Raw genomic sequence first — 47,413 nt, forward strand, 5'->3', positions numbered from 1 at the left:
CAATATGCCATGCTGCATCCCGACGTGACGGTGCATCTGGAGACGGCGGAGCAGGCGATGAACATCGTTGAAAGCGGGCATGATATCGCGCTCTGCTTCGATCCTCCGCCCGATAGCGGGCTGACGATGAAACGACTGAGCGACAATCCGCGCCTGTTGTGCGCGGCGCCCGATTATCTCAACCGGCGCGGCCACCCCGCCGGCGTCCATGATCTGGCCGCCCATGACAATATCGTCGCGGGTCAGGTGCAGCAGGACTTGTGGCGGGCGCTGCTGGGTGACGCGGCGGGACCGCGCGTGACGCTGAGCACCAACGACGGCGAACTGGCGCGCGCCTGGGCGCTGGATGGCGCCGGGATCGTGCTGAAATCGCTATGGGAAGTGTCCGACGATCTGGAGGCCGGGCGGTTGCAGCCGGTGTTGCCGCAGGTCGAATTGCCTGCGTCTTCGATCGTCGCGCTGTACATGCCGGGACAGGGGGAGATGGCGAAGGTGCGATCCTGCCTCGATTTCCTGGCACGGCATCTGAAGAAGGGGTGGGCTGCGGCCTGAGCCTATCCCGATCAAGCAAGAGCCGTTCGTTTCGAGCGAAGTCGAGAAACGAGAAGGGCAGGTCTAGCCGCTTCTCGACTGCGCTCGAAGCGAACGGAGATGGTGTTAAACCCGCCGAAACGGGAATGGCGCGGTCGTCCTTTCATAGCTGTGCAGGTCGAGCGCGCGGGTGACGGGCGGCAGCGCGCGGTCCGGGCAGGCGCGGCGTTCGCACAGATGGCAGGTTGGGCCGACTTCCGTCGCCTCCCCCTTGTCCGGATCGATGCTGTCGGCATGAAGGATGCGCGGGGCATGCTTGGCTTCGCAGCCCAGCGCGATGACCGATCGGCCCCGCGCCTCCCCCGGCGGCAGAGCGATCGCCAGCGTCAGGAAGCGCTTGCCGTCCAGCGTCTCGATCAGTTGCGGCGTCACCTGATCGGGGACGGGAGCGGCATGGGCGTCCCAGCGCGGACAGGTGCCGCCATAGCGGGCAAAGGGCCAGGCCTCCCCGTCGAACCGCTTCGACAGGATGCCGGCCCGGTCGATCTTCGCCATGAAGAAAGGGATGCCGCGCGCGCCGGTGCGGTTGAGGCTGGTCAGGCGATGCGCGACCTGTTCGGTCGAGGCGCCGAACCGATCGCGCAGCAGGGCGATGTCATGACGGCTCTGTTCGGCCGCCTGCCGGAAGCGGTCATAGGGCATGACCAAAGCCGCAGCGGCATAGTTGGTGAGTGCGATGCTGGCGAGGCGGCGGCTATCCTCATCGGGCGGCGCGGCGCGGCCGATCTGGGCGGCGATGGCGTCGGCCAGTTCCTGCGCGCAAAGATGATAGGCGATGGCGAAGAGTCGCCCGGAAGCGGGCAGCCGCTCGCTGAGCATCAGGCGGCGGCGATGCATGTCATAATGGCGCAGCGTGCCCGCCAGCACATCGGCGCGCACTACCTGCACGCTCATGCCATGGCGATCCTTCAGCCGCGCGCGCAACTCCGCCTGTAGCAGTGCCGGATCGTCCGGCAGGGTGGCGGCCAGGCTTTCGGCGCCGGCGTCTATTTCCGCGAAATGATTCCCGGCGCGGGCGATCGTCTCGCGCAGCCAGTCGACTGGCGCGACCAGCGGCGCGGGGCCGCTGCGGGCGACCGCCTCCCCCGGCAAGCGGCGCAGGTCGCCCAAAGCGCGGTAGAAGCGGGCGATCGCCTCGCTGACGCCGGGATAATTTTCCGCCACTTCCAGCACTTCGTCGCGGGCAATGCCGATATCGCGGACCAGTGCGTCGGACAGGATTTCGCTGAGTTCGCCGGGGCCGCCCTCCGCAGGCGTCGCGGTGAAATCGCGAATGTCGATGTCATAGGTGTTGGCGAGGCGCAGCAGCATCTGCGCGGTCAGGGGGCGCTGGTTGCGCTCCAGATGGTTGAGATAGCTGGGCGATACGCCCAGTTCCTCCGCCATGCGCGTCTGGTTGAGGCCCAGTTCCCGGCGCAGTACGCGCAGCTTTGGCCCAAGATAGAGTTTGCGGTCGGTCAGCTCTGCCATGAAGTCATTATGTCATAGAATGACATAATGACCAAATCTGATTGTGACTTACGGCCACTCATCGGCCTTACGCGATGGCATTTACCTGTCTATCTCGATGTTCATAGCCCGCAGGGGCCAGCCATGAAGGAAGACAGACATGACCACCGACACGATCGAACAGCCCCAGCCCGCTCGCTCGCGCGCGGTTTTCAGCCAGGAGGATTTCGGCCTGATCCGCACCGCCATCGCCCATTATCTCAAGGAAGTGCAGGATCAGCCGGAATCGGTCAAATATGCCAATCTCTATCATCGGCTGGGCCGGGTGGCCTGATCGGCGCCCAAAGATTGTGACAAAGAGAAAGGGCGCGGGATCACTCCCGCGCCCTTTTCTGTTTCAAGCCTCAGGCGATCAGAAGAATGTCGTCAGGCCGTAGAAGAGCGCGCCGATGATCGCCGCAGCAGGCAGGGTGACGACCCAGGCAACGATGATGCTGGACGCCACGTTCCAGCGCACCGCCGACAGGCGCCGCGACGCGCCCACGCCGACGATCGCGCCGGTGATGGTGTGGGTGGTGGACACCGGCACACCCAGATGGGTCGCCATGAACAGAGTGATCGCGCCGCCCGTTTCCGCGCAGAAGCCCTGCGCCGGGGTCAGCCGGGTGATCTTCGACCCCATGGTGTGGACGATCTTCCAGCCGCCGAGCAATGTGCCGAGCCCCATCGCCGCCTGACAGCTGAGCACCACCCACAGCGGCACATGGAAATCGCCGGTCAACATGCCCTGCGAATAGAGGAGCACGGCGATGATCCCCATCGTCTTCTGTGCGTCATTGCCGCCATGGCCCAGCGAATAGAGCGAGGCGGAAACAAGTTGCAGCTTGCGGAACACGCGATCGGCGCCCTGCGGCGTGAATTTGCGGAAAATCCAGCTGATCAGCAGCACCAGCATCAGCGCCAGAAACAGGCCAACGGCCGGCGAAATGACGATGGCGGCGCTGGTCTTGAACACGCCGCTCCATACGACCGCGCCAAGGCCTGCCTTGGCCGTACCCGCGCCCAGCAGGCCGCCGATCAGCGCGTGACTGGAGGAGGACGGGATGCCCAGCCCCCAGGTGATGAGGTTCCAGGCGATCGCCCCCATCAGCGCGCCGAAAATGACCTGCGCGTCGATGATACTGGCGTCGACAATGCCCTTCCCCACCGTTTCGGCCACATGCAGGCCGAAGAAGAGGAAGGCGATGAAGTTGAAGAAAGCGGCCCAGGCGACCGCATATTGCGGTTTCAGCACACGGGTCGACACGATGGTCGCGATCGAGTTCGCGGCGTCGTGCAGGCCGTTCAGGAAATCGAACAGCAAGGCGACACCGATCAGCGCGATCAGCAGCGGCAAGGCGATATGGGCGTCCATGGAACTGACGTCTGTCCTTCAAAAGTCCGTTCGTCCTGAGTAGCCGCTGACCCCGGACTTGATCCGGGGGCGTATCGAAGGACTGGAGCGATGCGCGCCCCTTCGATACGGGCCTTCGACTTCGCTCAGTCCCTACTCAGGGCGAACGGGTGAGGGGAAACCCACCGTCAGGCGTGGTCGATGACCAGGCCGGAAATCTCGTTGGCGACGTCTTCGAAGCGATCCGTCACCTTTTCCAGATGGCTGTAAATCTCGTTGCCGACGATGAAGTCCATCGGATTGCCCGCCCGCGCCTGTTCGTAGAGGGCCTTGAGGCCGGCTTCGTGCAGGATGTCGGCATGCCCCTCCAGCTTGACCAGCCGTTCGGTCAGATCATGCAGGCGGGTGGCGTTGAGGTTGAGCGAGCGCAGCAGCGGCGTCGCTTCCGCCGTGATGCGGGCGCATTCGACGATCAGGGCGCTCATATCCTGCATCTGCGACGGGAATTCCTTCACGTCGAACAGGGCGATCGCCTTGGCGGTCTGGTTCATCTGATCGATCGCGTCGTCCATCACGCCGATCAGGCCGGTGATCGCGCTGCGATCGAACGGCGTCACGAAGATGCGGCGGACGTCCTGAAGCACGTCGCGGATGATATCGTCCGCTTCATGCTCCTGATCGGAAATGGTCTTGATATGCTCGGCCATATCCGGGCCGCCCTTGAGCAGCCGGGCCAGCGCATCGGCGCCTGCGACAAGGGTGGCGGCATGATCCTCGAACTGTTCGAAGAAGCGCCCCTGCTTGGGCATCAGCGCATGAAACCAGCGCAGCATTCCAGTCCTTTCACTTTGCTTCTCGCGGATCGCCAGCAGCATCCGGATGAACCAGCCCGGATCGGCGGGCGGTTCGCGGAAGGCCGCGATGATCGACTTCAAATCGGGTTCGTCGACCGCACCAGCGGCTTCGGCGACCGGGAACCAGCGCAATTCCCTCTGGCCCTGTTCGGGCCATTGCGTCAGGTGGCCGGTGACCGCAAGCGGAAAAACCTCCACCGTCGCTTCGCGCGACCCGCCCTTGCGCTTGCGCTTGTCATAGACATAGCGGCCCAGCGGCGCGGGACAGGCGATGCCGTGGATGCCGGCTTCTTCATAGGCTTCGAGTTCGGCGGCGCGGTGGCCAGCCAGGCCCTTGATCCGATTGCCCTTGGGAATCACCCAGCGCCGCGTATCGCGCGACGTGATCAGCAATATCTGCATCGATCCGTCGGCGGCGGTGGTATAGGGCAAGGCGGCGATCTGGCGCATGGACCGCTTGTAACGAAATTGTCACAAGTCGCAAGAAGGGCCAAGCCGGCGCGTCCCATAATCAGGCGCGCCGGCTGCATTCAGGTCAGATGGACAGGCGGGCCGTCAGGCGGATGTCGCGACCGGCGAGCGGGGCGTAATCCTTGAGGAAGCTGGCGGCGCGGCGGGCCTCCACATCGAAGATATTGTTCGCCGACAGGGTAAGCGTCGTGCGGCTATTATCCTTGAGCGGCTTCCACGAGATGGAGGCGTTGACCAGCGTGAAGGCGTCCGTGTCGGTTTCCGTTTCGGCCGTGCGGTTCTGGGCAAAGTCATGCTCGAATTCCGCACGCAGGCTCAGGCGATCGCCCTGCGCTTCCAGCCCGCCCAGCAGGCGCAGCGGGGGAATGCGGGGCGCTGGACCGGTGCCCTTGATCGTGGCGCGGACATAGTCGGCGACGCCATCGACATTGATGGCATAGCCGCCGACCTGAGCGACCTTGACCGTGGCTTCCGCTTCGAAGCCCATATAGCGGGCGTCGGCCTGATTATATTGATAGCAGGGGAATTCCAGCTCCGCGCCGCCGTTGACCGCCAGACAGGCATCGTCCGCGACGAGCGCATCATAGATATAGCCGCTGAACCAGTTGTGATAGGCGGACAGCGACACGCTGTAGCCCGTCCCCTGCCCGCGCAGCGTGCCTTCGATGCCCCAGCTCTTTTCCTTGTTGAAATCGGGGTTGCCGACTTCGAACGCCTGCGTGCCGGCATGATTGCCGCGGGCGAACAATTCTTCGGCCGAGGGGGCGCGTTCGGTGCGCGACAGGTTGAGACCCAGCCGCCAGCCCGGGGCCAGTTCATGGCTGGCGCCGATCGAGCCGGAGACGGTGTCGAAGCTGCGGCTGTAGGACGGGTTGAACAGGGTTTCGTCCGCATCGGCGCCGACATCGGTATGTTCGAACCGGCCGCCGACTTCGATCCGGGTCGTGCCCAGATCCAGCGACTGGAGGGTGAAGATGCCGATCTGGTCGGTCTGGTTACGCGGCAGGAACTTCTCTTCGCCCACGACATAGAATTTGCGGGTGAAGAATTGCGCGCCGACCGCGCCATCCCATCCGCCACGCTTGGCCTGCACCAGTTCAAGGCGCGATTCCATCGACTGGTTGTAGAAGGTCGTGCCGACCTCCCCCGTGTCCTCGATTTCCTGATGCTGATAATCGGCAAAGCCCGCGCGGAAGCGGATCGATTCCAATATGTCGCCATTGACCGGCAGTTCGGCGCGCATATCGACACGGTCCTGCTTCATGTGCAGCCGCACCTGTTCCGCCTCGCCGCCGTCGGTCACGGCATAGCGGACCGGCACGCCATAGAGATTGTCGGTATGCGCGACCGAAAAGCCCAGATTGCCGCCATCGGTGATCAGCGCCGCGCCGGCCGCGATTTCCCAGGTTTCCGCCGCGCTGTTGGGCAGCTTGCCATGCAGGGTCGACAGGCCCTGAATATCCGGATCGCTGCTGGCGGCGGCCTGTGCGCGCAGGGCCGGGGTCAGGATATAGCTGCCGGTGTCGAGATTGCCGGTCTTGGTATAGCTGCCGTCGACATGGACGACGAACTTGTCGCTCAACGGCACTTCGACTTCGCCCGAACCGGTGCGCTCGTTCGACGCGCTGCCATAGGTGCCGATCGCGTCGATATGCACCGGCTCGTCCGGCACGCGGCGCGGGATGCGGCTGTCGATGACATTGACGACGCCACCGATCGCCGAAGAGCCATAGAGCAAGGCGGCAGGGCCGCGCAGGATTTCGATACGGTCGGCGGTCAGCGGGTTGATCGCGACGGCATGGTCGACCGAGGTGTTGGACACGTCGAAGCTGCCGATGCCGTCCGTCAGGATACGGACGCGCTCACCCTGAAAGCCGCGCAGGATGGGGCGCGAGGCGTTGGGGCCGAAGGAGGTGGCCGACACGCCGGGCTGGCGCGCCAGCGTTTCGCCGATGCTGGTGCGCAGTTCGCGAGTCAGTTTCTCGCCGGTGACGACCGTGGTGCCGGACAGGATATCGCCCTGCTTGCGCGGGATCAGCGCGGTGACGACGATGTCGGCGCGCTGATCATGATATTTGCTGTCGGCGGCGGCATCGGGCGCGGCATCTTCTGCAAAGGCGGGGACGGCAAGGCACAGCGCGGACAGCGCGCAGCCTGCGCGCAACATCGGAAAGCGGGACATGGAAGATCAACCCTTTGGTTCTGGTCTATGTGATTCTGTATCCAGAATGATACATCATATCAAGATCAGTTTGCCGCATTTTCGCTGCGGCGCGGCATTAAATCTTCGTCATCTTTACAGAAACAGGAATTCGGCCAGCGCTTCGACCGCAGGCTTCTCCATCGCGCGCGGGGCGATCGCCTGCCGGATTTCGATCGCCGGCAGCGGCATGTCGAGCGCCAGTCGCCGGATGCCGCCCATGCGCCCGATGTCACGGGCCAGCGGACCGAACGCCGCGAAATAGCCCGCGCCATCGCGCAGGGCAGCGATGATCTCGAACATATTGTCGCTCTCCAGCAGCGCGGGCAAGGCGCGTACCCGCCCCTTGCCAAGGGCGGCGTCGATGATGTCGCGCATGCCGTTTTGCGGCTCCATCGTCAGCATCGGCGTCATGGCGAGCGCATCGCGGCTGACATAATCGGCCCGCGCCAGTTCATGATCGCTGCCGGCATAGAGGTTGAGCGGTTCCGACCAGCCATAGCGGGACGCGAAACCGGCAGGCTCCTCCAGTGCGTAGAAATAGGCGATGTCGGCGCGACCGCTGGCGAGCGCAGCCATGGCCTGTTGCGCGGTCTGGACCCGCAGGTCGAGGGTGATGGCAATATCTTCGTTCGCGGACTCGAACGCGGTGAGCGCGTCGAGGAAATGGCCGAAGATCGGCGCAGGCGCGGCGAGGACGATCGCCTGACGCGGCGGCGTTTCTGGTGCAGCGATGACCGGCGCGGCGCTGATGGGAACAGCGTCGGCCGGTTCGGATGCAGCCTCCGGCACCGGCTCGTTTTCGGGAAGCGGAGCGTCCTGATCCAGCAGGGTCATGGCCTGCGCCGTCTTGCGGCCAGCGGGGGTCAGACGCGCGTCACCCTCCGGATCGTCGAACAGCCGATAGCCCAGCCGCATCTCCAGCGAGGCGATATCGCGCAACACCAGATCGACGCCGATGCCCAGATCGGCGGCGCAGCGCCTTGCGCTTCCTGCCGCCACCATCTGCGCAAATATGTCCAACTGACGCAGAGATGGGCTGTTCATGCGCGACTGATAGAGGAAATGGCGGGCGTGGGTAAGGGCGATCTTCGCCCGTTTACCATCAAAGCCTGCACTGATGGGCGAAGGCGCATTTCGAAACAGACTCTTGTTGACGAACCCCCTTTGATGATGGCAGGGCGTCCGCCTACCGGGCGGGTATAGCTCAATGGTAGAGCACTAGCCTTCCAAGCTTGTGATGCGGGTTCGATCCCCGCTACCCGCTCCACGAATTTTCCCCGGAAATCAGCCGTTTTTGCCGCCACTCACTAGTTTGATGGTTGCAGTGTGTGCGGTAACGGTGCGGTAAGCGCCGGGGGCCAGAGCCTCGATCTGGTCGATCAGTTCTTCCGTTGCCGCAAGGACCAAGCCCAGATTGGCGGGGTCGGGGATCGCGTAGATATCGCTGATCGCGAACGGGACGTGGCCCAGCATGATTTCGCCCTGGCGCCAGTTCACTTCGCCGATCATCCGGCGGACGATGGTCGATATGGATCGCCGGATCAGCTTCGGCCCGGCCTGCCTTTCGCCCGGCAGGTCCAGCTTTTCGCGCATGCGGTCCCATGATCCCCGGATCGATGACACGTCGATCCACAGTTCGTCCGGCCCATGCATTTCGTCCAGCAAGGGCGCGCACTGACGCGCGATCGGTACCATAGGCAGGCGCTTGTTGGTGCGTTGACGGCGCACCGGGTTAAGATCGAGGACGCGGGCGTCCGCGTGCCACTGGTTGCGTTTTACCGCGAGGATCGTTTCAGGGCGCGCCCAGCTGGCCACCGCGAGTTGCAGATAGCGCAGGAGGTTCCGGCGCGTGGCCGCGATCATCGCCTGTTCCTTGTCCGATCGCGCTTCGGGGCGCAGGCAGAAATTGAACATCGCCGCGATCGTCTTCACGTCGGCCCTGTAGGTTGGCGACTGGGTTACATCGACTTGTTGGCGGGCCTTGAACTGCGCTTTCTGCCCCGGCGTCGCGTTGATCGCAGCTGCGAGCTGCATGACGCTGCCTTCGACATGGCTCAGTGATCGGTCCCGCAGCACCCTGCCCTTCGGGCTCATGACGGGCCGCTGAAGCGCCCATGCGCGAAACTTGTCGACCCACGCTTCATTGAGCGCGGCGCAGACGGTCTTTGCATCCGTTTCCGCCAGATAGTCGATGACATGGGCGAGCCGATGGCGGGCCGCTTCCGCCCCCGCCTTCCCGTCCATCAAAATCAGATAGTCGGCCACCGCGTCCGCGACCGTCGGGGATGCCTCATGCTCCCACGGCCGATGGCAATGTGGGCACATGCGGTGCCCGCTATTGTTCAGATAGAGGCGATCGAGGGCGATGCGCCCTTCCGCAAGGTCGCCCGTGCCCGCGCTAGCGGATCGCTCCCTTCCCCGTTCAGAGTCGTACCAGATGATTTCAAGATTGGTTCGGCCGGGGCGGCGATGGAGCGCATAGTCTCCGCGCTGATAGAGCGGCTTCGGGCGCTTCGTTGCAGGCATATGGTCCTCTGGTAGTCGGCGGCGGCCTTTGTCAGCATGTCATAGGCACCGCTGGACACCAGCAGGTCAAGATCGTCCGGTGAAAGCTGGATGCCCTTCCCCTGCTCCAGACGGCGCGAAAGACGGCGTAGCAGGTCGGGCGGCGTAGACGCGTTCATGCGGCTCTCCGTTGGGCGGACAGCCAGGACCGGTGCTGTTCCACGAAATGCGCGATCGGTAGCCGTCCGGCTTCCAGGCCAAGGTCGCGGCGCGCCCATTTCAGCATGTCGGCTATCGCGTAGAAGCGGTTCCACGCTTCAAGGAATGGCTTGGCGGCGTCGCCGAAATCTTCGGCAATGGCGATCATCGACACCTTATTCGACCATGCCCAACGCAGACGCTCGTCGCTCGCATGGAAGGCTTTGTTCAGCGCATGGTCCGACCGGCGCAAACTTTCCTCCAGCGCGGCGAGCTTTTCCTCCGGCGTCGCCGGCGGCACTTCTTGACGCTCCAGTGAAACGACCCAATGCCAGTCCGCCGCTATGGCCTGCCAGACGCGGATTTCCTGCGCCGCCTGATCGGCCAGTATCCTGCCCGACGCGATCAGCGCAGGATATTGGGCCTGACGCCGCTCGACGGCGGCGGCGGCTTCCTGCGCCAGCGATGCATATTGGGTCAGGCCCTTCATGCTGCGATCCTTTCCGCCTCGTCATCATTGGCGACATTGGCGCGGGCGAGCGCTTCGGACATGACCGGCGACACGCTGTTGCCGCACATGCGGACCTGCGCCGTCTTGGTCAGCGGCCGACCGTTGATCATCAGGTCGATGATATATTCGGGCGGGAAGCCCTGCGCATTGAACAGCTCGCGCGGGGTCAGCATGCGCATGCCGATGTCGACGATGACATAGTCTTCGCCGCCGATCGTCACGATCACCAGGCCGAAGCGATCTTTCGTCGTGACGGCGCCCAGCGGGCCGGTCAGGCCATGGCCATCCTGTTCATTGCCATAATATTTGACCAGGAAGGCGCGCACTTCGCCATAGTGACCGCCGCCGCTGGTCAGCGTACCGATCGGTTCTTCATGGCTCTGCCCGAACTGGTTGTTCCGCAGCTTGACCATATGGCTGGCCACCAGCTGCTGCTGGGTGCCGCGATGGACGATCGTGGACAGCGGCGCATCGGCCGCGCGGCCGATCACGCCCGTATTGTGCTGGGCCATGAAGGCGGCGACCAGATATTGATGCGCGCCGCCGGCAGTGATGGTGTGGGTCGGTTCGCCCGCATCGGTGTGGGGCTTCCCGCTGTTGCGCATCGTCATGACGTGCGGTGCGATCAGCGCCATTTCGCCACGATGCGCGCCGGTGATGGTCGGGATCGGGTCGCCCGGCGCATAGTTGCGGTCGGCGCTGCCGTGATGCGTCAGTGGCGTGAAATAGGGCGTAACCACCGCAAATTCGCCGCCCTTGGCCGTGGTGATGGTCCGCAGCGGTTCGTTGCCCGCATAGGTGCGTTCAGCGCCCCAATTGCCATTGCAGACCGGCACGATGAACGGGTGCGGTGCATTGATGACATAGCGCATGATCCCGGCAGCGATGCGACGACAGGTCGCATCCTTCAGCGGTCGGGCACGGGTGAAGATCGATGGGCACGGGATCGACCAGTCGATGATTTCGGCGGCCGTGCGCCATGGCAGAATTTGGCCTTTGGCCACGGCCGGGGTGCCGGGCTTGCCATGCGAGGCCTTGGGCCAGACGATCGGCTGCCCGTCGCAGCGCGCGATCATGAACAGCCGCTTGCGGCTGGTGGGTGCGCCATAGTCGCAGGCGCGCAGTTCGCGCCACTGGACGCGGTATCCGGCGCGGCGCAGCTTCGCCACCCACTGGTCGAAGGTTTTGCCTTTCGCCTTGGGACAGGGGCGGCCATCCTCGCCCAGCGGCCCCCAGGTGCGGAATTCCTCGACATTCTCCAGCATGATGATTGCGGGGCGCAGCATCGGGCCGAGGCGATCGATCCAGTGATGCACCACCCAAGCGAGGTCGCGGATATTCTTCTCGACCGGCTTGCCGCCCTTCGCCTTGCTGAAATGCTTGCAGTCGGGGCTAAACCAGGCGAGGCGGACGGGACGCGGGCGCAGCTCGCCATTGTCATTGGCGAAGCTCACCGCCTCCAGAGGATCGACCGCCCATACGCTCTGGCACAGATGCCGGGTCGTCGGGTGATTGGCCGCGTGCATCGCTACGGCTTCAGGATCGTGGTTGACGGCCACGTCGACCTGTCGGCGCAAGGCACGCTCGATCCCGGTGGACGCGCCTCCCCCGCCCGCGAAATTGTCGACTATGATGCCGTCGTTCCAGTCGCGCGGTGCGATAGTGCGTTCGGCGTCGAGGAGGAGGGCGTGCTTCACCGGGCAGTCTCCAGCAGGTCGGGGTGATTGGCGAGGCGCAGCAGATTGTCCGCGTGGCACCATCGGCTGGTGGTGGGGCACCAGCATTGAAGATCGAGGCCGGACAGTTCCGGCAGGCGGCGCAGGACGCGATCGAGCAGTCGATGCATCGCTTCGATTTCGGCGGGGCAGAAACCCAGCATCTCCAGCGACAGGTCACCGAGGCGGCCATCAAGCCAGCGGGCGTGCAGGCGCACGGATCGAGCATGACCGAAGTCGCGGCCATCGAACGGGTTGGCAAAATCCGTCGGGCGGCCGACATAGCGAACGCCCTGCCCCAATGGCCCGCCCTGCTTGCGCGGGCGCTGGAGGCGGCGGGGTTGCCGGGCCTCCGGCACCATGATCGGGGGTGTCAGCCCCCGATCCATCAAGCGGCGCGCCGCTTCCATCAGGCGGCTTCCGGCTTGGGCACGGCCTTGAGACATTCGACCATCCCGAAAGCGAGCCGCTTCATGCGCGCATGACGAGTGGCGTAGGCGTCGGCGTAGGCGTAGGCGTCGGCGTAGGCGTAGGCGTCGGCGTAGGCGTCGGCGTCGGCGTAGGCGTAGGCGTAGGCGTCGGCGTAGGCGTAGGCGTCTCTTAAGATGGAACGCCATTCCTCTACCGGCGCCCGATCTCCCGCCAGAGCGCGGGTGTGCAGCGCCTGCAATTTCTTGTGGGGCTCGGGGGAGCGGCCACGCTGTTCGCTGACCTCGATGGCCAGAACCGTCACATGTTCGGCATGCCAGCGATAGACCACGTCGAACGGCACCTGGCCATTCAGGCGCTTCAGTTCGGCATAGAAGTCCAGCCCCCACTGGCGGGCGTCGCTGAACTCCATGCGGTCAAAGAACCAGGGCACCATCTGCGCCAGCCAGCGCGGCATGATGCTGGCGGGACATTTGGCAGGACCGTCGATTTCATCGCCGATAACGCCCAGCGCGCAGGCGAGTTGACGGCCGTCGCGTTCGACATGCCATTTGCCCTGGGTCAGCTTTTCATCATTGAACGCGGCTTCATAGCGCGCAAAGGCTTCCTCTGCCGTGGTGGCAAGCGTCATGGTCATTCTCCTTGGGGGGTGACCGCTGTTTCGCGGTCGATGAAATCTTCCAGCGCGTACATCGCGTCGGACTCTGCTTCGGCAGCCGCCTTTTCAGCGGCTTCCAGTTCCTTGACCTTGTCTTCAGCCGCGCCTCTGGCCCGGATCGCCGCGCCGTGGGCGTGGCGGGTCTGCCGCACGCGCTCGCACAGTTCGTTAAAGGTCGGTGCGGGCTCGGCGGTCATAGCGCCAGCCTCCGTTCGATCAGGTCGGCGGGCAGGCCGGTCACGCGCTCCAGTTCGGCGCGGAAGGCGTCGCGGGCGATAGACTGGTTTTCCAGTTCACCCGCATATTGACCGACGATGGTCGTATCCGCAGCGGTGCGGGCGGCGAGGCTGGCGACGTGACCCGACACCATTTCAAGGTGCAGGCCCGCGAGACCGAGCGAAGAAAGGTGGGCCGCGCTCATGCCCAGATGGCCCAGGCGAAGAGGGCGACTGACAGGATCAGCGCGAAGAGCGCGACGGCCAGATAGCAGATGGCGTTGAACTCAGCGCGCTGCGCCTGTTCCAATCGCCGGTCGATATCGATGTGGGACATGATTGCCTCCCGTTGGTGACGGGAGGCGGAATATGCGATTATCGGAACTATCGCAAGTTCAAACTTGCGATTATCGGAACTTTAGTCCGGCCACTCTTCATCCGGCCACCAGTCTGGGTCTTCAGAACCGGGTGGCGGCCAATCGAAAGCGCGAGAATCGCTGACGTCAGGCAGGGTCGGTTGCGTGCCGTCGAGGTGTGCACGAACCGTCGCGCCCCATCGTGCTTTCCCCTGAAAGATAGCAGCCAGGCCCCCGCGCTGGAGGGCGCCGCCTATGAATTGCGCACGCTCTGCGCGGATATAGCCGATCTGGATATGGCGGGCCGAGAAGACCGCGATGGCTCTTGGGTCAACCGGGTTCTTTGGCTCCGGGACCAGATACACCGGCTCCCCCGGCACGCACATGGCAATCTCAAAACGGCGCGACGGACCGTCCTTGTTGGGATGGTCCGCCCCGACAACAGCTAAAGACAGTCGCTTCAAAGTTCCCTGCCGAACCAAATGGCGCGACCGTGAATGCGCAGATCGTCCGCATCGACTTCGAAATCAGGTCCGCCTGCCACCTTGTTTTCCGACGCAATAAGGATGCGTCCCTGCCCCGCCGCGCGTAGCCGCTTCAGTCCATGGGCGCCGAAATGGTCAATCCAATAGATGCCGTGCATGCGAGAGAGGGTCTTATCCGAGGTGTCGATCAAGACGCGATCACCAGTGCGGAGCGTCGGCTCCATGCTGTCTCCGACACCGCGCACCTGCCGAAGCGAATGAAACGGAGCCCGCGTGATAATGCGCAGAAGTCCCATGTCCCATTTAACCGGCTCTTCCTCGATCATGTCTTCGATCAGCGTCCCCGGCCCCATCGACAGGGATAGATCGAGAGAGATGATGTCGACTGTGCCGTCATCAGCGGAGGCGTTGCGAGTAGGTGGGATGTCAGGATGCGGGAGGCTTTCGACGTCCGCCGGGACCATCTTATAGTGGCTTTTCGATTGCAGCCGATCCTGCTCGACTAACCATTCCCGCGCCCGCAAAAGCTCCTGCGCTTTGAACTGGCGTTCGCCGACCTTCACTTTCGAAATCTTGTTTTCCTCCAAGCCAAGCGCGGCCGCCAGATCGCGCTGCTTCAGCCCGAGGCGATCGAGCAACCGAAAAATATCGGCGGCTTGGGGATTGAGATGGGCATAGGGGTCCATTTCGCTATTGGACCCGACCTTCCGAATATCGCAATCGCGATTATCGGAAGTTTTCACTTGCGATGAACTTCCGATAATCGCATACAACGCTCCATGAGCACCGAAGCCGACATGATCATCGACGGACTGGGCGGCACATCCGCCGTAGCCAAGATGATGAGCACGCCCACTTCCACCGTTCACAGCTGGCGGAAAAATGGCATCCCCCTCTCGCGCCTGGCGCATTTACGGTTGGTGGTGAAGGCTGACGGCCTCCGCTGGCCGTTGGATAACGCCGCTGACGCTGCCCCGTCCCCCGGTAATCCATCGAACCTTACCGCAGCGCAGCAAAGCGAGGCGGCGTGATGACACGCACGGTCACCCTCTCCCCCGATCAGCAATCCGGCAAGGCCGCCTTCAAGGCGCTGGTGAAGGCCTTTGGCGGTCAGGAAGCGGCCGCATCCGAAACCGGTGTGCGCCAGCAAAAAATCAGCGACATGGGCCTGCCCAATATCGCCGAATTCCCCACGCTGGACCTGATCGACCTGCTGGAGGATCGCACCGTCGGCCTGCCCGGCTGGCCGCATGTCACCCACTGGCTTTGCCACCGGCGCGGCGGCGTGTTCGTGCCGCTGCCGCAGGGCGAGGATGATGCGGACGGCATGATGGTCACCGTCGCCGAACTGGCGGGCGAACTGGGCGACGTGTCCCGCGCCATTTCCGAAGCCGTCTGCGCATCGGGCGATGGCGGCCGCGAAGTCACCAAGGCCGAGGCCGCAGCCGCGCTGGCCGAGCTGGATGGCCTGGACCGGACATCGGCGCAGTTGCGCCTGAAATTATTGTCAAAAATGAAGGGAGCGTCGCAATGAACGACCTGAGTGGATTTCGCCCGTTCCGCCTGACCGCCTTCCGCGAAGCCCTGATGGGCGGCGGCATTTACCAAGGCGCGCAGCTGATCATCGCCTGTCAAGTGAAGCATCTGGGCTATGTCGACGCGCGGCCGTCCAGCGCCGGTGCGGTGGCGCTGGCCGACTGGCTGATCGCCAAGGCGGCCTTCATCGAGCGGCCCAAGCCGGGCGGCCATCCGCTCAATTGCGGCACGACGATCGAGCGCATTCTTGCGGGCGACATATTGCCCGAAGAGGAATTCGCGCTGTCGCTGGCCGAGGCAACAGAGGGCGCGGTGCTGCCCGAGATGTTCGGCCTGCCCATGGTTTCGACATCTTCCGCGTCGGGTGATACCCCCCTGACGACCGGCGCGGAAGGGAAGGCGCCGGAGCCGGGGTTACTCACCCCTGCCCCGGCTTCGGCGCCTTCGATCCTTGGCGATCTGCCCCCGCTGGGCGTGCTGGGCGGTCAGTTGCCTTCGGGACGGTTGTTTCATCCCATAGCGGACGCGCGTTTTCCCGGCGGCTTCGTGCTGACCGGGTGCGGTATCGCGATCAATCTGGACGAAAGCACCGCCGCCGCCCTGCGCGATGCGGTGACGGCGGGCCTTGATCATCTGCGCAGCGTGCGCATGAATCGGAGGGCCGCCGCATGATCGTGCAGGACAGGGTGCTGACGGCCTGGCTGGCCACGGCGAAACAGGGCGAGACGATGGTCTATGCGCGGGCGACCGCGCTGCCCGCCAAGTCGCTGGTTGCCCAGCGGGTGCGCGCGTTGGCGGAAACCGGCCATGTGGTGCTGAGCCAGGAGCGCCGCGCGCATGGGCCGGGTGACGAGAATTTCCGCTACATCGTGACGCGGACGGCGGTGCAGCTGCCGGGGCCTGACGGATCGCTGAAGGTGATAGGGGTGCGGCCGCTGTCCGCCTGCAAGCCGCAGGACAAGCGGACGGGCGCCTGCGCATCCGTCGCCCGCGACATCGCCCCGCATGTCCGGTCGATCCTGGCCGAAGGTGGCCGTCGCAGCGCCGAGACGATCGCGCGCGAACTGGGCCTCTACAGCGCGCGGCCTGTGCGCATCGTCATGGAAAGGCTGGCGGCATGAGCGATTTCACTCCCACGGCCGAACAGATCAGCCTGCACGGGCTGGGCTTCATTCAGGTGAAGCTGCCCGCCAACCGGCGGATGCATGTCTGGCATCCCGATCTGCCGCGCCGGTCCTGCTATGCGGTGTCGGCCATCCATAATCACCGTTTCTCGTTCCGTTCGACCGTGCTGGTCGGGCAGCAGATGAACCGGCGCTATGTGGTCGCGGCGGCGGTCGATGGCAGCCATGACCGGATTTCGCATGACGGCCCGCGCAGCGAAAAGGGCGGTCGCCTGTCCTATGTGGCGGAGCGCGTGCATGTGTGGCCGCGATCCGTGGAGAGCTACAGCCCCGGCGAAAGCTACATTATGCCGGTGCTGGAATATCACGACACGCCGAACAGCGGCATCGTCGTGACGCTGATGGAAAAGCTGCGCGAGGGGACGGTGCATGCGTCGTCGCTGATCGAGCATGATTGCACGTTCGATCAGCAGTTCGACCGGTTCCAGCTGTCTTCGGACGCGCTGTGGGCGATCGTGGTCGAGGCGCTGAAATATGGCGCGGGCGTCGATATGGCGAAGGTGCTGGCGGCGTGACGGATCGTGCCATCCTCTTCTCCGCCCCCATGGTCGCCGCATTGCTCGCGGGACGAAAGACGCAGACGCGAAGGTCGCTAACGCTACCGCCCGCGCCTGAGCATTTAGGCGAATGGCAGGTTTCCACCGTAGGGGGGGCTGGAGTTCTAGATGGCGCTGGGCGTGAAACGCCGGAGTATCCATGTGTCTGGCACACACGCAACGGTGCCACCGTGGTCCCGCGTTTCGCAGTCGGCGACCGGCTGTGGGTTCGCGAGGCATGGCGGACCCACAAGGCCTATGACGATCTGAAGCCCAGCGAGATGGGCGGCGATGAAACGGTCTGGCCAGAGCTGGACCGGGACAATTGCGATGCCCACGGCCGCTACCGTCATGGTCGTTTCATGCCGCGATGGGCTAGCAGGCTGACACTGATCGTTACCGACGTCCGTGTCGAGCGGTTGCAGGATTGCAGCCAGGACGATGCCATTGCCGAGGGGATTGAGCGCGGCGGCTTCGGCACATTGTGGGGTTGGCTGGCCTATGGCGAGGGCAATCCGCACCATCAACGCCATTTCAGCGATCCGCGCGAAAGCTACCGGACCCTATGGGACAGCATCAATGGCGATGGCGCATGGGCTGCCAATCCATGGGTCAGGGCGATCAGCTTCGACGTCATCAAGGCTAATATCGACAATCTACCGGAGGTCGCAGCATGAGGCACGCCCCCGCGCTCAAGGCCAGCACGGCCGCGCAACCGATCGACTATCTGGATTTCATTCGGTCGAAGATCATCACCCTGCCGCCGCTGGGCCTGCCCGTTGCGGCGAATGACGTGCATCCGATCCTGAAGGATCATCAGGCCGCGCTGGTCCGCTGGGCGGTCGAGGGCGGGCGCCGCGCGATCTTCGCGGCATTCGGCCTGGGCAAGAGCCTGATCCAGCTGGAGATCATGCGCCAGCTGGGCCAGCAGATGGGCGGGCGGCAGCTGATCGTCGTTCCGCTGACCGTGCTGGTCGAGTTCAAGCGCGACGCCGCGCTGCTGGGCATGGAGCCGGTGTTTATCCGCAGCACGGCCGATCTGGCGCTGCATGCCGATCAGCCTGCCGGCAGGCTGTACCTGACCAACTATGAATCTGTGCGCGACGGCAAGATCGACCTGACGCTGTTCAATGCGGCGTCGCTGGACGAAGCGTCCTGCCTGCGCGGCTTCGGCGGGACCAAGACGTTCCGCGAGTTCATGCGGCTGTTCGACGGGATGCAGTATAAGTTCGTCGCCACGGCCACGCCCTCGCCCAACGACTATATCGAGTTGCTGGCCTATGCCGCCTTCCTTGAAATCATGGATGTCGGGCAGGCGAAGACCCGTTTCTTCAAGCGGAACAGCGAGAAGGCCGACGAGCTGACCATCCACCCGCACAAGGAGGATGAATTCTGGCTGTGGGTCAACAGCTGGGCGGCGTTCGTCCAGCGGCCGAGCGATCTGGGCTTTTCCGACGAGGGCTATGAGCTGCCCGATCTGGACGTGCGCTGGCATGAGGTGGCGTCGGACCATAGCGCCGCCGGCGAGGATAAGGGCGGGCAAGGCCTGCTGTTGAAGAAGGATGCGATCGGCATTGTCGACGCATCGCGGGAAAAGCGCGAGAGCCTGGACGGTCGCATTGCCAAGATGATGGAATTGCGGGCGGAAGATCCGACAGCCCATCGGATCCTCTGGCATGATCTGGAGCGCGAGCGTGAGGCGATCGAGCGGGCTATCCCCTCGGTCGCCTCCATCTATGGATCGCTGGACCTGGACGCGCGGGAAAAGCGGATCATCGCCTTTTCCGACGGCGAGGTGCAGGAGCTGGCGGCCAAGCCGGTGCTGGCCGGGTCCGGCTGCAATTTCCAGCGGCATTGCCATTGGGCCATCTTCCTGGGCATCGGCTTCAAGTTCAACGACTTCATTCAGGCGATCCATCGCATCCAGCGCTTCCTGCAACAGCATCAGGTGCGGATCGACCTGATCTATTCGGAAGCCGAGCGGGCCGTTCGGCGCGTGCTGGAAGGCAAATGGGCGCGGCACAAGCTAATGGTTGCGCGCATGAGCGAGATCATCCGCACCTATGGTCTGGGGCTGACCGGCGCGCGGGAGGTGCTGGCGCGGTCAGTCACGTCGAAGCCCGCCTTCGAATGCGCAGAGGGGCCGGACTGGAAGGTCTGGGAGGGCGACACCGTGCTCCAGACGGCGCAGATGGCCAGCGACAGCGTGGGCCTGATCGTGACGAGCGTGCCGTTCGGGACGCAATATGAATATTCGCCGTCCTATAATGATTTCGGGCATACCGACGACAGCGACCATTTCTTTGCCCAGATGGACTATTTGTCGCCCGAATTGCTGCGCGTGTTGCAGCCGGGGCGCAGGCTGGCGGTGCATGTGAAGGATCGGGTCGTGCCGAGCGGCATGACCGGGCTGGGCTTTCGCACGATCGAGCCGTTTCATGCCCGGTGCATCGACCATTATCGCCGCCACGGCTTCGCCTATCTGGGCATGGTGACGATCGTCACCGATGTCGTTCGGGAAAATGCGGGCACGTACCGGCTGGGCTGGACCGAGCAATGCAAGGATGCGTCCGGCATGGGCGTGGGCCTGCCCGAATATCTGCTGCTGTTCCGCAAGCCGCCGACCGATCGCAGCAACGGCTATGCCGATGTGCCGGTGGCCAAGGGTAAGCCGCTGGTCGAATTTATCCGCGACGATGACCTGATCGAGGGCGAAGGCCTGTCCGACGTGCTGGAGCCGTGGGACGACAAGGCGGTGCGTGAATTGCGCGCGCGGCCGGCACCGGGCACAGGCTATTCGCGGGCGCGGTGGCAGACCGATGCGGCCGGTTACTGGCGGTCGAACGGCAACCGGACCTTGCTGCCCGAGGACCTGGCTGGCCTGCCCTGGGACAGCGTCTATCAGCGGGTGCGCGCATGGAGCTGGGCCACGGTCTATGACCATGAGGGTCATGTCGCGCTGATGGAGGCGGCGGAGGCGCGCTGGGCGCTGCCCACCGACTTCGCGCTGATGCCGGTGCAAAGCTGGCATCCCGATGTATGGACCGACGTGGCGCGGATGTATGGTGCGAACACGATGCAGTCGGCCAAGGGCCGGGAACAGCATCTGTGCCCCCTTCCCTTCGATATCGTCGACCGCGCGATCAGGAATTGGAGCAATCCCGGCGAGCTGGTCTATGACCCGTTCGGCGGCCTGATGACCGTGCCGCTGCGCGCGGTGAAGCATGGCCGCCGGGGCGCGGCCAGTGAGTTGAACCCGGACTATTTCCGCGATGGCGTGAGCCTGCTGCGCGAACAGGATGCGGGGCGCGCGACGGGCGACCTGTTCAGCCTGCTGGCCGATATGGGAGAGGCGGCGTGAGCGCGATAGACCAATTTACGCGCTTCCTCTGCTCAAAATGCGGGGCCGCCGGCTTTGATAGTTGGAACAAAGCGATGTTTGATGGCGTCGTTCACGATCCGAGCGCTCTGCCAAATCCGTGGATATTGGGCGACCAGTGCCAAGCCTGCACGTGGCCCGCAGTCACCTGTTACACAATTCCCGGCGAAGCGCCGCGTGCGATCTTCGGGCCTCATCTGCACGGCTTTGCATATGAAGGCAAAGCTATGGAGCTGATCGTCGCCGACCCTTCTTCTGGCCAACTTTTACTCCCTTCGGCGGCCCGCGATGCCGACTGGAGCCGGGGGTGCCTTCACGCGAAACATTCGGAGAGCGCTATATGACCGCCTGCATCAACAAGAGCGTGCTTTGCGGCTTCCTGGGCGAAGACCCTCGCAGCGCCGACCTGCCGAATGGCGGATCGGTCGTATCTCTGCGCCTCGCTACCACGGAGACGTGGAAGACAGCCGACAATCAGCGCAAGTCTGCGACCGAGTGGCATAATGTCGCGATCTTCAACGAGGCGCTGGGCAAGGTTGCCATGTCCTATCTGCGCAAGGGCAGCGCCGTCTATGTCGAGGGACAGCTGCGTCATCGCAAATATACCGATCGCGCAGGCGTCGAGCGCTGGATCGCCGAGGTTGTGCTGCCCAAGGGTCGCGGCGAACTGAAGCTGATGGACACGCGCCAGGACGAGGCTGCGCGCCGCGAAGCCAGCGGCCGGGATCGCGCCGCCGGCGATGGTCCCGAGCTGGACGATCACGTGCCTTTCTGACGCCCGCATGGGCGCGCCCGCCCGTCTGACGCCAGCACCGATGATTGATTGACCGGGGAGCGATGTGCTTGCGCCGGGGGGAATTTCTGACTGTGAGCCAATCCGCGCCGTTATTGTCACCGCTGGGTCAAGCCGCCCTGAGCTACGCCCGCAAAGGCTGGCCCGTCTTCCCATGCCGTGAACGCGATTTTTCGATGGTGAAGGGCAATGGCGACACGATCGTCCTGAAGGCCAAGGCGCCCTATAGCGGCAGCGGCGTCAAGGATGCGACCCGCGACGAAGAGGTCATCAAGGGGTGGTGGCGGCGCTGGCCCAATGCCATGATCGGGCTGGCGATGGGCCATAATGGCCTTTTCGCGCTCGATTTCGACCCGCGCACGGATGACGATACGGGCGAGGTTTTCACGCTCGACACGTTGAAGACAGCGCTGGTCGAGCAGATGGGTTGCGATCTGCCGCGCAGCCTGTCCGCCATGACGCAGAGTGATGGCGTCCATGTCTATCTGCTCCAGCCCAAAGACGGCGAACCGATCCGGAATCGGGGAAACCTGCCCCGGCATGTCGATGTGCGCGGCCTTGGCGGCTATGTCATCGCGCCGCCGTCGATTCTCTATCGGGAAGATGGGACGGAAGGCCGCTATAGCTGGCTGTCGAACCGCCATGACGATCCGGTCGAGGCACCGGCTGCGCTGATCGAGATATTGCGGTCGAAAGGGAAGAAGGCGGTCAAGGATCGCGGCGCCGCGCGGCCGAGCGCTTCGCCGGCGACGTCCGCCGCGGCGCCACCCGCCGATGCGACGCAGGCGGAGATCGATGCGATCCGCAAATATGGCCTTTCGGCGCTGGACGCCGAATGCAAGGCGGTGCGGTCTGCAAAGTCGGGATCGCGCAACGATCAGCTGAATGAGAGCGCGCTGAAGATCGCGTCACTGACCGTGTCGACGCCCTTCCCTGCGCTCGAGGCCCGCTTTGCCCGGTCGGCGATCGAGGCGGCCGCGCGCGACAATGCCGGTGATGACGATGATCGCCAGCTCGACGCCACGATCAACAGCGGCTGGACCGCCGGGGAGGCAACTCCCCGTGACCTGACCGACGTCGCGACGCGCGCGCGCCAGCGCGCGGAGCGTCCACATCGTTCCTCCCGCTCTTCCGCCTCCGCTCCTCCCCCATCGACTGATTATGGCGAGCCAAGCTCCCACGCGGGAGGGGAAGGCAGCAAAGCCCGCAAAAAGGGGGGTGGGGCTGCTGTAGATGCGGCTGTGACGCTGGAATGCGCGCGCTACCCCATGACGGACCTGGGCAATCTGGAGCGTTTTCTGGCCCGTTTCGGGCAGGATTTCCTGTGCGTGGCGGCATGGGCCGAGAGCAGTTCGTCGCCGGGCTATATCGCGTGGGACGAAACGCGGTGGAACCGCAGCATGGCCGACGCCCTGTTTGGGATCGCGGCGCAGCGGATGGTGCGGCTGATACAGGATGAGGCCGATTTCATCCGCGCTAGCGGCGTGCCGTTCCCGCCGGAGGAAGGCGACATTCCCGAGCCTGAGGATGATCGGCCGGAAGAGCCGGAGGATGAAGAGGCGTCCGCCGATCCCGGTTGGGCCGAAAAACAGTTCATCAAGGCGGAGGAAAAGCGCCAGGCGCGCCGTAGCGCCATGTGGTATTTGCAGCGCAGCCTTGCGCGCAAGACGCGGCACGACGGCGATCGGCACGACTTCATCTACCAGGTGAAGAGCAATGGCGATATCGTGCTGTTTTCCGACAAATTGGCGGCATGGGGCCGCACATCGGAGAGCAGCGGTCATATCGAGTGCCTGCGCAAGCTGGCGCCGCCGCGCCTGTCGGCCCGGCCGGAGGATTTCGACGCCGATCCGCTGGCGTTGAACGTCCAGAACGGGACGTTGGTGTTCCAGCGGCCCGAGGGCGGCAAGCCTGCGCGCGTGGAGCTGCGCGAGCATCGGCGCGAAGACAAGATCACGAAGGTTGCCCGTGCGGTCTACCAGCCCGGCGCGACCTGCACGCAATTCGATGGCTTTCTGGAACAGGTACAGCCGGCGGCCGACATGCGCGACTGGCTGATGCGATGGTCGGGCTATAATGCGCTGGGTATCGCCGATGCGCAGGTGATGGCGCTGTTCTATGGCGAGGGATCGAACGGCAAGGGCGTCTGGGTCCAGACCCATGCCCATATCCTTGGCGACTATGCGTGGGCGACCGGCATCGAAACCTTTATGGATAGTGGGTTCAAGCGCAATGGTGGCGGCCCCTCGCCCCACCTTGCCGCATTGCAGGGCCGCCGCATGGTCTATGCAAACGAGCCGGAGGATAATAGCAAGTTTTCCGATGGTCTGGTGAAGTCCCTGACATCGGACGAGCCGATCGGCGGCGTGCGCGAGCTATATGGTCCCGCGTTCGAACTGCTGATCACTTTCACCAATACGGTTATGGCGAACAACCTGCCGCGCATCGGCACCGACTTCGGTATCCGGCGGCGCATGCAGGTCGTCCCCTGGGCGATCATCATCGCCAAGGAAGATCAGGACCCGCTGCTGAAGGCGAAGCTGCGCGACGAAATGTCGGGCATCCTCAATCGGATGATCGAGGGTGCGCTCGCCTATCTGACGGACGGGCTGACCATGCCTGACGCGATGATCGAGGCGACGCAGGCCTATCATGAAGATAACGATCTGTTGGGCCAGTTCCTGACCAAGTGTGTCGCGCGCGAAGCGGGCAACACGGTCGGTTCGATGGCGCTGCACGAATTGTTCGTGGCGTGGCAGACATGGTCGGAGAATCTGCCGCAGACCGGCAAGCCATGGTCCGCCAAGAAACTGCGCGCCGAGATGGAGCGCAAGAGCTTCAAGATCAACAAGTCCAGCACGATGAAGTGGCAGGACATCATGTTGCGGTACGACGCCATCGACTTTGTGGAGGATGGCAAGCCCGTGCAGCGCGATTTGCCGCCGCCGCGTCATCCAGACCTGCCGAGCGCCGGTGCGCCGCTGGGTGCGCCTGCGTCGCGGGCACCGGAGGAAGCTCCCCCCGTGCCCCCCTCACCATTGCCGCCGCCGAGTTTCGATGACGACGATCTTCCGCCCTGATCCTCCCTTCCTCCCGTGATTGGGAGGGTCGCAATCCATTCTTTTTCGCTGATTTCTGCCGTTCTGGGAGGATCAGGGAGCTTGGGAGGATGATTGCGCAAACTTTTATAGAGCGCGTGAAGAGTGATGTCCGGACGCGCTTATCGGTCCTTCGGTCGAGAGCAAAACATGCACCATATGCCGCCCTGATCCTCCCACACTCCCAAATCTGGGAGGATGGGCGATGCTCATTTTCCGCAGATTTCCGCGAGTTTGGGAGCTTGTGGGAGCTTGGGAGGGAGAAACAGCAAATCCCACGGGTGCGCGCACGTACGCGCGTGACACATGCGCGTGCGCGCGCGCGGACTTATTAGGATATTCCTCCCATGCTCCCAACTAACAACGATCCTATTGATATTATTACTATTCTCCCTCCCATATCTCCCTCCCAAGAGAGGGAGGAAGGGAGGATGTATAGTTTTGCCGATGTCGAAACGCGGTTGGTCGAGGCGATGCTGGTGATGCGGCGCATGTCCGACCGGGAAGCGGGATGGCTGAAGGTCAAGGCGTGCTGGCCTGACATCGTGCGGGAAGATGCGCGCGGCGACTATGATGCGCGAGGCGTGGACATGGGGCCGCCGCCGCTGCGGCCGCTGCCAGCATCGCGGCGGGACATCGCCGATATGGAAGAGGCATTCGGATGGGTGATGGCGGTGAAGCCGGAGGAACGGAAGCTGATCGGGCTGGCCATCACCGCCCTGGCACGGGGCGTGAAGCAGGTGCCATGGATGCAATTGCGCAAGCCAATGGGCGTCAAGCTGGGCGCTGACGGGCTGCGGATGCGCTATGGCCGGGCCATGCACAAGGTCACGAAGGCGGCTAATGCCGCGATTTCAAAGGCTTCGCTATGTCAAACGGTATAAGTTGCGACCTTACAATTATGTTTGTTCGGATCGGCGGCTGTTTCAGCATATAGATATCTACGCTTGGGAACGGCCTATGGTTGTTCGGGGCGATCCTCTCCTAACCTTGCAACGCCCCGTCTGGCTCCCTTGCCCGGCGGGGCGTTGCCGTTTCGGGCGGCGGCAGGGCAACCCCTCCCCCCAACGGGTCCTTACCGGCCCCGGCCCTAGTGCGGTGGGGCGAGGCGCTGCGCTCGGCGGTTCATGCCCCCATCGCCATTATGAACTTTGTGAACTGAACGGAGCGAGGTGCATGGCGCGACTGTCGAGCATCAAGCCCGCACTCGGATCGCTGCGCCCGACCATTGGGCGCCTGCCGGGGCGCGAGGCATATGATGCTGATCGCCGCACCCTCGCATGGCGCGGTTGGTACAAGCTGGCGCGGTGGAAACGCCTGCGCCTCGTCATCTTCGCTCGCGACCTGTTCACCTGCCAGATGGAAGGGTGCGGCAGGATCGAGGGCGACACGTCACGGTTGGTGGCGGATCACATCCGTCAGCATCGGGGCGACGAACGCCTGTTCTGGGACGAAGGCAACCTCCAGACCCTGTGCAAGCCCTGTCACGACGGGGCGAAGCAACGGCAGGAGCGGCGGGAAGCCTGACCCCCCCCCGGGGGGGTAAAATCGCCGGAACGCCTCCGAGCCAAGGACCGCTATCCGTCTCACGTGGGGATTTTTTATTTTGGGCGATGTATTTTTGAAGGGAGAGGTCGACATATTCGGCGACCCCGTGCCCGCGTCGCGTGGCAAAAAGGGGCGGCCACCCCACGTGCCAACCGCAGAAAACCGCCGTTTTGTAACCCTTTCATTGGCTTGCGGCCATGATGAAGATGCCATCGCGGCCGCGCTTCGGATCACCGTTAAGACGCTAAACCGCCATTATTTTCATGAGCTTGATGGCAAGCTGTCTGCCCGTCTGCGGCTCGACATGAAGAACATGGCAGCACTGGTGGCAAAAGTGGAAGAAGGAAGCGTCTCCGCGATGGCTCAGCTGGATCGCAAGATCGAGCGGATCAAGCAGCAGGAGACAGCCAAGAGATATCAGCAGCGTTCGCCTGACCCCGTGCCTGCGCCGACAGGTAAGAAAGACGCGGAGCGCGCGGCGGCGGCGAAGGTCGCGGGCAAATATGCCGCTCCGAGCGCGCCGACTATAAACTGATCTGATGGCTCCGCTCGAATGGTCCACCTCCTGCCCGGACTGGGAGGAGCGGATTGTCCGTCGTGAAAGCATGGTACCGCCGCCGCTGTTTCCCGACGAGGCAGCGGCGGCACTGGATGTTTTCAAGGGGCTGCGGATTGCAGATGTAATCGGTCAGCCGACCTTCGGTGAATCGTGCGAACCATTCGTGTTCGAGTTCGTAGCGGCGATCTTTGGTGCCTATGACGCCAGCAGCGGCCGACGCCTGATCCGTGAATTCTTCCTGCTGATTAGCAAGAAGAACACGAAATCAACGCTGGCCGCCGGCATCATGGTCACCGCATTAGTGCGCAACTGGCGGCACTATAACGAACTGCTTGTGCTGGCGCCGACGAAGGAGGTCGCTGACAACGTCTTCGATCCGGCCATGGGTATGGTACGCCTGGACGAAGACCTATCGACGATCCTCAAGATCGTAGAGTCCGAGCGCACGATCAAACATCTTGTGACGCATGCCGAGATGAAGGTCGTTGCGGCCGACAGCGGCATCGTTAGCGGAAAGAAGGCTGGCTTCGTTCTGGTCGACGAGCTTTGGAAATTCGGCAAAGACCCCAAGGCCAGCAATATGCTGCTGGAGGCCACCGGCGGGCTGCTCAGCCGCCCAGAGGGTTTTGTGGCATTTCTGACCACGCATTCTGACGAAGCGCCCAGGGGCGTGATGAAGGAGAAGCTAGACGTATATCGGGCTATTCGTGACGGGACTGTCGCGAATCCGCGCAAGCTTGGCCTGCTGTACGAGTTTCCGAAGAAGATGCTGGAGGCCGAGGAATATCTTGATCCCAAGAATTTCTATGTCACCAATCCTAACTTGGGCCGATCAGTCGATGTCGAGACCATCCTCGAAAAGTTCGACGAGGCGAAGTTGGGCGACCCTGGAGCGCTTCAGGCGTTCCTGGCAAAGCATCTGAATGTCGAGATCGGAACGCGGCTTAGCCGGGACCGCTGGACCGGGGCTGAATTCTGGGATGGTGCGATCGACCGCACGATTACCGTCGATGAACTGATCCGGCGTTGCGAGGTCATCGTCGCAGGGGTTGATGGTGGCGGTCTCGACGACCTTTTGGGGCTTTGCCTTATCGGCCGAGAAAAGGGATCGAAACGCTGGCTCGTCTGGTGCCATGCCTGGGCATGGTCGATCGTCTGGAAGCGTCGGCAGGACATCGTCACTAAGCTTAATGAACTGATTGCTGAAGGGTCGCTAACCCGTTGTGAGATGGTCGACGATGATCTGGTGATCGACGCTGATGTCGATGAGACCGAGGCCGAGCAGGGCGATCTGACCGAGGACGTCCAGGGCGTCGTCGAGATACTGGTCAAGGTTCGTGATGCGGGCCTGTTTCCGGAGGCCGGCGCGATCGGGCTTGACCCTATGGGCGTCGCCGCGATCGTCGACGAGCTGTCGTCCAATAGTTTCGACAGCGCGACCCAGTTGGTGTCCATCCCGCAAGGCTACAAGCTCAGCGGCGCTGTCAAAGGTTCGGCGCGGAAGCTCGCGGCCCGTACAATGCGCCACGCTGGGACGGCGCTTATGCAGTGGTGTGTCGGCAACGCGAAGATGGAGCCTCGCGGTACCAGCGCCGTCGCCATCGTGAAATCAGAGCCTGGCGCGAAAATCGACCCGCTCGCAGCGATGTTCAACGCTGTCACGCTCATGACGCGAAATCCCGAGGCCGCTGGCGGCTTCATTTATGAAGAAAGGGGCATGTTGGTAATCTGATGCCCAGTCCAGACGATTATATCCGCGCCGCAAATGGGCGCTACAACACCGCCGATAGCCGCACTGCTGTAGCGCCGGTGGCTGGGCGCCCTGCGCCGTCCAATGTGACGGATGGCCGGTTCTTCGGTGATGAGACATGGACCACCCTTGCATCGGCGATCCCCGTCGAAGCGAACACGGCCGAGACAGCCGCTCGCGTCGCCGCTGTTTTCTTCTGTGTGTCGATCATCGCCGAGGCAGTCGGCAGCCTCTCGCTCGAATTCAAGGATAATAACGGGCCTCGGAACGACTTTCCGCTGGCCAATGTGCTGGCCTATGAGCCGAACCACCTTCAGACCGGTGCCGAATTCTGGGCATCCATGGCTTTCACCTGCGTCCTGCGGGGCGAAGCCTTCGCCGAGCCAACGGTCGGGATGGATGGTTTGGAAATCTGGGCGCTGGATCCGCTTCGCACTGTTTCCACTTGGGGTGAGCGCAGCCTGACGGTGGATTATCAGCCAGAACGTGGGCCGCGCCGCCGCTTATTGCCGCAGGAGTTGTTCTGGTTCACCGGCCTGGCCGATGGCGGTCTACGGCCCCTGACGCCGTGGAAACAGGCCAAAGGCGCGATCGACTTCCAGCTGGCGCTGGAAGTGGGCGCGCGCGCCTTCTTCCGCAACGACCGTCGTCCATCTGGCATAGTCACGACGGACGCAAAACTGACGGAGGAATCGGCGGAACGGATCGCGGAAGGCGTAAAAAAGTGGAAACGCGGCGGGACGCCAGTGTTCGAACAGGGCCTTAAATACGCCCCGGTCGGCGACAGCAACACAGACGCCCAGCTGGTCGAACTGTTCAAGCAGCGTACCCTAGAGTTAGGCCGCTACTGGCGCATACCACGGTCCATGACCGGAGACGAAGGCGGCAACGCGGGCAATAATGAGCAGGACACACGTTCATTCGTGAACTGGGCTGTTCGTCCCCTCACGCGCCGGATCGAGCAGGCAATCACGGTCCGTTTGCTCCCGCCTGATTTGCGTCTTCAGAATGTCAGGGCAAAGTTCAATCTGGACAGCATGCTGCGCGGCGATGCCGCCACTCAATGGAAAAACGCGGTGCTGGCGCGCACGGCGGGCATCCTCAGCGTCGATGAAATCCGGACCGACTGGTTCGGTCAGACGCCTGTCAACGAAGATTGGTCGCGCGATCCGCGCGCGCCGCTCAACAGCAACCGCGCAGCCGACACTACAACTGGCGGTGAGACTGCCCCACAAGACAAGGTGAACTAGACGATGGACCGGTTCCACGCTCCCTCCGCCCTGTGGGCAATGCATCCTGGCTTTTTAGAGACCATGCTCAAGAGCGGCTCGATCGATGCCATGCTGCCGGATTCGATCCGTCAACTGGCGGCGGCCATGAGTGGTGGACAGGCGGCGGCAAAGCCTGCCGATCCGATCCGCGACGGTTCGACGCTGATCATTCCGGTGCGCGGTACGCTCGCCCCCCAAGGTCTGTCCGGCACGACTTACTATAATGTCCTGGCTGATCAGGTCCGTGACGCGGCGGCGGATGACAAGATCGGCGCCATCGTTCTCGCAGTTCGTTCGCCCGGCGGCTATGTCTGGGGATGCGCGGAGTGCGGCGACGCCATTTTTGAAGCGCGGCAGTCCAAACCCGTCATCGCCGTCGCTGACCCCTATTGCTTCTCGGCTGCCTATTGGCTCGCGACGCAGGCCACCGCCTTCTACTGCACGACAAGCGGGGAAGTGGGTTCGGTCGGCGTGAGGTCGGGTCATACCGACATGTCGGGCTTTGAAAGCAAGATCGGGATGGTAACGACGCTGGTCGCATCGCACCCCGACAAGATCGCCGGCCATCCTTATGGCCCGCTTGCCGACGAAGATCGCGCGGAGATCCAGCAGGGCGTCGACGAATCGAACGCCTTGTTCGCAGCGGCCATTGCGCGCGGCCGTGGCATGAAGGTGTCCGATGTCGCTGCGGTGCATGGAACTGGTAAGACATTCTCCGCGCCGCGCGCTATGGCTAACGGCGCGATCGATGGTGTCAGCACGCTTCGCGACGTTGTCGCCAAATATAACACCGGTCGCGCTCGCCTGTCGCTGATGCGGCGGCAGGCAGCGGCGATGGAAATGGCCCTAGCCATTTAACGAGATCCTCCGTCCGGAGGTAAGACGGGCGGGCCGCTGTGGTCCGCTCGATGCGGGCGCACGCCCACCCACCAACGAAAAGGAAAATCCATCATGAACCTTGCGGTTCTGAAAGCGGAGGCGCGTGCGACCGCTCAGCGGCAACAGGCGCGTCTCCAGACGGCAATCGACGAAAATCGCGACTTCACGGCCGAAGAAGAAGCGGCCGACGCTGACGACAAGGCCAAGCTGGCGCGCCTGACCGCGCAGATCCAGCGCGCAGAAGCCGCCATGACCGCCGCTGCGGCTGTGGGAGCCTCGCCCGCCGAAACACCGCCGTCGCAGGCGCCTCCCGCCGGTACCGTGCCGGCGCAGCCGCGCGCCGCGCTCGACACCGGCGGTTTCCGCGATCTGGCCGAATTTGCCCAGGCCGTCCGCTGCGCCAATCCGCAAGCGGGTCAGGGCTTCCGCATGGACGATCGTCTGGCCGCCCCCGCGAACGTCCATATGGAAGGCGGCGACGAGATGGGCAGCTATCTTGTGCCACCCGAATTCCGCCAGCAGATTACCGATCTGGTCTTCGGCGGCGGCAATGATCCGATCATGGATTTGATCGCGCCGGAGGCAACCGGCTCCAATCGTGTCATTGGTCTGGGCGACGAGACCACCCCATGGGGTTCCACCGGCGTAAAGGCCTATTGGCGGGTCGAAGCCGAGCAGATGCGTCCCACGCGCGCCCAGCTGACGCCGCGCGAAACCAAGCTGAACGAAATCTACGCCTTCGTGCTGGCGAGCGAGGAATTGCTTCAGGATGCCCCCCGCGTTGCCGGGCTGTTGACCAATCATGCGTCGGCCGCCATCCGCTGGACGGTCGCCGAAGCCTTCATGTTTGGCGATGGCATCGAAAAGCCGCTGGGCTGGATGGCGTCGCCCGCCGCGATCACGGTGCCGAAGGAAGTCGGTCAGGCGGCCATGTCCTTCACGCGCCGCAACTTCTTCCAGCTCTACTCGCGTATGATCATGCCGAGCCAAGCCACCTGGTTGATGAACAGCGAAGCGGTCGAGGCGCTGGCTGACCTGAACGACGAGGCGAAGCGTCCGGTCTGGCTCGAAAATTTCCACGACAGTCCCGGCGGTGCGATCCTTGGCCGCCCTGTCGTCTTCAACGAACACTCGCCTTCGCTGGGCCAGCGCGGTGACGTCCAGTTCGTCAATCCGAATGGCTATGAGGCGTTCCGTCGACAGAACGCCGCTACCTTCGCCGAGTCGATCCATCTTTATTTCGACTACGCGCTGACAGCATTCCGCTGGATGTTCCGCATCGGCGGACAACCGGTCCTGTCGAAGCCGATCCAGATGCCCAAGAGCAGCCGGACCAAGTCTCACTTCGTCACGCTCGCCGAGCGCGCCTGACCTTTCGAGGAGAAACGACCATGTTTCACAATCTCAATCTGTCGTCGCGGATCGCGCTGCTCGGAGGTATCAGTCCTCGGGTAGCTGCGGTCGGCTCCGTCAGCACGCCTTGGCTCGACATACAGATGCTGTTCACGGTCATGGCGCTCATCAGCATTGGCGCATTTGGTGCGAATGCTACGATCGACGCCCAGATCGAGCAGGCGACCGACGGCAACGGTGCGAATGCCAAGGTGGTACCGGGCAGCCAGATCACCCAGCTGGTCGCTGCTGGCGGTAACGATCGCCAGGCGCAGATCGACCTCCGGCAGGAGGATTTCGATCGCAATGCGGGTTTTCGCTATTTCCGTCTGACCGTGACGGTTGGCGGGGCTGCGACCCAATTGGCGGCGCTGATCCTTGGCACGGACTTCCGTGCGGGCAACGGCACGAGCAATGACGCGGCATCCGTCGCGCAAACGGTCTAAGGAGGCTGCCATGATCGAGTTCCTAGTGGACTATCGGACGGAGTCTTTGCCGTCGGAGGCCTTTAAGAAAGGCGAGCAGGTCACTCGTGAGGAGACCAGCGAGCGCTATTTCGTCGGTCGAGGCCTTGCCGCTTATGTCATCGACGGGAAACTGGTCGACGCTAACCACCTGCCGATCGTCACCGATACGGTCGTTGTCGAAGTCGTCCGCCCGGGTGAACGGCGCGCAGACCTTGCTGTGCGTGCGGGCGAAGTCATGACGGACCAGCCTCCACGCGCAACATCCGGTCCCGGCGCGCCGTTCGTCGAAGCGGCAGCGGGTGTTGAAGGCGCTCCCGCCGTCGTGCTGGAAGCCGAAATCGAGCGGCTGAAAGCAGCGTTGGCGACCGGGAACGACCTTTTCCGCGATATGAATAGTTCGCATGAGGAGAAGGCTACCAGCTTGCTCGCCGACATCGATCGGTTGAGGAAGGACAACGCTGATTTGCTGGAAGCGCGCGATCGAGCGGCCAATGATCTGACAGAACTTCGGACGCAGCACGATGACATCGTGAATGAGTATAAATCGGCGCGAGAAGAGCTGGACAAGCGCGACGATCGTATCGCCTCCCTCGAAGCGCAGCTGACCCCCGTGCGCCAGGCTGGCGACGGCAGCAAAGATGATGAACAGCCGGCAAAGACCGGCAAAACCAAGGGTTGACCCGATGAGGCGCGTCATCGTCACCGTTCCACCCGAACGCTTCGTTTCGGTCGATCAGGCTAAACAGCACTTGCGGGTGGACGGTGGCGATGACGACCTCCTGATTACGGCCTTCATCGATGCCGCCACCATGCATATCGACGGCCCAGATGGTTGGCTAGGACGGGCGATTGGTGTCCAGACGCTCGAAGCTGGATTGGACGGGTTCGTTTACGAGCAGATTTCGCTTCCATATCCACCTACACTCTCGGTCGAGGGCATTGTGTACGACGATGCCAGCGGTATCGAGCGCGTGCTTGATCCCTCAGCATATGAGTTCCGCGGCGGTGTCATTGGCTCCGCTTGGGGCAATTCATGGCCCACTACGAAATTGTGCCGTGGTCCGAGCCGATCGGTTCGTGTCACCTACCGTGCAGGATATGAAACCGTCCCGGCACCGATTGTCGTCGCTATCCTGATGATGGTCGGTGACCTCTATCGCTTTCGCACGACGGCATCTGACATGAGTATGGCGACATCCGTCATCCCGATGTCTGTCGGGGTGGAAACCCTGTTGCAGCCCTATCGGGTATATCGCGCGTGACGCTTGACCCTGGGACGCTAGATCGCCGCATTCGGATCGAGCGGCCGATCGCAGATAATGGCTTCGACGGCGCTGGCTCTGGCGCATGGGAGCCTGTCGTCACCGTCTGGGCCAGCGTAAAAGATGCGCTGCCAAGCCGAGGTGACAAGCTGGCCGAGGGCATAAACATGTCTGCGCGGCCTGCGCGGGTGCGCATGCGCTTTCGTGAGGACATCACTCCGGACATGCGGTTCATTTTCGGCAGCCGCATCATGCAGATCGTCTCCGGCCCGGCGGAACTGGGTCGACGTGAGGCGCTGGAATTCATGGTCGAGGAATATAGGCCAGCAGGCAATCCGGCCTGATGGTTAAGGTCAGGGGCAAGAGTGAGGTTCGCGCTTACATGGCGGCCTTGCCAGCCCAGATTACCAGCGTATTGCGCGGTGCGGCGCGTGCGGGTGGCAAGATCATTGCCGATGAGGCGAAGGCGCGGGTCATATCGCAGGAGGTAGCGGACGATATCGTCATCCGCAGCCGCATGGATGACGGGCGCATCGTCGTCACCATCACGGTGAAAAAGGGCTTCAGCTGGTCGATCGGCCTGTGGCTGGAGCAAGGGACCGACGCGCATTTCATTACCGTCGATGATCGGCAGCGTGGCGGGCGCGGCATTCGGCGCATCAATCAGCAGGTGCGCGAGGCCGGTGGCGATGGATCGCTGGTCATTGGCGGCCAGTTCGTCGGCAAGACGGTCTGGCATCCCGGCGCGCAGCCGCACCCGTTCCTGCGCCCGGCGCTGGACGTGAAAGAGGGCGAGGCGATCCGCGCCGCCCAGTCTTACATCAATGCCCGGATCGCCAAGGGCCGGATCATCGGGCGGCGGGAGGATGATCATGACGATCGAGGGTAGCGACATCATCGGCGCGCTGCTGCTGGAGGGCGCAGACCTGATTGCCGTCGTTCCCGCCGATCGCATCAGGGCGGGCCGACTTCCAGAGGGCATCCCGCTCCCCGCCCTGCTGGTCAGGGGCGTCAGTTCGGTCGCCCGGCAGCCGTTGAAGCGCAACGGGCCGGTGCGGCGCACAGATCGCGTGTCGGTCACCGTGCGGGCCGACAGCCATCGCGACCGCAAGGATATCATATCGCTGGTGCGCCGCTTCTGCGCCTTTCGCACCGGTCAGTTGGGCGGCGGGCAGAATGTGTCCGTGCTGAGCGCCGGGACCGGTCCCGACGTGAACGGCCCCGGCGACAGCTTCGAGAAAACACAGGATTTCCGCGTCAGTTGGGACGCGGAAGATTAAGCAGGAGACTGACATGTCCACCAAGAAGGCCAAGGTGCTGCGCGATTTCAAGGATGCGGGCACCGAAAAGACGTTCGCGGCCGAAGCCGTTGTCGACCTGACCGAAGGCGAGTTCGCCAACTATGCCGCCGCTGGCCTGGTTGAGGCCGCCAGCGCCACCGACGCCAAGGTCGACACCAAGAAGGCCTAATCACCTTGTCCGCCCGCGCGGACGCTTTCGCCGGCTGATCCGGCAATCCATTCAGGAGTATCATCATGGGTTCTAGCACTGCTGCGGGTTCGACGATCGCCTTTTCGGCCGCCGCCCCCGCCACTTTCGACGCGGCCGGTTACGGCGCGCTTACCTTCACCGAAGTCGGTGGCGTAGAGTCCATCGGCACGCTTGGTGCTTCCACCGGCAAGGTCGATTTCCAGCCCCTGAAGGGGCCGAGGGAAAAGCATAAGGGGTCGACCGACTATGGTTCGCTTCAGCCATCCATTGCGCTGGACGACGCGGACGCCGGTCAGACCCTGATGAAGACCGCCGCCGAACCTGACAATAATGCGCTCTATTCGACCAGGGTGATCTATCCGAGCGGCGCTAAGCGGTTCTTCCAGAGCCGTGTTTTCGGGTGGCCGGAAGATGTCGGCGGCGCTGACAGCATCCTGATGGCAAAGCCGACGGTCGAGATCAACACGAAGATCGTCAAGGTGGCCGCGACCTAACAATCCACCAGTTTCCGGCGCTCCTGCCGGTTCATGCGCATCAACCCGCCCCGCATATCGCGGGTTTGCGGGGCGGGTTGATGCACCCTTCCCGCGAAAGGAAAATATCCATGTTCGACATTACCAGTCAGGCGGCGATCGACACCACCGCCGTTCACCTCAAGGGCCGCGATGGCGAATTTCTCTATACGACGGACGGCAAGCCGGTGCAGATCGTCATCTACGGTCCCAGCTCCAAGCAGTTTTCCGTGATCGAGGCGCGCCAGACAAACCGCGTGCTGAAGCGCATGAACGATAATGACGGCAAGCATACCGCCGTCGCGCCCGAACAGCGCGCCGCCGAACAGGCCGAGGATCTGGCGGAATTGACCGTCTCGTTCGAAAATCTGGCCTATCCGCCCGCTGGCACGCTCAAGGGCAAGGAATTGTTCCAGGCGCTCTATGCTGACAGCACGCTTGGCTTCATTCCGCCCCAGATCATCAAGGCGATGAAAGACTGGGGAAACTTCAAGCCCGGCTCGACCGGGAACTAACCCTTTATATCCGGCAGATGGCGTGGCTCAATGCCACGCCGAAGCCACCACCGGGCAGCAAGCGGGCGGCGGCGAAAGATCAGCCGCCGCCGGTCAGCCGGATAGACCAGATGAAGCGGAACAAGATCGTTCCGCAGATGCCGCCCAATCCCGCGCCGCATATCATCACCCGACTGGTGGAAATCGGCCTGACCGAAGCCGCCGGCATGGGCGCCGGGCCGATCAGCTGGCAGAGCATAGATGCATGGTGCAACCGCACCGCCATCGACCTGTCGCCCTGGGAGGCCCGGCTGCTGCGGTCGCTGTCCGTTTCCTATGTGGCGGAGGGGCGCAAGGCGGAGAGCGAGAATTGCCCGGCGCCCTGGCGTCACGAAGTGACCGATCGGGAAAAGGAAGTCGAGGTTCAGCGGTTGCAGATGCTGCTGGGCTGACTTCGGTTGCGACCGGCGGAAATTGTTTTAGGTTCGCCGCCTCATCATGGAGCGGGGAGACATATGGGTCTAATCATTATCGGCATCGTCTTGTTGCCACTCATCATAATGTTCTTTTCGAAATTCGGTCGCAACAAAATGGCCGACGCTTTCTTCGCCCTGGGCGATATTCGCGGGAAGCCGATAAACTCCCTCATTCAAAAGGTGGGTAAGCCGAACTCCATTTCGTCAGCCGCAAACGGCAATATGCTGTATCAGTGGATGAAGATATCCGGCAGGCGGTCAGCACATTATGCAATTCTGGTCGACCCTGATGGAAACGCCATCGGGTACACGCACCAACATACCACCTGACTACTTTAGCGGGTGACGACGCGGCCCTGACGGGCTGAACAATATTTTGCGGTTTCGATCAGGCTGCCGGGATGGTCCCGGCGGCCTTTTTTGGCGTGGGGTTTCTGGATGGACGACAGCGACAGCCCCGGCCTTGGCGTCGGTTTTGCGATCGACCCTGAAGGTTCGTTCGATGTCCTGCGCCAGTTGCAGGCCGCGATGGACAGCACCGAAGGCAAGATCATCGCCGAAGCGGCCCGGATCGAGGCGGCCACGGGCAAGATGATCAATCTGGGCGGCGCCACCGCGCAGGTCACGTCCTTCAGCAACGCCACAACCCGCGACATGGCGATCGTCGCGCGCGAGACGGCCCGTGCCGAAAAGGCTGGCGAAAGCCTGTCGCGCCAGTTGGAGCGACAGGCGGCATCGTTCGGCAAGACGCGCGAGGAAATGCGCGCGATGAAGGTGGAGGCTGCCGCGCTGGCAGCGGAACAGCAGGGCCTGACCGAACTGGCCACCCGCCTGCGCGCGCAAGAACTGGCGCTGTACGAAAAGGAATTTGCCGCCGCACGCAAGGCCAGCCAGGCGGCGGAAGCGGCTGCCGAAGATAAGGCCGTCGCCGCAGCGCAGGCCATCGCGACGGCCGAGCGCGAAGCCACCGCCACGCGCGAAGCAGCATGGGCCTATGACATGTTTCAGGCCAAGGTGCGTGAGGGCGCCAAGGCGTTGCGCGAATTGGAGGCGGCCGAGCGCGCCGCGTCGCTGGAGGCCGAAGCCAAGGCCGCGCGCGAAGCGGGTTTCGCCTATCAGATGTTCGAAGCCCGTGCCCGCGCAGGCGCAAAGGCCCTTCGCGAAGTCGAGGCGGCGCAGGCGGCGGCCGATCGCGAACGCGCCAGCGCCATCAATGCGGCCGACAGCTATGCGGCAAAGCTGGAGGCGGAGACGGCCGCCATCGGCAAGAATGCGGCCGAGCTGCGCGCGATGGAGGTCGCCAAGCGCGCCGCCGATGCTGATGGCGCAGGCCTTGGTGATCAGGCAGAGCGCATCCGGGCCGCCGGTGCAGCCTATGCGCAGGCGACCGCGCAAGCGCAGGCCCTGGAGGCCGAACAGCGTCGGTTGGCCGATGCCAGTCGGGAATCGGCAGAGGCCGCCCGTCAGGCCGCTGCGGCGCAGGCGGCGCAGGATGCGTCCGTCCTCTCCCTGCGATCGTCGGTCGATCCGCTGTTTGGCGCGCAACAGCGCCTGAGCCGTGAACTGGAAGAAGCGGTACGCCTCTATCGTGCCGGCGCGATCGGACAGGAAGAATATGAGCGCAGCTCGACCATATTGGGTCAGCGCCTGGATGAGGTCGCACGCGCACAGGCGCGGCAGAATGACGGGATGGATGATGTCAGCCGCCAGTCCAAGCTGTCGGCCAATGACCTGACGAACATCGCCTTCCAGCTTCAGGATATCATCGTGAGCCTGCAAGGTGGCCAAAAGCCGCTGACCGTGCTGATGCAACAGGGTTCGCAGCTGGGCGGCATCATGATGCAGACGGGGGCCAGCGTCGGCGACATGGTGAAAGCCATCCTTGGTCTGGCCATCGTCACGACGCCGACCGCAGCCGCCGTTGCGGCCCTGACTGAAGCGGAAGCGGCGCAGGCAGCAGCCCAGATCGCGGCAGCAACGACCGGTTCGGCCGCTGCCATCACCACAGCAGAATTGGCCGTCGCCAATGAGGCGGCTACCGCGGCGGCGGCACGCAATGCCGTCGCCCAAGATACGCTGGCCCTTGCTGAAGCGGCTGTGGCGAGCGGTGCTGTGGCGGATGCAACCGCCCTTGCCGCGCTGGCCGCAGCGCAGACGGCAGCAGCTGCTACCGCAGCAGAATTGGCGGCTGCACAGGGTGTTGTCGTTGGCGCGGAAGCGGCGGCCGCCGGGGCTTCTCAGCTTGCCACGGCCGCCGCCGCCGAACTGGCAACGGCGCAGGCCGCCGCCGCAGCAGCGTCGACCGCCGCCGCAGCATCTGCAACGGCGGCGCTCGCTCCATGGCTGATCGGCCTTGCTGCCGTTGCCGCCCCCTTGGCGCTGGTAGCGGGTGGCATAAAGCTGTTGCAGAACACCGCGAACGAAGGCGCGGACATGAAGAAATATGCGGAATCTCTGGGCCTGACCGCCAAGGAAATCCGCAATCTGGACGACGTGACGGTGACCTTCGGCGACACCACCAAGGCCGTGTTTCAGGTTGCCGGGTCCGCGATCTGGGGCGTCATCGGCCCGGCTGTGACCAAGGTTTGGGACGTGATGAAAGAGTGGACCGCATGGGTCGGCTCTGGTGTCAAAACCGCAGCGAATTTCATCATCGGCTATTATGTCGCCTCCTTCAACGCTGTTCGCAAGACATGGTCTGCATTCCCCGCTGTGATGGGTGACCTCTTCTACAGCGCGGTCAATATGAGCATCGGCGCTATCAACTGGATGGTTCAATCGTCCGTCGATGCGCTCAACGGCTTTATCTCTACCGCCAATGGTGTGCTGGAAAAGGTCGGGCTGAAGCTCCCCACGCTCAGCGCGCCCCAGATCGACAAGGTGGAAAATCAATATGCTGGTGTGGCGAAGTCGCTGGGGAAATCTTTGCAGGATGAGATGATCAAGGCCACGAGCGTCGATTATCTGGGCAACATGGCGTCGGCTGCGTCGAATGCGATCGTCAAACAGGCGCAGGACAATGCCCGCGCGCGCATCAAGGCGCAGGCCACGGAAAAGGGCTATCTCGATCCCGAAAAGCCGAAAACCGACAAGCATGCGGAATCGCTGGCGCGCGAGGCGGAGGCCACCGAAGCGCAAATCCGCAATCTCTATGCGCTGGCCGATGCCTATAAAGTGTCCGGCGCGGCGGCGCTGATCGCCGAAGCGCGCGTGAAGGCCGAGAGCGCGGCGATCAAGAAGCGCGGCGATATTGAGGCGATGGTGGAACGGCAAATCCGGCTCGCCATCGCGCAGCGTGTTGCCGACGCGGCCAAGAATACGCTGGCCGCCCGTGAACAGGCCAGCGCGCAGGAACAGGTCAATGCGATGGTATCGGCGGGCCTGATCCCGGCGGAGCGGGCCGCGACGATGGTCCGCGACCAGATTGCCGACCTGCCCCTGCTGGCCGCCCTTCAGGTGGCGCAGCAGCGTGGCTATGCGAAGGAGGTCGAGGCGGCGCAGCAGGCGCTGGACGATCAGCGCGGCGCCCGCGAGCGACTGACCGCCGCAGAGCGCAAAGGGCAGTTCAATAGCGACATGGCCGCTGGCGCCGACCAGTTGGCCACGCTGGAAAAGGAATTGTCGCTGATCGGCGCGACCGATGCCGCCCGCGTCCATGAGCTGGCCACGCTGAAAGCGCAACAAGAAGCCAAGGCCAAGCTCTATGACCCGGCGGATGCGGCGGCCTATGTCGCGCGTCAGGTGGAAATCGCCGACGCGACTGAACGCAACCGGCAGGCACAGGATAGCTATAATGACTCGCTGACCTTTGCGGCCGATCAGTGGGACATTTTCGCCAATAATATTTCCACCGCCGCGCGCGGCATGGCCGACGCCTTTGGCGATGTGGGTCAGGCGATCGGCGACATGGCGTCGATCTATGCGGATTATCATGCGACGGCCGAGCGTCTGGAGAGCGAGCGCGCCGCCCGCGTCCGCGCCGCCGGGGACGATCAGGCAGCGATCGAGCGCGCCAACGCCCGCTATTTTGCGCAGACCGCCACGTCGCAGGTCGGCCTGTATGGCGACATGTCCAGCGCCGCCAAGGGCTTTTTCAAAGAGGGTTCGGACGGTTACAAGGCGCTGGAAACCGCCGAAAAGGCGTTCCGCGCGGTGGAGTTCGCCCTGTCGGTGCGCGCCATGGCGCAGGATGCCATCGAAACGGCATCCTCGATCGCCAAGAGCGGCGCGCGCACCGCGACCAAGGCCGTTGAAGCTGTAGTCACGGCGATATCCTCCCTGCCCTTCCCCCTCAACCTGGCTGCCGGCGCGGCGACGATCGCCGCCCTGGCCTCGATCGGCGTCGCCATCGCCGGGTCGTTCGGCGGCAACAAGAATACGCTGGAGAAGGCGAACGATGGCACCGGCACCGTGCTGGGCGATGTGACGGCCAAGTCCGACAGCATCAAGCGGTCGATCGACGCGCTGAAGGAAGTCGACACGGTGATGTTGACCTATTCGCGGCAGATGGCCGCTTCGCTCAGTTCGATCGAGAGCCAGATAGGCGGTTTCGCCTCGCTGGTGCTGCGCACGGACAACGTCAATGCCTCCGATGGCGTGGCGGAAGGCTTCAAGTCGAACGCGATCGGTTCGGTGCTGTCCAACATTCCCGTCATCGGGGGCCTGCTGGGCAGCCTGTTCGGCACCAAGACGACGGTCATCGGCAGCGGCCTCTATGGCGGCGCGCAGACGCTGGAGGATATCCTGTCGGGCGGCTATGACGCCTCCTATTACAGCGACATCAAGAAAAAGAAGAAATTCTTCGGCCTGACCACGTCGACCAAATATTCGACGCAATATAGCGATGCTGATGCTGAACTGGAAAATCAGTTCACGCTGATCCTGCGCCAGTTCAACGACGCGATCCTTGCCGCTGCCGGGCCGCTGGGCGCGTCGACCGATGAAATATCGCAAAAACTCAATGGCTTTGTGGTCAGCATCGGCAAGATCGATTTGCAGGGCCTGACGGGCGATGAGATCGAGGAAAAGCTGAACGCCGTGTTCGGCGCGGCGGCCGACGACATGGCCAAAGCCGCCTTCCCGACCATCGCGCAGTTCCAGCAGGTCGGCGAAGGCCTGTTCGAAACGCTGGTGCGGGTGGCATCCACGGTGGAGAGCGTCACCGCCTCGCTGGGGCTGCTGGGTTCCGGCGCGGTGGGCATGAGCATCGATCTCAAAATGTCGCTAGCCGACTATTTTGACAGCGTCAGCGACTTCACCAGCGCCGTCGACAGCTATTTCGAGGCCTATTACACGAAGGAAGAACAGGCCACGGCGCAGGCCGCGCAGTTCGCCACCGTGTTCGACAGTCTGGGTCTGGCCATGCCCGATACGCTGGCGGGCTTCCGCGCCCTGGTCGAGGCGCAGGATTTGACGACGGCGGCCGGTCAGTCGACCTATGCGACCCTGCTGCAACTGGCGCCTGCCTTCGCGGATCTGCAATCGGCGCTGAACGGGGCGAAAAGCGCCGCCGACATATTGTCCGAGCGGTCTGATCTGGAACGCCAGTTGCTGGAATTGCAGGGCGACACGGACGCCATCCGCGCGCTCGACCTGGCCAAGCTGGACGCGAGCAATCGCGCCCTGCAAGAACAGATTTGGGCGGTGCAGGATGCGCAGGAGGCGGCCGACGCCGCTGCCCAGTTGAAGGACGCCTGGACTTCGGTCGGTGACAGCATCCTGGATGAGGTCAACCGTATTCGCGGCATCACCGATGGCAGCGCCACGGGCAGCTTCGCCACGCTGCTGGGCCAGTTCAATGCCGCCACCACGGCCGCCAAGGCGGGAGATCAGGATGCGGCATCCTCCCTGCCCGGCCTCTCGCAGGCGCTTTTGACCGCCGCCGAGATGAACGCCACCAGTCGGCAGGAACTGGACAGGGTGAAGGCGCAGACGGCCGCCGCGCTGCAATCGGTCTATGATGTCATCACGGCGGCCAATGGATCGTCCAGCACGGATGCCAGCGGGGCCACGTCCACCAGCGCGGTGCTGGCCGCCGCATCGACCGCCAGCACCGCATCGACCGCGTCCAGTGCGGCCAATGATGATGTGGCGGCGGCAGTAGAAAGCCTGCGGCAGGAAGTCGCCCAGATGCGCAGCGATATGAATAGCGGTCAGGCGCAGATCGCCGCCAACACCGGGTCGATGAAGAAGACGCTGGACAATGTCACGTCGGCCAGTGGCGGCGAAGCGGTCAGCGTGGCGGGTGTCGCTGCATGAGGGTAGAGCTGGACGGCGGCACCGTCATCGAAATCGGCGCGACGGAAGCCGCGCCGACGATCGGCATCGTCGATTATAGCCGCCGCGAAACCGATGATTTCGGCGTCACCACCGTCGTTCCGCGCGGCTTTGCGCGCACCATGTCGGTGCGGGTCAAGGTCGATACGGACGATGTCGACGCCGTCCAGCGCCAGCTGGCGGCCCTGCGCGCCACGCCCGCCCGCTGGGTGGCCGATGATCGCTTTGACGCCCTGTCCTTTACCGGCTTCTACAAGGAATTTTCGCTAGACCTTGCCATTCCTCCAGTCAGCTATTGCACGCTGACCATAGAGGGGCTGGCGCAGGACGTTGCCTATCCGGACCCTGGCACCGATCCGGCGCCGGATCATCGGGCGTCGACGCTGCGCCTGTTGCAGCCCGTCACGGTCACCGATGCGGTGCTGGTGTCCTCCACCATAGACGAGGATGATTATCCGGCCTGGTCGGGCGCGGCGACCTATGCGCTGGGCGCGCGGGTGATGGTGGCGGCGACGCACCGCATCTATGAGAGCGCGGCCGACGCCAACGCCGGCAATGATCCGACCGCGTCGGCGCTGTGGATCGACATAGGCCCAACGAACCGGTGGGCGATGTTCGACCAGGCGCTTGGGTCACTGAGCGAGGCTGACGCGCCGATCGTCGTCCGTCTCGATCCGATCGGTTCGGTCAATGCGGTCGCGCTGCTGGACGTGACGGCGGCCACCGTGCGGGTGGAGGCGGCAGGCTATGACCGGACGCAGGTAGTGGCGTCGTCGCCCGGCGCGACGGTATTTCTTGACCTGCCCGTCACAGTCGGAACCATCACCGTCACGATCTGGGGCGCGGGCGACCTGTCGGTGGGCACGCTGCTGATGGGCCAGCTGGTCGGGCTAGGCCTGACCGAATCGTCGCCCACGGCGGCCATCACGGATTATAGCCGCAAGGAAACCGACGATTTCGGCGAAGTGACGCTGGTCGAACGCGCCTGGGCAAAACGCATGTCAGTGCGGGGGCTGATCGACACGGCCGCACTCGATATCGTGGCGGGGCGGATCGCCAATGTGCGCGCGCTGCCATCGCTCTGGATCGGTGACGACGCGCTGGAAAGCGTCACGGTCTATGGGTTCTTCAAGGATTTCTCGATCGAGGTCGGGGAGAATGTCAGCACCCTGTCCCTGTCGATCGAGGGGCTGAGCGCGGCGGCGAAGGTTGCGCCGATCGTCAGCGGCGATGACATCACGGTGCCTTGGGAGAATGTCAGCGACCCTGACGGCACGAAGCCGGATGACAATGCGACTGTCGGCGCGCCGGATGACACCAATGTTGGCGATACGCCGGCGCAGGACGTGGCAGCCTCGCTCAAAGCTTTGGGCCTTACCACCGACCCGGCGGAGATTGTTAGCGGTGCGCAGGCGCTGGCCGATGCGGTCAAGGCGCTGGCGCTGGCCACCAGCGCCGACGATATCGTGGCCGGGGCGCAGGCGCTGGTCAATCGGGCGCGATCGGCCGACATGGCGGCTCTTGAGCAGATGATCCTCAATCAGGAGCGTCGCGAGCGGTTTGATGACCTGACGCATATGGGCGGCATCCCCGTCGGCGCCAAGATCACAGAGGAATCTGTGGCGCGCGTCGAAGGCGATGAGGCGCTGGCGTCCAACATCGTGACGCTGGAAGCGGTCATGACGGTCGATCAGCAGGCCGTGCGGGCGCTGATCCAGCAAGAGGCTACCGCGCGGGCCACTGCGGACAGTGCAGAAGCGCTTTCGCGGGAGGTGCTGATTGCCGAGGTTCGCACTGAAATGGCTGACGGCAATGCGATCGTGCAAAGCCAGATCGAGAATGAAGCGATCGCGCGCGCCAATGCGATCGAGGCCGAAACAGAGCAGCGCGAGCTGGCGATTTCAGAGCTTCGCGTAGAGGTCGACGGGCAGATTGATTTCGTCTCCGCAGCCATCGCCAGCGAGGCTATCACGCGGGCGAATGCGGATGCGGCGGAGACGCTTCAGCGGACGCAGGCGATTTCCACGCTGCGGACGGAGGTTGATGGTCAGATCGACGTCGTCACGGCGGCAATCTCGACTGAAGCGACCACCCGCGCTACCGCCGATGCGGCGGAGACAGAGCAGCGCGAGATTGCCGTATCCCGCATCGACAGCGACATGGTCGTGACGCGCGCGGCAATCACGTCGGAGGCCAGCACCCGCGCCACGGCAGATGCCGCCGAGACGCTGGCCCGGCAGGCGGCCATATCGACGCTCCAGACCGCCGACGCCAACCTGAACGCGGCGATCGTCACAGAGGCCACGACGCGCGCGACCAACGATGCGGCTGAAACCGCCCTGCGCGAAGCGGCGATATCGTCGTTGCAGAGCACTGACGCCTATCTGAATGCAGCGCTGACCACTGAGTTGACCACCCGCGCCACGGCCGATGCCGCCGAAGCGACGGCCCGCCAGGCGCTGGCGGCGACCCTGACCAGCGACATTGCCGACGCCAATGCCGCGATCGAGGATGAGGCGACCGCGCGGGCCACCGCCGATCTGGCCGAAACCAGCGCGCGCAACACGGCGATTTCGACGCTGCAAACCACCGTCAACGGCCAGATCAGCGCCGCCATGGCCGCGATCACGTCGGAGGCCACAACGCGCGCCAGCGCCGATCTGGCAGAGACGACGGCGCGCAACGGGGCGATATCGGCCCTGACCACCACCATGGACGGCCATGTCACCGATCTGGAGGCGGCGATAGCGAGCGAGGCGACGACGCGGGCGACAGCTGATGCCGCAGAAACCTCCCAGCGCGAGGCGGCGATATCGTCTTTGCAAAGCGCCGACGCCTATCTGAATGCCGCTTTGACGACAGAGGCGACCACCCGCGCCAGTGCGGACGCCGCCGAAGTGACGGCCCGTCAGGCGCTGGCGGCGACCCTGACCAGCGATATTGCGGACGTATCGGCGGCGGTGGAGACGGAAGCTGAAGCGCGCGTGAGCGCCGATGGCGCCCTGGCCTCACTCCTGTCGGCGGTACAGACCACCGTCGACGGCCACACGGCCGAAGTGCTGACCCTCATGGAGTCCGTCGATGGCCTCAGCGCGCGCTGGGGCGTGCGCATCACCCGTTCGGGGCCGGGTGGCGAACCGGTGGTGTCAGGAGTGCTGCTTAATGATGACGGGGAGCAATCTGACTTCTCTGTCCTCGCCGAGAGGTTCCGTGTTGTGTCGAACGGAACTGGCGACCGCTATGAATTTGGCGATGGCAGGCAGGTAATCATCGGCGGGTCTGTGATGACAATCACAGGTAAGCCTTTCGGCTCTACAGACCAGTTTATCGAATGGACCGGACCGATCGTTTCGGACCTGTCCGAATGCACCCAGGCTAACGCCATCAAATTTGTCCGCGTCGATGGCGGCGCCTATTTCGGCGGCGGGCTGTCGAGCGGCACGCTCAAGAATGAAGGCACGTCCAGCACGATCAGCGAAACGGCCTTCATCATTGTGGGGCCGTTCGCCAGCAATGGTGGCCCGGTCAACGTCAACATGTCGGCCACCTTCCAGCATAATTACGAGTGCAGCGCGGGGACTGGCGCGATCACCGGGTCGGGCGGCGGCACGCTGACGCTTGAGTGGAGCAGCGACGGCGCCGCCTGGACGTTCCTGACGACGATCGGCGTCAATGAGAGCGAGCGGTTTGTCAGGGTCGATGGCGATCCATCGGTCAGGGACATCGTTCGGTGGGCGATGAGCGCGGCCGGCACCTTCACGTGGACGCCCGGCGCCCTGGCGGGCGTCTATATCCGCCTGCGCTGGTCCAGCTTCTCCGAGCCGAGCCTGATCGGCTCCAGCATCATGAACACGGCCAAGTCACAGCGCACCTCCGTCATCGCTGTCGAACAGCCCTGACCTCCAAATAAATTCGAAAGGACAAGCATGGCGATCGACGATCAGCTTTCGTCGCTGCTGGATCGTACCGGCACGATTCTGGCGCGCCAGAATGACTGGGCCGATGGTCAGGTCATGTTGCTGGCCGGATCAAAGGACGATCCGGACAGCTACAACGCTGTGGGCGGTAAGGTCGGCGACCTGGGCTATTATCCCGTTCGGAACGTCAACGGTCAGACCGTCTATATGCCGTGCATAGAGCGCCAAAAGGTCATTGCGGACGGCAATGTCGCGGTAGTCACCGCCCCCGCCATCAAGCGCACGCGGGGCCAGTTGACGCTCAATGAGGTGGGCGGCCGCACCGACAATGACGACAATTCGGAACTCGCTGCCGAATGGCTGGACGATTGCGCAAAGAACCAGAGCGAAGCCATCCTGGCAAAGGATAGCGATCTCGACGGGGCGCCCGGCACCTATTTCGCCAAGCCCATATTGGTGAACCCGAAGAAGCCGCTGAAAATCACTGGTCGACCCGGCACAACCATTCAGGGCGTGACGGATGTCTGGGCCAATGAAACCGATCCAGTGGATTCGCGCGC

The 47,413-nt window shown here is 63.6% G+C and carries 48 protein-coding genes and 1 tRNA gene (1 of these 49 only partly in view); 34 read left to right on the forward strand and 15 right to left on the reverse strand.

What is annotated here, in order from left to right; translation table 11 throughout:
• Positions 1 to 552: the 3' portion of a LysR family transcriptional regulator gene (locus BMX92_RS02210; protein ID WP_093011077.1), read on the forward strand. It extends 339 nt beyond the left edge of the window; the window shows 552 of its 891 coding nt (coding positions 340-891); the start codon falls outside the window, past its left edge; its stop codon occupies positions 550 to 552.
• Positions 553 to 657: 105 nt separating this feature from the next.
• Here the strand turns inward: BMX92_RS02210 and BMX92_RS02215 are convergent, their stop codons facing one another.
• A complete protein-coding gene (locus BMX92_RS02215) occupies positions 658 to 2,061 on the reverse strand; it encodes a helix-turn-helix domain-containing protein (protein WP_093011080.1) in 1,404 nt (467 codons plus the stop codon).
• A 139-nt stretch (positions 2,062 to 2,200) separates the two neighbouring features.
• Here BMX92_RS02215 and BMX92_RS27250 point away from each other — a divergent pair, with 139 nt between their 5' ends.
• Entirely contained in the window at positions 2,201 to 2,374 is a 174-nt protein-coding gene (locus BMX92_RS27250; RefSeq protein WP_177184898.1) for a hypothetical protein, read from the forward strand.
• 78 nt (positions 2,375 to 2,452) lie between these two features.
• Here the strand turns inward: BMX92_RS27250 and BMX92_RS02220 are convergent, their stop codons facing one another.
• The 4 genes from BMX92_RS02220 to BMX92_RS02235 all read right to left on the reverse strand — a co-directional run bounded on the left by BMX92_RS02220 (position 2,453) and on the right by BMX92_RS02235 (position 8,005).
• Positions 2,453 to 3,454: an inorganic phosphate transporter gene (locus tag BMX92_RS02220; RefSeq protein ID WP_093011083.1), complete on the reverse strand. Its 1,002-nt coding sequence runs from the start codon at positions 3,452 to 3,454 to the stop codon at positions 2,453 to 2,455.
• 167 nt (positions 3,455 to 3,621) lie between these two features.
• Positions 3,622 to 4,737: a DUF47 family protein gene (locus tag BMX92_RS02225; protein ID WP_093011086.1), complete on the reverse strand. Its 1,116-nt coding sequence runs from the start codon at positions 4,735 to 4,737 to the stop codon at positions 3,622 to 3,624.
• Positions 4,738 to 4,822: 85 nt separating this feature from the next.
• Entirely contained in the window at positions 4,823 to 6,940 is a 2,118-nt protein-coding gene (locus tag BMX92_RS02230) for a TonB-dependent receptor (RefSeq protein ID WP_093011089.1), read from the reverse strand.
• Between the two features lie 114 nt (positions 6,941 to 7,054).
• Positions 7,055 to 8,005, reverse strand: a complete 951-nt coding sequence (locus tag BMX92_RS02235) for a LysR family transcriptional regulator (RefSeq protein ID WP_093011093.1) — start codon at positions 8,003 to 8,005, stop codon at positions 7,055 to 7,057.
• 149 nt (positions 8,006 to 8,154) lie between these two features.
• Here BMX92_RS02235 and BMX92_RS02240 point away from each other — a divergent pair.
• Positions 8,155 to 8,228, forward strand: a tRNA-Gly gene (locus tag BMX92_RS02240).
• Between the two features lie 17 nt (positions 8,229 to 8,245).
• Here the strand turns inward: BMX92_RS02240 and BMX92_RS02245 are convergent.
• The 10 genes from BMX92_RS02245 to BMX92_RS02290 form a co-directional block, all read right to left on the reverse strand.
• Complete coding sequence (locus BMX92_RS02245; RefSeq protein WP_143066704.1) at positions 8,246 to 9,487, reverse strand: hypothetical protein; 1,242 nt, start codon at positions 9,485 to 9,487, stop codon at positions 8,246 to 8,248.
• Between the two features lie 154 nt (positions 9,488 to 9,641).
• Positions 9,642 to 10,154: a hypothetical protein gene (locus BMX92_RS02255; RefSeq protein WP_093011103.1), complete on the reverse strand. Its 513-nt coding sequence runs from the start codon at positions 10,152 to 10,154 to the stop codon at positions 9,642 to 9,644.
• Positions 10,151 to 11,872 carry a DNA cytosine methyltransferase gene (locus BMX92_RS02260; protein ID WP_256213240.1) on the reverse strand — a complete coding sequence of 574 codons (1,722 nt, stop codon included), beginning with the start codon at positions 11,870 to 11,872 and terminating at the stop codon, positions 10,151 to 10,153. Before BMX92_RS02260 ends, BMX92_RS02255 begins: the two co-directional genes overlap by 4 nt.
• On the reverse strand, positions 11,869 to 12,300 hold the full coding sequence (locus BMX92_RS02265) for a DUF4326 domain-containing protein (RefSeq protein WP_177184899.1): 432 nt from the start codon (positions 12,298 to 12,300) through the stop codon (positions 11,869 to 11,871). Before BMX92_RS02265 ends, BMX92_RS02260 begins: the two co-directional genes overlap by 4 nt.
• Entirely contained in the window at positions 12,300 to 12,950 is a 651-nt protein-coding gene (locus BMX92_RS27255; RefSeq protein WP_177184900.1) for a hypothetical protein, read from the reverse strand. The genes BMX92_RS02265 and BMX92_RS27255 overlap by 1 nt, the downstream gene beginning before the upstream one ends.
• A gap of 2 nt (positions 12,951 to 12,952) precedes the next feature.
• Positions 12,953 to 13,174, reverse strand: a complete 222-nt coding sequence (locus BMX92_RS02275) for a hypothetical protein (RefSeq protein ID WP_093011115.1) — start codon at positions 13,172 to 13,174, stop codon at positions 12,953 to 12,955.
• Positions 13,171 to 13,398, reverse strand: a complete 228-nt coding sequence (locus BMX92_RS02280) for a hypothetical protein (protein WP_093011117.1) — start codon at positions 13,396 to 13,398, stop codon at positions 13,171 to 13,173. Before BMX92_RS02280 ends, BMX92_RS02275 begins: the two co-directional genes overlap by 4 nt.
• Positions 13,395 to 13,529 carry a hypothetical protein gene (locus tag BMX92_RS27865; RefSeq protein WP_256213241.1) on the reverse strand — a complete coding sequence of 45 codons (135 nt, stop codon included), beginning with the start codon at positions 13,527 to 13,529 and terminating at the stop codon, positions 13,395 to 13,397. The genes BMX92_RS02280 and BMX92_RS27865 overlap by 4 nt, the downstream gene beginning before the upstream one ends.
• 81 nt (positions 13,530 to 13,610) lie before the next feature.
• Positions 13,611 to 14,012 carry an HIRAN domain-containing protein gene (locus BMX92_RS02285; protein WP_256213242.1) on the reverse strand — a complete coding sequence of 134 codons (402 nt, stop codon included), beginning with the start codon at positions 14,010 to 14,012 and terminating at the stop codon, positions 13,611 to 13,613.
• Entirely contained in the window at positions 14,009 to 14,806 is a 798-nt protein-coding gene (locus BMX92_RS02290; RefSeq protein WP_143066705.1) for a S24 family peptidase, read from the reverse strand. Before BMX92_RS02290 ends, BMX92_RS02285 begins: the two co-directional genes overlap by 4 nt.
• A gap of 6 nt (positions 14,807 to 14,812) precedes the next feature.
• Here BMX92_RS02290 and BMX92_RS26805 point away from each other — a divergent pair, with 6 nt between their 5' ends.
• From BMX92_RS26805 to BMX92_RS02430, 31 genes are all read left to right on the forward strand, one after another.
• Positions 14,813 to 15,064, forward strand: coding sequence for a carph-isopro domain-containing protein (locus BMX92_RS26805; protein ID WP_143066706.1), 252 nt, complete (start codon positions 14,813 to 14,815; stop codon positions 15,062 to 15,064).
• Positions 15,064 to 15,567: a phage regulatory CII family protein gene (locus tag BMX92_RS02295; RefSeq protein ID WP_093011123.1), complete on the forward strand. Its 504-nt coding sequence runs from the start codon at positions 15,064 to 15,066 to the stop codon at positions 15,565 to 15,567. The genes BMX92_RS26805 and BMX92_RS02295 overlap by 1 nt, the downstream gene beginning before the upstream one ends.
• A complete protein-coding gene (locus BMX92_RS02300) occupies positions 15,564 to 16,241 on the forward strand; it encodes a hypothetical protein (protein WP_093011126.1) in 678 nt (225 codons plus the stop codon). Before BMX92_RS02295 ends, BMX92_RS02300 begins: the two co-directional genes overlap by 4 nt.
• Positions 16,238 to 16,690 carry a hypothetical protein gene (locus BMX92_RS02305; RefSeq protein ID WP_093011128.1) on the forward strand — a complete coding sequence of 151 codons (453 nt, stop codon included), beginning with the start codon at positions 16,238 to 16,240 and terminating at the stop codon, positions 16,688 to 16,690. The genes BMX92_RS02300 and BMX92_RS02305 overlap by 4 nt, the downstream gene beginning before the upstream one ends.
• Positions 16,687 to 17,268, forward strand: a complete 582-nt coding sequence (locus BMX92_RS02310) for a hypothetical protein (RefSeq protein WP_093011131.1) — start codon at positions 16,687 to 16,689, stop codon at positions 17,266 to 17,268. The genes BMX92_RS02305 and BMX92_RS02310 overlap by 4 nt, the downstream gene beginning before the upstream one ends.
• Before the next feature lie 212 nt (positions 17,269 to 17,480).
• Positions 17,481 to 17,966 (forward strand): hypothetical protein, encoded by a 486-nt coding sequence (locus BMX92_RS02315; protein ID WP_218145724.1) that lies wholly within the window; start codon positions 17,481 to 17,483, stop codon positions 17,964 to 17,966.
• A complete protein-coding gene (locus BMX92_RS02320; RefSeq protein WP_093011136.1) occupies positions 17,963 to 20,650 on the forward strand; it encodes a DNA methyltransferase in 2,688 nt (895 codons plus the stop codon). The genes BMX92_RS02315 and BMX92_RS02320 overlap by 4 nt, the downstream gene beginning before the upstream one ends.
• On the forward strand, positions 20,647 to 21,012 hold the full coding sequence (locus BMX92_RS26810) for a hypothetical protein (protein WP_143066708.1): 366 nt from the start codon (positions 20,647 to 20,649) through the stop codon (positions 21,010 to 21,012). Before BMX92_RS02320 ends, BMX92_RS26810 begins: the two co-directional genes overlap by 4 nt.
• A complete protein-coding gene (gene ssb / locus BMX92_RS02325) occupies positions 21,009 to 21,443 on the forward strand; it encodes a single-stranded DNA-binding protein (protein ID WP_093011139.1) in 435 nt (144 codons plus the stop codon). The genes BMX92_RS26810 and ssb overlap by 4 nt, the downstream gene beginning before the upstream one ends.
• Positions 21,444 to 21,535: 92 nt before the next feature.
• Positions 21,536 to 24,541 carry a phage/plasmid primase, P4 family gene (locus BMX92_RS02330; protein ID WP_177184901.1) on the forward strand — a complete coding sequence of 1,002 codons (3,006 nt, stop codon included), beginning with the start codon at positions 21,536 to 21,538 and terminating at the stop codon, positions 24,539 to 24,541.
• Positions 24,542 to 24,990: 449 nt separating this feature from the next.
• The gene (locus tag BMX92_RS02335) at positions 24,991 to 25,443 is read left to right on the forward strand and encodes a DUF6362 family protein (RefSeq protein ID WP_256213243.1); all 453 of its coding nucleotides are present in this window, start codon (positions 24,991 to 24,993) and stop codon (positions 25,441 to 25,443) included.
• A 292-nt stretch (positions 25,444 to 25,735) separates the two neighbouring features.
• Positions 25,736 to 26,086 (forward strand): HNH endonuclease, encoded by a 351-nt coding sequence (locus BMX92_RS02340; RefSeq protein WP_093011145.1) that lies wholly within the window; start codon positions 25,736 to 25,738, stop codon positions 26,084 to 26,086.
• A gap of 79 nt (positions 26,087 to 26,165) precedes the next feature.
• A complete protein-coding gene (locus BMX92_RS02345; protein ID WP_143066709.1) occupies positions 26,166 to 26,642 on the forward strand; it encodes a hypothetical protein in 477 nt (158 codons plus the stop codon).
• 4 nt (positions 26,643 to 26,646) lie between these two features.
• Entirely contained in the window at positions 26,647 to 28,398 is a 1,752-nt protein-coding gene (locus BMX92_RS02350; RefSeq protein ID WP_093011151.1) for a terminase large subunit, read from the forward strand.
• Between the two features lie 104 nt (positions 28,399 to 28,502).
• Positions 28,503 to 29,666, forward strand: a complete 1,164-nt coding sequence (locus BMX92_RS02355; protein WP_177184902.1) for a phage portal protein — start codon at positions 28,503 to 28,505, stop codon at positions 29,664 to 29,666.
• Positions 29,667 to 29,729: 63 nt separating this feature from the next.
• A complete protein-coding gene (locus tag BMX92_RS02360; RefSeq protein ID WP_256213244.1) occupies positions 29,730 to 30,545 on the forward strand; it encodes a S49 family peptidase in 816 nt (271 codons plus the stop codon).
• A 93-nt stretch (positions 30,546 to 30,638) separates the two neighbouring features.
• Positions 30,639 to 31,937, forward strand: coding sequence for a phage major capsid protein (locus BMX92_RS02365; RefSeq protein WP_093011160.1), 1,299 nt, complete (start codon positions 30,639 to 30,641; stop codon positions 31,935 to 31,937).
• 20 nt (positions 31,938 to 31,957) lie between these two features.
• A complete protein-coding gene (locus BMX92_RS02370) occupies positions 31,958 to 32,404 on the forward strand; it encodes a hypothetical protein (RefSeq protein ID WP_093011162.1) in 447 nt (148 codons plus the stop codon).
• 10 nt (positions 32,405 to 32,414) lie between these two features.
• The gene (locus BMX92_RS02375; RefSeq protein WP_093011165.1) at positions 32,415 to 33,104 is read left to right on the forward strand and encodes a hypothetical protein; all 690 of its coding nucleotides are present in this window, start codon (positions 32,415 to 32,417) and stop codon (positions 33,102 to 33,104) included.
• A gap of 4 nt (positions 33,105 to 33,108) precedes the next feature.
• Positions 33,109 to 33,687: a head-tail connector protein gene (locus tag BMX92_RS02380; RefSeq protein WP_177184903.1), complete on the forward strand. Its 579-nt coding sequence runs from the start codon at positions 33,109 to 33,111 to the stop codon at positions 33,685 to 33,687.
• Positions 33,684 to 34,031, forward strand: a complete 348-nt coding sequence (locus tag BMX92_RS02385; RefSeq protein ID WP_093011171.1) for a head-tail adaptor protein — start codon at positions 33,684 to 33,686, stop codon at positions 34,029 to 34,031. Before BMX92_RS02380 ends, BMX92_RS02385 begins: the two co-directional genes overlap by 4 nt.
• Positions 34,031 to 34,576, forward strand: coding sequence for a hypothetical protein (locus BMX92_RS02390; RefSeq protein ID WP_093011174.1), 546 nt, complete (start codon positions 34,031 to 34,033; stop codon positions 34,574 to 34,576). Before BMX92_RS02385 ends, BMX92_RS02390 begins: the two co-directional genes overlap by 1 nt.
• Positions 34,560 to 34,967, forward strand: coding sequence for a hypothetical protein (locus tag BMX92_RS02395; RefSeq protein WP_143066710.1), 408 nt, complete (start codon positions 34,560 to 34,562; stop codon positions 34,965 to 34,967). Before BMX92_RS02390 ends, BMX92_RS02395 begins: the two co-directional genes overlap by 17 nt.
• Positions 34,968 to 34,980: 13 nt before the next feature.
• Complete coding sequence (locus tag BMX92_RS27260; protein ID WP_177184904.1) at positions 34,981 to 35,157, forward strand: hypothetical protein; 177 nt, start codon at positions 34,981 to 34,983, stop codon at positions 35,155 to 35,157.
• 65 nt (positions 35,158 to 35,222) lie between these two features.
• Positions 35,223 to 35,672 (forward strand): hypothetical protein, encoded by a 450-nt coding sequence (locus BMX92_RS02400; protein ID WP_093011180.1) that lies wholly within the window; start codon positions 35,223 to 35,225, stop codon positions 35,670 to 35,672.
• Between the two features lie 110 nt (positions 35,673 to 35,782).
• Positions 35,783 to 36,205, forward strand: a complete 423-nt coding sequence (locus tag BMX92_RS02405) for a hypothetical protein (RefSeq protein WP_093011183.1) — start codon at positions 35,783 to 35,785, stop codon at positions 36,203 to 36,205.
• 17 nt (positions 36,206 to 36,222) lie between these two features.
• A complete protein-coding gene (locus tag BMX92_RS02410; RefSeq protein WP_093011186.1) occupies positions 36,223 to 36,636 on the forward strand; it encodes a phage tail assembly chaperone in 414 nt (137 codons plus the stop codon).
• Positions 36,637 to 36,699: 63 nt separating this feature from the next.
• Positions 36,700 to 36,990: a hypothetical protein gene (locus BMX92_RS02415; RefSeq protein ID WP_093011189.1), complete on the forward strand. Its 291-nt coding sequence runs from the start codon at positions 36,700 to 36,702 to the stop codon at positions 36,988 to 36,990.
• A 108-nt stretch (positions 36,991 to 37,098) separates the two neighbouring features.
• Positions 37,099 to 42,918, forward strand: a complete 5,820-nt coding sequence (locus BMX92_RS02420; protein ID WP_093011192.1) for a hypothetical protein — start codon at positions 37,099 to 37,101, stop codon at positions 42,916 to 42,918.
• Positions 42,915 to 46,835 (forward strand): hypothetical protein, encoded by a 3,921-nt coding sequence (locus BMX92_RS02425; protein ID WP_093011195.1) that lies wholly within the window; start codon positions 42,915 to 42,917, stop codon positions 46,833 to 46,835. The genes BMX92_RS02420 and BMX92_RS02425 overlap by 4 nt, the downstream gene beginning before the upstream one ends.
• Positions 46,836 to 46,862: 27 nt before the next feature.
• Positions 46,863 to 47,413, forward strand: a 551-nt coding sequence (locus tag BMX92_RS02430; protein ID WP_143066711.1) for a hypothetical protein, incomplete at its 3' end; no start/stop codon positions are given.

The organism is Sphingobium sp. YR768 (assembly GCF_900111125.1).
Taxonomy (GTDB): Bacteria; Pseudomonadota; Alphaproteobacteria; order Sphingomonadales; family Sphingomonadaceae; genus Sphingobium.

Coding starts and splice junctions, on each gene's coding strand:
- BMX92_RS02305 (WP_093011128.1), top strand. CDS start 16,238: ATGATCGTGCAGGACAGGGTGCTGACGGCCTGGCTGGCCACGGCGAAA.
- BMX92_RS02395 (WP_143066710.1), top strand. CDS start 34,560: ATGACGATCGAGGGTAGCGACATCATCGGCGCGCTGCTGCTGGAGGGC.
- BMX92_RS02300 (WP_093011126.1), top strand. CDS start 15,564: ATGAACGACCTGAGTGGATTTCGCCCGTTCCGCCTGACCGCCTTCCGC.
- BMX92_RS02425 (WP_093011195.1), top strand. CDS start 42,915: ATGAGGGTAGAGCTGGACGGCGGCACCGTCATCGAAATCGGCGCGACG.
- BMX92_RS02225 (WP_093011086.1), bottom strand. CDS start 4,737: ATGCGCCAGATCGCCGCCTTGCCCTATACCACCGCCGCCGACGGATCG.
- BMX92_RS02340 (WP_093011145.1), top strand. CDS start 25,736: ATGGCGCGACTGTCGAGCATCAAGCCCGCACTCGGATCGCTGCGCCCG.
- BMX92_RS02375 (WP_093011165.1), top strand. CDS start 32,415: ATGATCGAGTTCCTAGTGGACTATCGGACGGAGTCTTTGCCGTCGGAG.
- BMX92_RS02320 (WP_093011136.1), top strand. CDS start 17,963: ATGAGGCACGCCCCCGCGCTCAAGGCCAGCACGGCCGCGCAACCGATC.
- BMX92_RS02265 (WP_177184899.1), bottom strand. CDS start 12,300: ATGGAAGCGGCGCGCCGCTTGATGGATCGGGGGCTGACACCCCCGATC.
- ssb (WP_093011139.1), top strand. CDS start 21,009: ATGACCGCCTGCATCAACAAGAGCGTGCTTTGCGGCTTCCTGGGCGAA.
- BMX92_RS02235 (WP_093011093.1), bottom strand. CDS start 8,005: ATGAACAGCCCATCTCTGCGTCAGTTGGACATATTTGCGCAGATGGTG.
- BMX92_RS27250 (WP_177184898.1), top strand. CDS start 2,201: ATGACCACCGACACGATCGAACAGCCCCAGCCCGCTCGCTCGCGCGCG.
- BMX92_RS02360 (WP_256213244.1), top strand. CDS start 29,730: ATGCTCAAGAGCGGCTCGATCGATGCCATGCTGCCGGATTCGATCCGT.
- BMX92_RS27255 (WP_177184900.1), bottom strand. CDS start 12,950: ATGACGCTTGCCACCACGGCAGAGGAAGCCTTTGCGCGCTATGAAGCC.
- BMX92_RS02370 (WP_093011162.1), top strand. CDS start 31,958: ATGTTTCACAATCTCAATCTGTCGTCGCGGATCGCGCTGCTCGGAGGT.
- BMX92_RS02335 (WP_256213243.1), top strand. CDS start 24,991: ATGTATAGTTTTGCCGATGTCGAAACGCGGTTGGTCGAGGCGATGCTG.
- BMX92_RS02420 (WP_093011192.1), top strand. CDS start 37,099: ATGGACGACAGCGACAGCCCCGGCCTTGGCGTCGGTTTTGCGATCGAC.
- BMX92_RS02380 (WP_177184903.1), top strand. CDS start 33,109: ATGAGGCGCGTCATCGTCACCGTTCCACCCGAACGCTTCGTTTCGGTC.
- BMX92_RS02400 (WP_093011180.1), top strand. CDS start 35,223: ATGGGTTCTAGCACTGCTGCGGGTTCGACGATCGCCTTTTCGGCCGCC.
- BMX92_RS02295 (WP_093011123.1), top strand. CDS start 15,064: ATGACACGCACGGTCACCCTCTCCCCCGATCAGCAATCCGGCAAGGCC.
- BMX92_RS02310 (WP_093011131.1), top strand. CDS start 16,687: ATGAGCGATTTCACTCCCACGGCCGAACAGATCAGCCTGCACGGGCTG.
- BMX92_RS02255 (WP_093011103.1), bottom strand. CDS start 10,154: ATGAAGGGCCTGACCCAATATGCATCGCTGGCGCAGGAAGCCGCCGCC.
- BMX92_RS02350 (WP_093011151.1), top strand. CDS start 26,647: ATGGCTCCGCTCGAATGGTCCACCTCCTGCCCGGACTGGGAGGAGCGG.
- BMX92_RS02415 (WP_093011189.1), top strand. CDS start 36,700: ATGGGTCTAATCATTATCGGCATCGTCTTGTTGCCACTCATCATAATG.
- BMX92_RS02280 (WP_093011117.1), bottom strand. CDS start 13,398: ATGAGCGCGGCCCACCTTTCTTCGCTCGGTCTCGCGGGCCTGCACCTT.
- BMX92_RS27865 (WP_256213241.1), bottom strand. CDS start 13,529: ATGTCCCACATCGATATCGACCGGCGATTGGAACAGGCGCAGCGCGCT.
- BMX92_RS02365 (WP_093011160.1), top strand. CDS start 30,639: ATGAACCTTGCGGTTCTGAAAGCGGAGGCGCGTGCGACCGCTCAGCGG.
- BMX92_RS27260 (WP_177184904.1), top strand. CDS start 34,981: ATGTCCACCAAGAAGGCCAAGGTGCTGCGCGATTTCAAGGATGCGGGC.
- BMX92_RS26805 (WP_143066706.1), top strand. CDS start 14,813: ATGAGCACCGAAGCCGACATGATCATCGACGGACTGGGCGGCACATCC.
- BMX92_RS02275 (WP_093011115.1), bottom strand. CDS start 13,174: ATGACCGCCGAGCCCGCACCGACCTTTAACGAACTGTGCGAGCGCGTG.
- BMX92_RS02410 (WP_093011186.1), top strand. CDS start 36,223: ATGGCGTGGCTCAATGCCACGCCGAAGCCACCACCGGGCAGCAAGCGG.
- BMX92_RS02220 (WP_093011083.1), bottom strand. CDS start 3,454: ATGGACGCCCATATCGCCTTGCCGCTGCTGATCGCGCTGATCGGTGTC.
- BMX92_RS02215 (WP_093011080.1), bottom strand. CDS start 2,061: ATGGCAGAGCTGACCGACCGCAAACTCTATCTTGGGCCAAAGCTGCGC.
- BMX92_RS02230 (WP_093011089.1), bottom strand. CDS start 6,940: ATGTCCCGCTTTCCGATGTTGCGCGCAGGCTGCGCGCTGTCCGCGCTG.
- BMX92_RS02405 (WP_093011183.1), top strand. CDS start 35,783: ATGTTCGACATTACCAGTCAGGCGGCGATCGACACCACCGCCGTTCAC.
- BMX92_RS02390 (WP_093011174.1), top strand. CDS start 34,031: ATGGTTAAGGTCAGGGGCAAGAGTGAGGTTCGCGCTTACATGGCGGCC.
- BMX92_RS02245 (WP_143066704.1), bottom strand. CDS start 9,487: ATGCCTGCAACGAAGCGCCCGAAGCCGCTCTATCAGCGCGGAGACTAT.